Origin of the sequence: Helicobacter pylori, from assembly GCF_017594925.1 — a bacterium.
Taxonomy (GTDB): domain Bacteria; phylum Campylobacterota; class Campylobacteria; order Campylobacterales; family Helicobacteraceae; genus Helicobacter; species Helicobacter pylori_DP.
Genome location: NZ_JAALNT010000004.1, coordinates 1 through 57,671, shown reverse-complemented (window position 1 = coordinate 57,671; position 57,671 = coordinate 1). Strand labels below are relative to the sequence as shown.

Here is a 57,671-nt window from a genome sequence, read left to right as displayed (position 1 = left end):
TGGCAATGGCACAGGGAGTGGGCCTGGCGAGGTTGTTTTCAATAACCAACCAGGGTCGAATTCAACGAGCATCACTTGCAACCGGTATGAAGCGACTGGTCCTGGTAAATCCATGTCTATCCAAGAATTTAAAAAACTCAATAAAGCCTATCAGGCTATCCAACAGGCTTTAAAGAATGGGAATGGGTTTCCTGTCTTGGACAACGAAGGCACAGAAGTGACCGTAACCTACACCTACGAATGCAAACAAACTGCTGGTATTAATGGTGGTGTGAATCAATTCTGTAAAAAAAATGGTAGCAGTAATGGTGCAACTAGCAGTGATAGCGTCAACGAAGAAACGCAAAGTTTTACCTTCATCAATACCGCTCAAAACCTTTTAGAACAAGCCAGCACGATCATGAATGTCCTTAACACTCAATGCCCTTTGGTGCGATCTACGCATGATGAAAGCGCTCCGGGTAATGGCAGCCCATGGGGAATCAATACAGGCGGGGATGCGTGCCAAATCTTTAGCGCTGAATTTAGCGCCGTTACTAACATGATCAAAAACGCGCAAGCAATCGTCGCGCAAGCTCAAAGCCTTAACGCTAAAGAACAAAGCAATCAAAACGCGCCGCAAGATTTCAACCCTTACACCGCTTCGGATAGGGCTTTCGCTCAAAACATGCTCAACCATGCCCAAGCGCAAGCCAAGATGCTTGAACTAGCCGATCAAATCAAAACCAATCTCAACACTATCCCAAGCCAATTTACCACAAACTACTTGGCATCATGCAAAACAGATGGCACAACGCCTAATCAAGGGGTTACTTCTAACACTTGGGGGGCAGGTTGCGCCTATGTAGAAGAGACGATAACGGCTTTAAATAACAGCCTTGCACATTTTGGCACTCAAGCCGAGCAAATCAAGCAATCTGAGTTGTTGGCGCGCACCATACTTGATTTTAGAGGCAGTCTTAACACTTTAAACAGCACTTATAACAGCATCACCACGACCGCTTCAAACACGCCTAATTCCCCATTCCTTAAAAATTTGATAAGCCAATCCACTAACCCTAATAACCCTGGGGGCTTAAAGACCGTTTATCAAGTCAATCAGAGCGCTTATTCGCAATTATTAAGCGCCACGCAAGAATTAGGGCATAACCCTTTCAGACGCGTTGGATTAATCAGCTCTCAAACCAACAACGGCGCCATGAATGGGATCGGCGTGCAAGTGGGCTATAAGCAATTCTTTGGTGAAAAAAGAAGGTGGGGATTAAGGTATTACGGCTTTTTTGATTACAACCATGCCTATATCAAATCCAGCTTTTTCAATTCGGCTTCTGATGTGTTCACTTATGGGGTAGGGACAGATGCCCTTTATAACTTTATCAATGATAAAGCCACTAAAAACAGCAAGATTTCTTTTGGGGTGTTTGGGGGTATCGCATTAGCCGGCACTTCATGGCTGAATTCCCAGTACGTGAATTTAGCGACCTTCAATAATTTCTATAACGCTAAAATGAATGTGGCGAATTTCCAATTCTTATTCAATTTGGGCTTGAGAATGAATCTCGCTAAAAACAAAAAGAAAGCGAGCGATCATGCGGCGCAGCATGGCATGGAATTAGGCGTGAAGATCCCCACGATCAACACGAATTACTATTCTTTGCTGGGCACTCAACTCCAATACCGCAGGCTTTATAGCGTGTATTTGAATTATGTGTTTGCTTACTAAAGCGTTAAAACCCTTTGTGAAACTCCCTTTTTAAGGGATTTCTTTTGAAGCCTTTCTTTTTTTGAAGCCTTTCTTTTTGGGGTCAAGCGTAAAATTCACCCCTATCCCTTTAAGAAAATAAAATAAAACTTTAAGAAAATAAAACTTAAGAAAATGCGTTTTTACGATAAAATGGGAGCCAAAACGATAAAAAATTTAAAAACCCATTTTTTGAAAATAAAATTTTTTAAACAAAAAAAGCATTAAATCCTAATAAGATTTGTTAGATCTTGATAAAGCTTTTTTAAAACCCCAAAAATAATACTAACCAACATTAAAACGCATGGAATCTGTTGTGATCCTTGTAGCATTAAACGCAACCAAGTTTTAAGCGTAATAGTTGTTACCCATGCCGTTTTGAAAGCGTGTCGTTTCTATGAAAACCGCAATATTTTTCAATTATTCTTGACAAGCGTTAAAAAAAATTGTATCATTATCTTTTTGTGAGACCCGTTAGCTCAGCTGGTAGAGCAATTCCCTTTTAAGGAATGGGCCGTTGGTTCAAATCCAACACGGGTCACCATGAGCATCGTGGCTCCTTCATCTAGTGGTTAGGATACCACCCTTTCACGGTGGTTACAGGGGTTCAAATCCCCTAGGAGTCACCACTCTTTTATACGGGTTTAGTTGGATTTTATCTCAATATTGTGGTCGCTTAGCTCAGTTGGTAGAGCGCTACCCTTACAAGGTAGATGTCATAAGTTCGAGTCTTATAGCGACCACCATTTTTGACTTAGCTTCAAGCATGCGTTTTTAGGCTATGGGGTTTGGATAGGGAGCGGTAGTTCAGCTGGTTAGAATATCTGCCTGTCACGCAGGGGGTCGCGGGTTCGAGTCCCGTCCGCTCCGCCACCAAGAACTTTTTAAATCATTTTCTACGCTTTATTTCCAATATAATAGTCAATCGTTAAAAATGACCCTTTCATCTAGTGGCCAAGGATACCACCCTTTCACGGTGGAAACGGAAGTTCAAATCTTTCAAGGGTCGCCACAAAAATTCCAAACTACACCCACAAATTATCTAAAAGCCTGGTTTTACCCACACGAGCCGCCACTAAAATGAGCGTGTTAGTTGGCTCTATGGTTTTTAAAGGCTCTAGCTTGTGGTTGCAAAACTCCAAATAATCCACTTCTAAATTTTTTAAAATTTCAAGCCCTAGTTTTTTAAGCTTTTCGCACGCTTTTTCGCCCTTATCTATGGCCTGCTTGATGTTTTCTAAAGCTTTTGGAATGGCTAGGGCTTGTTTTCTTTCTGTGGCATTTAAATACACATTCCTAGAGCTTAAAGCCAAATGATCGCTATCGCGCGCAATCTCGCATGGTGCTATTTCAATGTCTAAAAGCAAATCTTTAACTAAATGCTGGATGATTAAAAGCTGTTGGGCGTCCTTTTTACCAAAATACGCTCTGGTAGGATTAACAAGATGGAACAATCTTAACACGACCTGAACCACCCCATCAAAATGCCCCTTACGCACCGCTCCCTCTAAAGAGTGGGATAAAAATTTAGGGGCGTAGAGTTTTAGGCGTTGCTCTATTTCATAGGGATACATTTCGCTCACTTTAGGCACAAACACCGCATTAACGCCTAATTTTTCACACAAAGCCAAATCCTTTTCTAAAGGGCGCGGGTAAGCGCTAAAATCCTCATTAGCCCCAAATTGCGTAGGATTGACAAAAACGCTTACAATCGTGTGGGAATTTTCTTTCAAACTCCTTTCTATCAAGCTTTGATGCCCTTTGTGTAAAGCCCCCATAGTCGGCACAAACCCCACGCTTTCTTTCAAATTTTTACGATACTCTCTTAAAGTAGCAATCGTTTCTAACACATGCATTCAACAATCCTTTAAAAGCTCTAAAACCACTTCTCTAGGCTCTTTAGCTTGATAAATGGGGCGGCCCACCACGATAAAATCGCTTAAATTTTGTTTAGCTTCTTTAGCGTTCGCCACCCTTTCTTGATCTTCTTTATCGTTTTGATCCAGCCTTATGCCAGGGGTTAAAGTCAAAAAGCCTTGACCCAAAGCCTCTTTAATCGCTAAACTTTCAAACACCGAACACACCACCCCATCAATCCCGCTCTCTTTACCCATAGTGCTCAATTTTATCGCTTGAGTTTTTAAAGGGGCGTTATACACGCTCAAAAATTCCTCTTCGCTAAAGCTGGTTAAAGCACTCACGCCCATGATCAAGGGGCGTTTTTTAAGAGCGTTTAAGCGTTGCATTAAAATGGTTAGCGCGCTTTTAGCGCTGCTTAAATGCACGGTGAGCATATCAATGTCTAATTTCGCGCATTCTAGCGCGGCATTTGCCATAGTATAAGGGATATCATAGAGCTTCAAATCCAAAAAGATCTTAAAATTCCCATCAATCTTTCTGATTTCATCTAAAAAACTAGCCCCGTCTCTTATAAACGATCTAAGCCCCACCTTAGCCCATAAATCTAAGCCCTTCAATTCTTGCAATAAAGAAAGGTTGTCCTCTTTTTTTTCTAAATCCAATGCGACACATAATTGCATGAAAGCCCTTTAAAGTGTAAAATAACGCCATTATAACAAAAAGAAATGCAAGATTTTTAGCTATGATAAGCGTTTTAAAATGAAAACCAAGTTTAAAAAAATGAGATTTAAGGGTTAAAGAGTGAAAGCGTTTTTAGGAGCGTTAGAGTTTCAAGAGAATGAATACGAAGAGCTTAAAGAGCTTTATGAGAGCTTAAAAACCAAGCAAAAGCCCCACACTTTGTTCATTTCTTGCGTGGATTCACGAGTCGTGCCTAATCTAATCACTGGCACCAAGCCGGGCGAATTGTATGTGATCCGCAACATGGGCAATGTGATCCCCCCTAAAACAAGCTATAAAGAATCCCTTTCTACCATTGCGAGCATTGAATACGCTATTGTGCATGTGGGTATTCAAAACATTATTATTTGCGGGCATAGTAATTGCGGGGCTTGCGGGAGCATTCATTTAATCCATGATGAAACCACCAAAGCTAAAACCCCTTACATTTCAGACTGGATACAATTTTTAGAGCCTATTAAAGAAGAATTAAAAGATCACCCGCAATTCAGCAACCACTTCGCCAAGCGTTCATGGCTTACAGAGCGTTTGAACGTGCGCTTGCAACTCAACAACCTCTTAAGCTATGATTTCATTCAAGAAAGAGTGATAAATAACGAATTAAAAATTTTTGGTTGGCACTATATCATAGAAACAGGCAGGATTTATAATTATAATTTTGAAAGCCATTTTTTTGAGCCGATTGAAGAAACCATTAAGCAAAGGATAAGTCATGAAAACTTCTAACACAAAAACCCCTAAACCCGTTTTAATCGCCGGGCCATGCGTCATTGAGAGCTTAGAAAATCTAAGAAGCATCGCTACTAAATTACAACCCCTAGCCAGCAACGAGCGGTTGGATTTTTATTTTAAAGCGAGTTTTGATAAGGCTAACCGCACGAGTTTAGAGAATTACAGAGGGCCTGGTTTAGAAAAAGGCTTAGAAATGTTACAAATTATCAAAGAGGAATTTGGTTATAAAATTTTAACCGATGTGCATGAGAGCTATCAAGCAAGCGTGGCAGCCAAAGTGGCGGATATTTTACAAATCCCGGCGTTTTTGTGCCGCCAAACGGATCTGATTGTAGCAGTGAGCCAAACTAACGCCATTGTCAATATCAAAAAAGGGCAATTCATGAACCCAAAAGACATGCAATATTCTGTCTTAAAAGCCCTTAAAACAAGAGATAAGAATATTCAAAACCCCACTTATGAAAACGCTTTAGCTAATGGCGTGTGGCTGTGTGAAAGAGGGAGTAGCTTTGGGTATGGGAATTTAGTGGTGGATATGCGCTCTTTAAAAATCATGCGAGAGTTTGCCCCTGTGATTTTTGACGCTACCCATAGCGTGCAAATGCCAGGGGGAGCGAACGGGAAAAGTTCAGGGGACAGCTCTTTTGCCCCTATTTTAGCCAGAGCTGCGGCTGCGGTGGGGATTGATGGGTTGTTCGCTGAAACGCATACTGATCCTAAAAACGCCCTAAGCGATGGAGCAAACATGCTCAAACCTGACGAGCTAGAACATTTAGTAGCCGACATGTTAAAAATCCAAAATTTATTTTAAAGGAATTTCATGCAAATCATAGAAGGGAAATTGCACTTACAAGGGAATGAAAAAGTCGCTATCTTAACATCGCGCTTCAATCATATCATCACAGACAGATTGCAAGAAGGAGCGATTGACTGCTTTAAAAGGCATGGGGGCGATGAGAATCTTTTAGACATCGTGCTGGTGCCTGGGGCTTATGAATTGCCTTTCATTTTAGAGAGGTTGTTAGGGAGCGAAAAATACGATGGCGTGTGCGTTTTAGGAGCAATCATTAGAGGGGGGACTCCGCATTTTGACTATGTGAGTGCGGAAGCGACTAAGGGCATTGCTAACGCGATGCTAAAATACAGCATGCCTGTAAGCTTTGGCGTGCTGACCACGGACAATGTTGAGCAAGCGATTGAAAGAGCGGGCAGTAAAGCCGGCAATAAGGGCTTTGAAGCGATGAGCACCCTCATTGAATTATTGAGCTTGTGCCAAACTCTCAAGGGTTAAAATGGCGACACGAACTCAAGCCAGGGGGGCTGTGGTTGAATTGTTGTATGCGTTTGAGAGTGGTAATGAAGGAATTAAAAAAATCGCTTCTAGCATGTTAGAAGAAAAAAAGATTAAAAACAACCAGCTTGCTTTCGCTTTAAGCCTTTTTAATGGCGTGTTGGAAAAAATCAATGAAATTGACGCTCTCATTGAACCGCATTTAAAAGACTGGGATTTCAAACGATTAGGGAGCATGGAAAAGGCGATTTTACGCTTAGGAGCGTATGAAATTGGCTTCACGCCCACACAAAACCCCATCATCATCAATGAATGCATAGAGCTTGGCAAACTCTACGCTGAGCCTAACACCCCTAAATTTTTAAACGCTATCTTGGATTCTTTGAGCAAAAAACTCACTCAAAAACCCTTGAATTGAGGGTGTTTTATATTTAATGGTTTTAAAAATGATGCTATAACCGCTTCATTTTCTTTTTAGCCATTATTTTATTAGTTGTTTTTTATAAAAAGAGGACATTATTCAAGCAATAACCAAAGAATTGATGCTTTAAAGCAATCTTAAGAGCGTTGGGCTTTTGAGTTTAAGCCTTTTTAGAATATTAAGTATAGTTTTAGACAAATGATATTAAAATCAGTAACCACTTTAGAAAAACAGCGATGGGGTGCGAAAAGTCGTTTGTTTTTAATAAGTGATAAAACAATATAAAGGAATAATATGGCATACAAATATGATAGGGACTTGGAATTTTTAAAGCAATTGGAATCTAGTGATTTGTTAGATTTGTTTGAGGTGCTTGTTTTTGGTAAAGACGGCGAAAAAAGACACAATGAAAAACTGACAAGCTCCATAGAATACAAAAGGCATGGCGATGATTACGCTAAATACGCAGAAAGAATCGCTGAAGAGTTGCAATACTATGGGAGCAATAGTTTTGCGAGTTTCATTAAAGGTGAAGGAGTCTTATACAAAGAGATTTTATGCGATGTGTGCGATAAATTAAAGGTCAATTACAACAAGAAAACCGAAACGACTTTAATTGAACAAAACATGCTTTCTAAAATCTTAGAAAGAAGTTTGGAAGAAATGGATGATGAAGAAGTGAAAGAAATGTGCGATGAATTGTCCATAAAAAACACCGACAATTTGAACAGACAAGCTTTAAGCGCGGCGACTTTAACGCTGTTTAAAATGGGAGGTTTTAAATCTTATCAATTAGCTGTCATTGTTGCGAATGCGGTCGCAAAAACCATTCTAGGGCGTGGTTTATCGCTTGCGGGCAATCAAGTGCTTACAAGAACTCTGAGCTTTTTAACAGGCCCTGTTGGCTGGATCATTACAGGCGTATGGACAGCGATTGATATTGCAGGGCCGGCTTATAGGGTAACCATACCGGCATGCATTGTGGTTGCCACTTTACGCCTAAAAACACAGCAAGCTAGTGAAGATAAGAAGTCGTTGCAAATAGAATCCATTTAAGCTTTTTTTTAGGGAAAAGGGTATAGAATGGAGACCTAGATGCGAAAATGCATCTGGTTTTTATTTTAATTTAAAAGGGAGACACAATGAGTAACAGTTGCAGTAATCAAAACCACAATCAAAAAGGTGATGCTAAAAATCAAAACAACGAAAGTTGTCAAAAAAATAGCCAAAACCAAGCCAATCAACGCAACGCTAACCACGAACATAAAAACGATAAAAAGTAAGGGTTAGAGGGTTAAAGGAGGGGGTTTCTTGTGCCAAAAATCAAAGTAGCGTTTCATTAAATTATACCTAAAGAAAAATCAATAGTTTCCTACTTTCTTTCAAATCGGATCTATCTTATCCAAAATGATAAGCGTATCAAAATATTTTAATTATTATCGTTCTTTGGTTGTAAAATCAATAAAGCCCATTAGCATTTGTAACGCAATATTCATGTGCAGTTAGCGGGCGTGTTTAGCCTTTTAGGGCGTTAAACATGATTTTAAAAAATGATAACTACAATCACTAATCACTAAAAAAGGGGTTTGGTGGGATTTGAGTGAGTGGTAGAAATAAATTAAAGGGATTGCATGGCATACAAATAGCGACTTGGCATTTTTAAAGCGATTAAGCTCTAATGATTTGAAAGATTTGTTTGATGCGCTTGTTTATGATGAAGATGGCACACTAAGAATGAATGAAGAATTGACAGATTCAATAGGACATAAAAGGTGTGGTAGCGATTACGCCAAATACCCCAGAAGAATCGCTGAAGAATTACAGCGTTACGGGGGCAATACTTTTATTAATTTTTTTAGAGATGAAGGGGTTTTATACAAAGAGATTTTGTGCGATGTGTGCGATCATTTAAAGGTTAATTACCATGAAGAATCTCCAACCTCTTTGATTGAGAAAAACATACTTTCTAAACTTTTGAAAGATAGTTTAGAAAAAATGAGTGGGAGAGAGATTAAAGAACTTTGCGATGAATTGGGCATGGCAAATATTGATAAAGTGATTGGTGAGAACAAACAAATCCTAATCGCATCTACTTTAACGCTGTTTAAAGCGGGCGGCTCTCATTCTTATGCGTTGGCTATAGCTGTTGCAGATGCAATGGTGAAAAAAACTCTAGGGCATGGTTTATCGTCTGTGGTGGGTAAAGTAGCGCTTAAAAAACTTTGGGTATTTTAGCTGGCCCTATTGGTTGGGTCATTACAGGCGCGTTAGTGAGCATCAATCTTGCTGGGCCGGCTTATAGGGTAACCGTGCCTGCATGCGTTTTGGTTGCCACCTTACGCAAAAAATTAAAAGCAGAACAAGAAAGATTAGAACAAGCAAAACGATTAGCAAAACAGAAAGCAGAACGAGAAGCAAATAAAACTAAGAAAATGTGGTATCTAGCTATCACCTTTCTCATTGGTCTAGCTATTTTAGCTGTTCTCTTCATCAAAAGAGAACACCAACCAAGCAATAGCCAAAAAAGCGGTGTGAAAAAACTCAAAAAACCCCAGCCACAAGAACCATAAAAAGAACAATAACAACCGCTCCAAAACACAAAACCACCCCAAGCACAAAAACAACAAGAGAGCAGAGGTTAAAGAGCGTTAAGGAGAGTAAAATCCCCTTTTAGCGTTTGAGGGAATTGACCGTCTGGAGCATGGCATCAGCGGTTTGAATGCTTTTAGAATTGGCTTCATAAGCCCTTTGAGCAGTGATTAGATCCGTCATTTCTTCTACCAATCTCACATTGCTCAATTCCAAAAAGCCTTGCCTTAACTTGCCCAATCCTTGAGAATCCGGGTTGCCCACAATCGCCTCGCCGCTAGCGTTGGTGATTGAAAACAAATTATCCCCCATAGAGTGAAGCCCCGCCGGATTGACAAAATTAGCCAAAGTGATTTGCCCAATCACATTAGAAGTCGTTTGCAAGCCTTGAGTCACGCTCACCGTGCCATCCACACCGATATTCACTTGCGTGGTGTCTTCAGGTAAAGTGATTTGAGGGATCAAAAGATAGCCCTCGCTCGTTACAAGATTGCCCTGTTCGTCTAGCTTAAAATTCCCACTTCTTGTATAAGCGGTGGTGCCATCAGGCAATTGGACCTGAAAAAAGCCTTTGCCCGTAATGGCGACATCTAAATTGTTTTCCGTTTCTTTAGGGCTGCCTTGCGAAAACATTTTAGTGATCGCGCTAGGGCGCACGCCCAAGCCCACTTCCATGCCATCTGGCGATAAAGTCGTGTTGCTTGTGTTAGTGCCAGCGTATTGCATCGCTTGGTAAAACAAGTCGTTAAAATCCGCGCGAGATTTTTTAAACCCGGTGGTATTGACATTGGCGATGTTGTTTGAAGTGGTGTCAATGTGCGTTTGTTGGGCGAGCATCCCTGAAGTGGCGCTATAGAGAGAGCGGAGCATTTTTTCCCTTTAAACTAAAACTTAACAACTTGGAATTATAACAAAAATAAGATTAAATTTGACTAAAACGCGCTTTTTTAACACCCTCTTTTTTAAGCTCTTGCCTCAAAATAACCGATACTTGACGCTATTGATGAATTTTAGGCGTTTTATCATGCGTTTTCTTTTTGTATCTATTCACTCAAAAGCCTTTTTTAACAGCGTTCTTGGCGAAATATCGGCTTTTTCTAAAGGGACAAAGCGCTTTTTTTGATAAGCCTCTAGGCTTGATCGCCCTATCATGGCGGCATTGTCGCTGCAAAATTCTAAAGGGGCTAAAACAAGCTTGCAATCAAACTCAACGCACAAATTTTCAAACGCCTTTCTTAAAGCCAAATTTTGGCTCGCTCCCCCCACAATGCCAAAAATTTTAGGGCGTTTGGTTTTAAAATAGCGTTTAGTCTGCTGGATTAAATGCTCAATAGCCGCGCTTTGAAAATGATAGCTAATCTTTTGTTTTACCTCATCGTTCAAATTATGGGCGTTTTTTTCAACCTCCAAACGCACCGCATTTTTTAAACCTGAAAAACTAAAAGCCAGATTCGGGCTGTTTTTTAAAGGGACAGGGAACATTAAAGGCTCGTTTGGGTGCGCGTAATCAAGGGATAATTTTTCCACTATGGGACCTCCTGGATAGCCTAAATCAAGCATTTTAGAAACCTTATCAAAACTCTCTCCAAAGCTATCGTCCAAACTCGTGGCAACGATTTTAATGTCTTCATAATCTCTAGCCTCTAAAATCAAAGAATGCCCCCCAGAGACTAAGAGCACGCTTAAAGGCATGTAGGTTTGTTTTTCATTGATAAAGAGCGAATACACATGCCCTCTCAAATGATCTTCCAAAATCAAGGGCAAATTCAAAGACAAGCTCAAGGCTTTCGCCATCATCAAACCTTCTATTAAAGTAACGCTCAAACCTGGCTGATTAGTAATAGCGATGGCTTTAATTTTGGAAAAATCCTTATTCAAGCTTATTTTAATGCGTTCTAATAAAAGCGGCAAATTCTCAGCATGCAAGCGCGATGCAAGCTCAGGCACAACGCCCCCATAAGAGCTGTGGTGCTTTTCTTGAGAGATTTTAAAATGAGCGATAAGTTTGGCGTCCCTTATTCTTGTAAGGGCTAAAGAGCTGTCATCGCAAGAACTTTCAATGCTTAAAATCATGTCTTTATCTTTGGGTGGTGTTTTTGCTTGAATTATACTTTGTTGGCTTGTATTTTAAAATCTTTAAGCCAAATATTTGATCGCGTTCAAATAGCTTTTGTTGTTCGCTTTATTTTGATAAGCAATGTCAAACGCTGTGCCGTGGTCAGTGGAGGTGCGCAAAATGGGGGCGTTCAAACTCACATTAATGCTTTCATCAAAATAGAGCGCTTTTAAAGGGGCTAGCCCCACATCATGGCTCATGCTCACATAAAAAGGGGTTATTTTGCGTTTATTGGGGGCAAAAGCGCTATCAGCGGGCAGTGGCCCCAAAAAGCATTCAAAGCCCAGCGTTTGGTTGCCCTCTTGAATGGCCTTTAAAATCCTTTCATCTTCTTCCCCAAACAAGCCCTCTTCGCCCGCATGGGGGTTAAAACCACACACTTGAACGATTTTGGCTTGAGTGCTTTTTTGAAACGCTAACAAAAACCGGACTAACGCTCCCACTTGAATGAGTTGAGAAACCGCCCCTAAAGGCACATGGTCGCTAAATAGCCCCACAAAGAGTTTAGAACACCCAAGCATCATGATGATTTGATGATCTTTATAGCGTTGCTTTAAAAAATCGGTATGCCCCACAAAAGGGATTTGAGCTTGTTGCCATGCGAGTTTGTTGATAGGCAAAGTGCAAATGCCATCCACTTCTTTACTATCCGCTAACTCGCAAGCCTTTTTAAAACTCTCAAAACTATACGCCCCGCTTTGAGCGCTGACTTTGCCTATCGTGCTAGAGTTCAATAAGGGTAAGGGGGAATCAATAGCGAGTGTGTTAAGCGTTTTAGTTTCATAAGCGTTATGAAGCAATTGATTGGCCCGCTCTAAAAGTTCGCTATGAACGAGATACAACGGCTCACAAATCGCGTTCACTTCCTTATGGCTTTTTAAGATCAATTCTAAGCCTACGCCTTGAACATCCCCGCAACTGATCGCAATTTTCTTTTTAGCCATTTTATCGCTTAATAAGTTGCGCCATTTCTAAAATCGCTTTTTCTAAGCCCACTAAAACCGCTTTTGAAACCACGCTATGCCCGATATTAAGCTCTCTTAAAGAGGGGATTTTTAGCAATTCTTTCACGTTAGAATAATTCAACCCATGCCCAGCACATGCCACAATACCCATAAAAAACGCTTCTTTGCTCATTCTCCTTAATTGCAAAAAGGCGTTGTGCAATTCTTCTTTCAGTTCTTTAGGGCTTTTGTCTTTGAGCGCGCTAATGGCATGGATTTGATTGTTAGCGTTAGAATACAAAGCGTTGTGCAAATTCGCATACACCCCAGTGTGGAACTCCACTTGCTTGACTTGATGCTCCCTTGCAAAATGCAAAGCGTCTTTTAAAGGATCAACAAACAAAGACACTTCAATGCCCTTATTGTGATACGCTCTAATAACCTCTTCTAAACCCTTTAATGAACAATCCAACCCCCCCTCTGTCGTAACCTCATTTCTATTTTCAGGAACGATTGTAACCTTACTCGGCTTATTTTTTAAAGAGCATAAAAAATCAGTGATTGCTGCATTGATAGAGCATTCAATGTTGATAGGCAAGGGGCTTATTTCAAGCAGCCTCAAAACATCTTCATTTTGAATGTGTCGTCTGTCTTCTCGCAAATGAATGGTGATTAAATCCACTTTATGGGTGTTTTTAGCGATGAATAGGGCTTCTAAAATCTCAGGCTCATAAGTCTTTCTTATCTCTCTTAAAGTAACAATGTGATCAATATTCAATCCAAAACGCATGGCTATCCTTTATTTTATAATAATGATTTTTGGAATTGTAACATAAAACCCACCTCTTACACCTATAAGATTTTATCATCAAGCTATCTTTTGCTATAATACCCAAAACAAAATGCCAATTAAATCCAATAAAAAGTGTTGTGGGTGCTATATTTTTTAACCAGTTTATTTATTTGCTCTTTGATTATTTTGTGGTCTAAAAAATCCATGCTCTTTGTGGATAACGCTAATAAAATCCAAGGCTTTCATCATGCAAGAACCCCACGAGCCGGGGGGCTTGGGATCTTTCTTTCTTTTGTGTTAGCTTATCTTTTTGAGCCTTTTGAAGCGCCTTTTAAGGGGTTCTTTGTTTTTTTGGGTTTGTTATTGGTGTTTTTAAGCGGTTTTTTAGAAGACATTAACCTTTCATTAAGCCCCAAAATACGCCTTATTTTACAAGCCGTAGGGGTCGTTTGCATCATCTCATCAACGCCTTTAGTGGTGAGCGATTTTTCGCCCCTTTTTAGCTTGCCTTATTTTATCGCTTTTTTATTCGCTATCTTTATGCTAGTGGGTATCAGTAACGCTATTAATATCATTGATGGGTTTAACGGGCTTGCATCAGGGATTTGCGCAATTACGCTTTTAGTCATTCATTATATAGACCCTAGCAGTTTGTCTTGTTTGCTGGCTTACATGGTGCTTGGGTTTATGGTGTTAAATTTCCTTTTAGGAAAGATTTTTTTAGGCGATGGGGGGCGTATTTTTTGGGTTTGGTGTGCGGGATTTCCCTTTTACATTTGAGTTTAGAGCAAAAAATCAGCGTGTTTTTTGGATTAAATTTAATGCTTTATCCGGTCATAGAAGTGCTTTTTAGTATCCTTAGGCGCAAAATAAAACGCCAAAAAGCCACCATGCCAGATAACTTGCATTTGCACACCCTTTTATTTAAATTCTTGCAACAACGCTCTTTAAATTACCCCAACCCTTTATGCGCGCTTATTCTTATTCTGTGCAACCTGCCTTTTATTTTAATAAGCGTCTTTTTCCGCTCAAACGCTCACGCGCTCATTGTCATTAGCCTGGTCTTTATCGCATGCTATTTAATAGGCTATGCTTATTTGAACAGGCAAGTTTATGCTTTAGAAAAGCGAGCGTTTCAATGAAAAAACTCAAAAGTCTTTTTTTGATCCTGCTCTTATGGGTCTATCCTTTAAGGAGTGAGCCAATCAATGAGGGGGCATACATTTTAGAAGAAATTGGCGATGTGCTTAGGTTTTTGCCTATTTTTGTAGGCACGGTCAGTTTGGCGATGCGCGATTATAGAGGGTTAGGGGAATTAGCGGTCGGCACATTGGTTACTCAAGGAGTGATTTATGGCCTTAAAGGAGCTTTTAGCAACGCCCATAAAGATGGGGCTAAAGTGGGATTTGCTAAACGCCCGTGCTGTAATTCTTGGAGAGGCATGCCAAGCGGGCATGCTGGGGGGGTGTTTAGCGCGGCTGGGTTTGTGTATTACCGCTACGGGTGGAAGCCGGCTCTTCCTGTGATCGCTCTTGCAATACTCACTGATGCCAGCAGAGTGGTGGCAGGACAACACACGATCTTGCAAGTTACGATCGGCAGCCTTATCGCATGGGGGTTTGCTTACTTATTCACTTCACGCTACAAACCCAAGCAATGGATGCTCTATCCTGAAATTTCTAGCGATTTTAAGGGCAGTAGCCGCTATGGGGTGAGCTTTTCTTATCAATGGTAAAGGGATAAAGTGCTAAAAAAGTTATTGCTCATTTCGCTTTTTTTAGGGTTTTTAAGAGCAGAAGGCGAACATTATGAAATCATCGTTGAGCTTTCAAAGGCTTTTGTGAAAGCCAAAGACGCTTTTATTGCGATCGATAAAACCTATAAAACCTGTGTTAAAACCGGGCATGATCGCACCCAAATACGCCTTCAAAGCGCTTTTTTAGAGGACTTGTCTCAAACAGAACAGCAATTTGATGGTTATTTTGAGAAGGATTTTAAAAGCGTAGAAGTTTTAAAAACCTTGCTTAAAGGCATCCAATCGTTAGAAAAAACTTCCAACAAGCTTGCATGCATTACCCCAAAAAACGCTCAAAATTTTGAAATTTTAGAGGGAGCGATAACCCAAATCATAGACTTAGAAAAACAGATGGATAAATTTATCAATAAAAACTAACATAAGCTATGATATAGTTTATTTTCACAGAATCTCCAAGGAAAATTGATGCAACATGAAATCCCTATTGCCTTTGCCTTTGATAAAAACTACCTAAAAACAGGGGCTGTGGCTCTCTACTCTTTATTGCATGCCCATCGTGCAGTTGAAGGGGTATTTTTCAGTATCTATGTATTCTATAGCGGTTTGAATGAAGATGATTTAAACAGGCTCCAAGAAACTATCAAGCCTTTCAAACATTTTGCCGCTTTAAAATGCCAAGATATTAGCGCCACTCTTGATTCTTTGCCCACTATCACGGATAGCGCATGGGTTAATCGCTATTCTAGAATGATTTTGGTCAAATACCTTCTCCCTAGTCTATTCCCCCAATACAGCAAAATGATTTGGTCTGATGTGGATGTGGTGTTTTGCAGAACTTTCGCTGATGATTTTATCGCTTTAGACACAAGCGAATCTTTTCATTTGAGTGGTGTGATAAGTTTAGTATCACAATCAGTTACAGAGGGATTTTGGTTTTGCAATTTGGATTACATGCGAGAGCACTCTTTCACCCAACAAGTCTTAGAAAAATTTAAAATTCAAGCAATGCGTCCATGTTTTAAAGAACCTACATTAATACACCATTTGCATGCTTATATTAAAGAACTTCCCTTACACTATTGCGTTCTGCCTTATTATTATCAAGAAGAACTTGATGATTTGAGACATAAAGCTTCCTTACCCATTCGGTTTGAAATCATCCACCAAGACAAACCCAATGAGTTTATCTATCGCCAGCGAATCCCCTATGAGATCTCTCAAATTCAAGACATTCTTTCAAACCCTATTATCATGCACTATGAATCTGATAAAGATGCTCTTGGAATCTACAATGGCAAACCTTGGGAGTTCCCTTTGGGGAATCAATACCACCTGTGGTTAGAGATGCTTGCACACACTCCATTTTGGAAAGACTTCACTCTGGAAATGCAAAAAAAACGCATAGAATACCGAGATATTGCTCAAAAAATCCATTATTTTTCTCAAGACAAGCATCTCTATGAAGTGAGCATACGCTCCATTAAAGTTTTTGCATCTCATTACTATAATTTAGTGGTTAAAGAACGATGGTCTAAACCAATAAAAACTTTCTTTCAAAAAAATTTTTTTCAAAAAAAGTTCTAATTTGTTGGAATCACAGGGCGAAACCAAATCCCTAATACTTATGCTTTCTCAGGCGTTTCACCACATAATCCCCTACGCTTTGAATGATTTGCACCAAAACAATAATCACGACCACCGCATAAAAAAGCACATCACCCCTATAACTTTGATAGCCAATCCTAATAGCTAAATCCCCCAAGCCCCCAGCCCCTAACGCTCCTGCCATAGCCGAATAGCCTATTAAAGAAATTAAGGTGATGGTGATGTTATTCGCTAAAGAGGGCAGGCTCTCTAAAAGCATCATTTTAACGACTTCCAAATGAGACGCTCCCAAACTTAAAGTGGTTTCAATCTTGCCATGCTCTACTTCCATTAAAGAATTTTCAAAAAGCTTTGCGACAAAAGGAATGGCTGAAATGGCTAGCGGGATAATGCTCGCGCTAGAGCCAATGCTTGTGCCAATCAAAAAGCGCGATAAAGGCAAGAGCAAAATAATGAGAATGATAAAAGGGAAAGAGCGAGTCATGTTGATAGAAGTGTCTAAAATCTTATGCAAAAGGGGTTTGTTTAACAAATGCCCTTTTTTACTCACTAACAATAAAACCCCCAAAGGCAAGCCAAAAACAACCGCCAAAAAGCTCGCTACAAACACCATATAAAGCGTTTCTAGCGTAGCTTGAATGAGCATTTGAGAAATCATTTTAATCCTTTAATTTTTCCACTTGTAAGCCTAAAGCGTTTAGATACTCTAAAGCCCTTTGAGTCTCTGCAACACTGCCTAAAAACCGCACTACTAAATACCCTATATCTTTAGTCGTAAGCTCTTCAATATTTCCTGAAATGATACTCACGTCTATTTTAAAACGCCTAATCAAATTAGAAATGATCGGCTCGTCTAAATGCTCCCCTAAAAACACGATGCGATAAACATCTTGCGATTTTTGATCCCCATGCTCGTTTTTGATGCCAAGCAATTCCTTAGTAACGGCATGTTTAGGGTTAGCAAAAATTTCTTCCACTGAGCCTCTTTCCACGATTTCGCCGCTGCTGATCACACACATTTGATTGCACAATTCTTTAACCACTTCAATTTCATGCGTGATGAAAACGACACTCAAATCAAGCTTTTTTTGAATGCCGCTTAAAAGCGTTAAAATAGAATGCGTGGTTTTAGAATCCAGCGCGGATGTGGCTTCATCGCAAAGCAACAAATCAGGGCAATTCGCTAAACTCCTAGCGATTGCCACTCGTTGTTTTTGCCCACCGCTGAGCTGTTTAGGATAAAAATGCATTTTATCTTCTAACCCCACTAATTCCAACAATTCATGCACCCTGGATTTGATCTTAGTTTTTTTCCATCGGGCGATTTCTAAAGCGAAAGCGACGTTTTCAAACACGTTTTTAGCGCTCAATAAATTGAAATGTTGGAAAATCATGCCTATTTTTTGGCGCGCTTTTTGCAATTCTTTAGGCTTTAATTTTAACAGATTGACCCCATTGACTAAAACTTCGCCAGAACTAGGACGCTCTAAACAATTAATCAAGCGAATGAGCGTGGATTTCCCCGCCCCTGAATAGCCTATCACACCCAAAATATCGCCTTTTTTCAATTCCAAATTCACGCCTTTTAGAGCATGGAATCCGTTTTCATAAATCTTTTCAATGTTTTTTAATTCTACTACCATCGTTTTAACTTTACATCCCGATCACTTGGACATTTGCGCGTTATTTTCCACGCTATTGAGCCATAAAAACACTTGCACCACGCTCTCATACAATTCTTCAGGTATCGCGCAATCTAATTCCACTTTCAAAAGCAAATCCACCAGCATGGGGTTAGAAAAGAGCGCTATATCGTATTCCTTAGCTTTTTGAATGATCCTTTTAGCCACTTCGCCCACCCCGCTTGCGATCACTTTTGGGGCATGATCTTGCCCCATGTTATAGGCTAGAGCGGCGGCTTTTATGGTTTTATTCATCTAATACCCTAAAGTCAAAGAATCCGCGTCATTCCAAGAGAAATTTTTTTCAAACCCTTTTGTTTTTTTCAAAATAGACGCAACGCTGCGAACCAACATGTCCGTTTCAATATTCACGCGCCGTTTGAGTTTATAAGTCTTAAAAAGGGTGTTTTCTAAAGTGTAAGGGATAATCGTTAGCCAAAACCCCTTTTCTTCTACCTTGCTTAAAGTCAAACTCACCCCATCAATGGCGATAGAACCTTGCTCAACGCACAACAAAAGCGTTTCTTCAGAAGTGCTGATGAAAAAATCCACTTGATTAGCGTTGTGAATGATTTTTTCAATGACCCCGATAGCGTCAATATGCCCTTGCACAAAATGCCCATCCAAACTCGCATCGGCTTTTAAGGCTGGCTCAATATGGACTAAATCCTTGTAATTTTCTAACGCTACGCTGTTTTGGGTTTTTTGGCTCAATTCCACACTAAAATGCGTTTTTGAACTTTCTATGGCGGTCAAACACGCCCCATTAATCGCAATGCTGTCGCCAAGCTTGGGATTGAGATCGCTCTCTATGCTTAAAATATTGTTGTGGAAACTTTTCACTTTAGCTATTTGATTGATTAGACCGCTGAACATCGTTAATGATTATTTTCCTTATGTTAAAATGCTTAAATATTGTAACATATTAAATAAAACCATAGGATAAAAGCATGTTTATTGATACGCATTGCCATTTGGATCACAGGGATTATGAAAACGATTTAGAAGAAGTGTTAAAAGAAAGCCTGGAAAAAGGCGTTACTCAATGCGTGATTCCGGGTGCGGACATGAAGGATTTGAATAGAGCAATAGAGATTAGTGAAAAATTTGAAGGCGTGTTTTTTGCCATAGGCGCTCACCCTTATGATGTGGAGAGTTTTGATGAAAGCCTGTTTGAAAAGTTTGTTGGGCATCAAAAATGCGTGGCGATAGGCGAATGCGGGCTGGATTACTACCGCTTGCCTGAATTGAATGAAAGAGAGGATTATAAAAGCAAGCAAAAAGAAGTTTTCACCAAACAGATTGAATTTTCTATCCAACACAACAAGCCCTTGATCATCCACATCAGAGAGGCGAGTTTTGATAGTTTGAATCTTTTAAAAAGCTATCCTAAGGCTTTTGGGGTGTTGCATTGCTTTAACGCTGATGGCATGCTTTTGGAATTAAGCGATCGTTTTTATTACGGGATAGGAGGGGTTAGCACTTTTAAAAACGCTAAAAGATTGGTAGAGATCCTCCCTAAAATCCCTAAAAACAGGCTTCTTTTAGAAACGGATTCGCCTTATTTGACCCCACACCCTTTTAGAGGCACCAGAAATAGCCCTACCTATATCCCTTTAATCGCTCAAAAAATTGCCGAAATCATCAACATAGAGACTGAAGAGCTCGCTTCTTTAAGCACGCATAACGCTCAAACGCTCTTTAGTTTCCCCTGAAAATAAGGCTGTGTTAGAAAGCGTTATTCAAGTTTAGTTATAATCAAGGCTATTTTAAAAGCTGAATAGCTATAGTTATCAGGATACGATGTCAAAAAGAATGAAGTGTTTTAGTCAAAAATGGTTGGTTTTTTTTGTTACCCTTTTATTGGCTTCTTTAGGCCATGCGAAAATGGCTTTTGAATCTAATATTGACACCAAAGCGCTAGAGGCTTTTGGGGTTAATGCGAGCTTTTTATCCCAAATGCCAAACGCTTTAAAAAAAATGAATGAAGAAGAGGAATGGAAAAGACTTGTCAAAAGATTTGATGTGAATTACCAGTTCATCCCTATCATCAAAAACATGCTCATAGAAGCGAGCGTGCCGCAAGAATTTTTGTTTTTAGCCATGGCAGAGTCTAAATTTTCATCAAGGGCTTATAGCAGGAAAAAAGCGGTAGGGATTTGGCAATTCATGCCAAGCACGGCTAAAGAATTAGGGCTTAAGGTCAATCATTACATTGACGAAAGAAGAGACCCCATTAAAAGCACTCAAGCAGCAATCACTTACTTGAAACGGCTCTACAAACAAACCGGGGAATGGTATTTGGTCGCTATGGCGTATAATTACGGCTTACGCAAGGTTCAAAACGCTATTAAAGCCGCCGGCACTTCGGATATTAAGATTTTGCTGGATGAAGATAAAAAATACCTCCCTAAAGAGACACGAGAGTATATCCGCTCCATTCTAAGCCTGGCGTTGAAATTCAACAGCCTAGACAACCTCAAAGATAAAGAATATCTGCTCAATCGTGGGGCGAGGGTGAGTTTAGTGGGCGTCCCGTTTAAAAGGCACACTTCTTTAATCCAAGTGGCCAAAAATTTGAATTTGAGTTTAGAAACCTTAAAATCCTACAACCACCAATTCCGCTATAACATTCTGCCTTCTAAAGACCCCACTTATACCATTTATATCCCTTATGAAAAACTCGCCCTTTTCAAACAACGCCAGCTCAAACAAAATAAAAGCATTCAAGCCAGTTCAAAAAGCCCTTTTATCACCCATGTGGTCTTGCCTAAAGAAACCTTATCTTCTATCGCTAAACGCTATCAAGTCAGTATTTCCAGTATCCAATTAGCCAATAATCTCAAAGATTCTAATATTTTTATCCACCAGCGCTTAATCATACCCACTAACAAAAAATTACTCGCTACAAGGGAATTTTAATGGGTTTGGCGTTAAAAAAAGTTTGTTTTTTAGGCGTCATTTTTTTGATTAGCGCTTGTGCGGTTAAAAAAGAGGGAATAAAGAATTTGTCTTACAAGCATGAAAGCTTGCGTGCTTATGAAAACGCTAAAGACTATGACCCGACAACCAAAAAAGCCACCTATAAGCGCAATTTTTTTGAACGCCATTTCAAACACCACTCCGATTCGCAAGATAGCAATACAAAACAACCCCTAGATAACGGCATGCGCGATTCTAGTGCGATCCAAAGAGCCACCATGCGCCCTTATCAAGTGGGGGGCAAGTGGTATTACCCCACTAAAGTGGATTTAGGCGAAAAATTTGATGGCGTTGCGAGCTGGTATGGCCCCAACTTCCATGCCAAAAAAACCAGTAATGGGGAAATTTATAACATGTATGCCCATACCGCCGCGCACAAGACTTTACCCATGAACACCGTGGTGAAAGTCATCAATGTTGATAATAACTTAAGCACCATTGTGCGCATTAATGATAGAGGGCCTTTTGTGAGCGATCGCATCATTGATCTGTCTAATGCGGCCGCTAGGGATATTGACATGGTTAAAAAAGGCACAGCCAGCGTGCGTCTTATTATTTTGGGCTTTGGTGGGGTTATCTCCACGCAATACGAACAATCCTTTAACGCCAGCTCTTCAAAGATCTTACACAAGGAATTTAAAGTCGGCGAGAGCGAAAAAAGCGTGAGCGGAGGGAAATTTTCTTTACAAATGGGGGCTTTTAGAAACCAAATAGGTGCTCAAACTTTAGCGGATAAATTGCAAGCAGAGAATAAAAATTACAGCGTCAAGGTTGCCTTTAAAGACGATTTGTATAAAGTTTTAGTTCAAGGGTTTCAAAGCGAAGAAGAGGCTAGGGATTTTATGAAAAAATATAACCAGAATGCGGTTTTAACGAGAGAATGATTAAGTTATTGCTTTTAGATGTGGATGGCACGCTCACAGACGGGTCGTTGTATTTTGATGAAAATTTTCACGAGTTCAAGGCTTTCAATGTCAAAGACGGGCTTGGCATGGTGCTATGGCAAAAATTAGGCAAAAAAATCGCTATCATTACAGGAAGAACTTCAATCATGGTGAAAAAACGCATGGAGAGTTTGGGCGTTCAGTTTGTTTTTATGGGCGTTGAAAATAAAAGCGTGGTTGTGGAGCGGCTCAAAAAAGACTTGCAATTGAGTGCGCAAGAAATCGCATGCGTAGGCGATGATTATAACGATTTAGGCATGTTTAAGGCATGCGCTTTGAGTTTCGCTCCTTTTGATGCGCACCCCTTGCTTAAAAGCAAAGCTTATAAAGTGTTGCAAAATTCAGGGGGCAAGGGGGCCGTTAGGGAAGCGATTGATTATCTTTTAACATTAGAAGGCTTGCAAGATGAAGCGCTCAAGCTTTACCTCTAATAGCGTTTTAAACTTTTTTGTGGTTTTGTCTTTCATCACGATAGGGCTAGTTTTTTTCTTTTTGCGTTCCCAACCCACTAGCGTGGTCTCTAAAGAAAATATCCCTAAAATTGAATTAGAAAATTTTAAAGCGTTTCAAATCAACGATAAAATCCTTGATCTGTCCATAGAAGGCAAAAAAGCTCTACAATACGATGATTACGAGATCTTTTTTGATTCCAAAATCAAGCGCTATGATGAAGACATGATAGAAAGCGTTGAATCCCCCAAAGCCAAACGGCAGCAGGATTTGTATTTCTTCCCTAATGGGGTTACTTACAAAAGAAGCGATGATTCTAGTTTTTGGAGTGAAACAGGGATTTACAACCATAAAGAGCAAAACTTTAAAGGCAAGGGCCGTTTCATTCTCACTTCAAAGGATAGTAAGATTGAAGGGCTTGACATTTCCTATTCACATGCATTAGCTATTATTGAAGCTCAAAGCATTCAAGCCAATTTGTTTTTAGATGAAATCAAACAAAGCCAGAAAGAAAAGAAAAAACTTCCCACTTTCAAAGGAGGGTTTTAATGCGTTGGTGGTGTTTTTTGGTGTGTTGTTTGAGCGTTTTAAGCGTGATGGACGCTCAAAAATTAGAGAATAAAGGCTTGAAAAAAGAAAAAGAGCTTTTAGAAATTACCGGCAACCAATTTGTAGCGAACGACAAAACCAAAACCGCCGTTATTCAAGGCAATGTGCAGATCAAAAAAGGTAAAGACCGGTTGTTTGCGGATAAGGTGAGCGTGTTTTTAAACGATAAACGAAAGCCAGAACGCTATGAAGCCACAGGGAACACGCATTTTAACATCTTTACAGAGGATAATCGTGAAATCAGCGGGAGTGCTGACAAGCTCATTTATAACGCGCTGAATGGGGAATACAAATTATTGCAAAATGCGGTGGTTAGAGAAGTGGGGAAATCCAATGTCATCACCGGTGATGAAATCATTTTAAACAAAACTAAGGGTTATGCTGATGTGTTGGGGAGCGCGAAACGGCCCGCTAAATTCGTATTTGATATGGAAGATATTAATGAAGAAAATCGTAAGGCTAAATTGAAGAAGAAAGGCGAAAAACCATGATCGCCATTAAAGACGCTCATTTTCTCACTTCTTCAAGCCAACTTTTTCAATGCCCTGCGAGCTTGACTTCTGAGATGGTGATTTTAGGGCGCAGCAATGTAGGCAAAAGCTCGTTTATTAATACCTTGTTGGGGAAAAATCTCGCCAAAAGTTCAGCAACGCCTGGAAAAACCCGTTTAGCGAATTTTTTTTCCACCACTTGGGAAGATAAAGAAAACGCCTTAACGACCACTTTTAATGTGATTGATTTGCCCGGGTTTGGCTACGCTAAAGTTTCTAAAAGCCTGAAAAAAGAATGGGAGGGGTTTTTATGGGAATTGTTGAGCGTTAGGGTTTCTATCAAACTTTTTATCCATTTAGTGGATGCGCGCCATTTGGATTTAGAAATTGACAAAAACGCTAAAGAAAACATTCAAGCCCTTTTAAGGCCCGATCAAGCCTACCTTTCTCTTTTTACGAAATTTGACAAGTTGAATAAAAACGAGCAACACCGCCTTTTTTTAAACGCTCCTAAACCTTTTTTAATCAATACCACCCATTTTAACGCTCTTTCTTCAAAATACCCAACCCTTGAAATAGTGCGCCAAACCCTTTTAAAATACTTGCTCACTAACCCCTTATAAGCCACAAAACCATGCTCTCTTTAAAACAAGATTCCTTTTTTTTCTTATGCTTAGGAATCTTTGGTTTTTATTTTTATAGCCTTTTGAGAGACTTAATGCCTTTTTTACCCCCAATGATTGGGTTTTTATTCTTGTTTTATGCGAAAAAATACGATCGTTTTTTACCCAATTTGAGCGTGTTTGGTTGTTTGTTTTGGTTTGAAAGCATGCATTTAAAGACTTTAGGCGTTTTGGCTTTATTGTTTTTAATCTACCATCAAATCATCTATAAAAACTCTTTAAAGCTTTTTAATGACGGCTTTTTATTCAAAACTTTGCATGTCTTTTTGGTTTATTACCTCTATTTATCGCGCTTTTTTTCGGTGTCTTTGGATTTGAAGATACTCGGTTTTCTCGCTCTTTTTGCGTTCATAGAGAGCGCTTTGTGGGGTTTGTATGAAAAATCTTCGCTATAAGCTTTTACTCTTTGTTTTTATAGGGTTTTGGGGGTTATTGGTTTTAAATTTATTTATTCTAAGCGTTAAAAATCAAGAATACTATGAAAAACTGGCTGAACGAAACATGACCAAAAAGGAATTTTTAGTCCCTACAAGGGGCAATATTACAGACAGAAATGATGAGTTTTTAGCCCTTAATGAATTGGTGTTTGGCGTGTTTTTGCCTAGCGGATTGAAACAAAAAGAGCTTTTAGAAAAAATTGAAATCATCCAAAAGTTTTTTCCTAACTTTTCCAAAGAAACGCTTTTAAACGATTACCAAAAAGAAAATTCGCTTTATAACCACAACCTCATTAAAGTGGTGGGTCTCATTCCTTATGCCACCATGCAACCTCTTTATACCAAACTCATCCAAACTCAAGGCATTTTTGTGCTGCCTTTAGACAAGCGCTACTACCCTAATAACGCTTTAGCTTCGCATGTTTTAGGCTATGTGGGGGTGGCAAGCTTGCAAGATTTAAAAGACGATGAAGAGAATCAATACAGCCAGATTGTGGGCAAAACCGGCATTGAAAAAGAATACAACAAACTTTTACAAGGCAGGGTGGGCTATAAAATCATGCGTGTCAATGCGCTCAATCAGGAATTAGCCACTTTAGAAGTAGTGCCGCCAAGCACCAATAACCACTTGCAATTGAGTTTAGACAAACGCTTGCAAAAAGAAGCGGACAAACTCTTTGAAAATAAAAGGGGGGCGATTTTAGTGATGAACGCAGAAAATGGGGAATTGCTCGTTGCAGGAAGTTACCCTGAATACAATTTGAACGATTTTGTAGGCGGGATCAGTCAAGACAAATGGCAAAAACTTCAAGATGATATTTATAACCCCCTACTAAACCGCTTCGCTAACGCTTTGTATCCGCCGGGATCTGTGGTTAAAATGGGTGTGGGGTTAAGCTTTTTGGAAAACCTTCATATCACAGAAAACACCACCATACCCACCCCCCCTTTTATTGAAGTGGGTAAGCGCAAATTCAGAGATTGGAAAAAAACAGGGCATGGCAATTCCAATTTGTATAAAGCCATTAGGGAGTCTGTGGATGTGTATTTTTATAAATTTGGGCTTGAAATCTCTATAGAAAAACTCTCTAAAACCTTAAGGGAAGTGGGCTTTGGGGAAAAAACGGGCGTTGATTTGCCGAATGAATTTGTGGGGATTGTGCCGGATAATTTGTGGAAACTCAAACGCTTCAATCAAGACTGGCGCGTTGGGGACACGCTCATTACCGCTATTGGGCAAGGCTCTTTCTTAGCCACGCCCTTACAAGTGCTAGCCTACACGGGACTCATTGCGACAGGCAAACTGGCGACGCCTCATTTTGCTATCAACAACAAACAACCGCTCAAAGATCCCCTAAATAGTTTTCAAAAAAAGAAGCTCCAAGCCTTGCGCATGGGCATGTATGAAGTGTGTAACCATAAAGACGGCACGGCTTATCATTCCACAAGGGGTTCTAAGGTTACTTTAGCGTGTAAAACCGGCACCGCGCAAGTCGTAGAAATCGCTCAAAACATCGTCAATCGCATGAAAGAAAAGGATATGGAATATTTCCATCGATCCCATGCGTGGATTACGGCATTTTTGCCCTATGAAAAACCCAAATACGCTATCACTATTTTAGTAGAACATGGGGAGGGAGGGTCAAAACTGGGGGGGTTGTTAGTGAAAATGAGCAATAAACTCTATGAGCTTGGCTATCTTTAATAAAATTTTAAACCTTTTCAAAAACACAACCTTCTAAACGCTAAAAACCATTAGCCAACTTGTTTCCAAACTTGTTTCAGCGCTCTATAACTCAGTCTAACGGGTGGTTTAAAACTGGTCTTTATTAAAAACATTCTAAAAGCGTAACTCTAATTGGATTCAGGCTTGCTGTATTTTTGGCTTTATTCTAATCGCATACTGTGACAGCTAAAGCCTTGTTTAATCTTTTAAAGGGATAAGGGGGGGTTATTTTGTGCTATTCCCCCCCCCTTAAGAAATAACGCTTTTAAGAAATTGCCACTTGATTAGTGCAAGCTCTTTTCGTTTTATTTTAAAAATACTCTTAGCGTTTTTAATACTCAATAAGAAAAGAACTTTTGATTAGCACCTATAAAGCACCCCATTCATCTTAAAGATGAATTTTATCCAAATGGCTTAAAAAGCCGGGATAATCGCCCCTTTATAGGTATCCAAAATAAATTTCCTGGTCTTTTCACTTTGTAAGGCTTCAATCAGCGCTTTTATGGCTTCATCTTGCGCGTTATCCTCACGAGCGGCTATTAGATTGGCATAAGGCGAGTCCTTGTCTTCTGAAAATAAGGCTCCGGTGAGTTTTGCTTGCAAGGCATAATTCCCTGTTACAATAGCCCCATCCACATCCCCTAAAACTTTAGGCAATAATGCGGCTTCTAAAGGCTTGATTTTGATGTTGTAAGGATTTTTGACAATATCAAACTCCGTAGCGTATAGATTGCTTGGGTCTTTGAGAGCGATAAGGCCTTGTTTATGGAGTAAAATCAACGCCCTGCCTTGATTGGCCGGATCATTTGGCACGGCAATCACTGAGCCTTTTTTAAGGTTTTTAATGTCTGTGATTTTTTGAGAATAAAATCTTAAAGGCTCCACATGGATATTGGCCAAACCAACAAGGTGCATTTTTCTGTCCAAATTAAACCGATCCAAATAAGGGCGGTGCTGGAAGTAATTCGCGTCTAAAGAGCCGTCATTGAGCGCTAAATTAGGCAACACATAATCGGTAAAAGACACGATCACTAATTTGATCCCTTTCTTTCTCAAATCGTCCACGACTGATTGCAAGATTTGCGCATGCGGCACAGGGTTAGCGCCCACTTTAAGCTCACGAGTGATTTTGTGGTCTTCTTTTTTTTCTTTGTGGTGTTTGGCGTCCAAAAGGTTAAAAAAACCTAAAACAATAGCGGTTACGCAAATAATACGCTTGAATATGTTCATAAAAAACCCTTTATTAAAAAAAATAATTCAAAAATGATAAAAAGATAAAACGATACGAAAATTTTAGAAACTGGCAAAGAATAAAAAGAAAAGGATTCAACCAAGAAAAACGAAGTTTCTCTTGATCAAACAGCGAATTGAACCATTAAAGGTTAATGGAATTTTCTTTAAGATATTCTGCAACGCCTTCATGGGTAGCTTTCATACCTTTATCGCCTTTTCTCCAGCCTGCTGGGCATACTTCACCATGTTCTTCAAAGTGCAAGAGAGCGTCTACCATGCGAAGCATTTCATCTGCATTCCTACCCAATGGCAAGTCATTGATCACTGCGTGTCTTACTTTCATGTTTTTGTCAATCAAAAAAGCTCCTCTCAAAGCGATCGCTTCTTCAAACAACACATCATAGTCTCTAGAAATGCTTTTGGTAATATCAGCTACCATAGGGAAAGTTACTTGACCGATACCGCCTTTTTCTACAGGGGTGTTTTTCCATGCAAAATGCACTTGTTCGCTGTCAATAGACACGCCAATCACATTAAAGCCTTTTTCGTGGAAGTCTTTCACTCTTTTGTCAAACGCAATGATTTCTGTAGGGCATACAAAAGTAAAATCTTTTGGCCAAAAGAAAAGAATCGCACCGTTCTTACCCAAATTTTTAGAAAGCTCAAAGTGTTCATCAACCTCATTGTTTCCCAAAACGGCAGGTGCTTTAAAATCCGGGGCAAGTTTTGTAACTAACATATCGTAACTCCTTAAGTGTTTTAAAATTTTGTTGGATCAAAATTAAACCTAAAACAGATTTAATTTTATTATGCTTTCCACTCAATCAGCGGAAACATGGTGGAGTATATTCTTAAAAAGTTAATGAAAAGATATTTCCTTTTAAATTTTAAGATTTTGTGAAAAAAAGTTTCATTTTTACTGCTTATATTTCCTTGAATAGTGTTATAATCGCTTCATAAATCATACGAAAGGAATTGTTATGCTAATCGCTCGCTTTAAAAAAGCTTTAATCTCTTATTCTTTAGGTGCACTCATTGTTTCATCGTTGTTAGGCGTGGCTAGTGCTTCAGTGCAAGAAGTCAAAGTCAAGGATTATTTTGGGGATCAAGCCATCAAGCTTCCTGTTTCTAAAATAATCTACTTGGGTAGCTTTGCAGAAGTGCCTGCCATGTTCCATACTTGGGATAGGGTCGTGGGCATTTCGGATTACGCTTTTAAATCTGATATTGTTAAAGCCACTCTCAAAGATCCTAAACGCATTAAATCCATGAGTAGTGATCATGTGGCGGCGTTGAATGTGGAGCTTTTAAAAAAGCTTGGTCCCGATCTTGTGGTAACCTTTGTGGGCAACCCTAAAGCCGTAGAGCATGCGAAAAAATTTGGTATATTATTTCTTTCTTTCCAAGAAAAAACCATTGCAGAAGTCATGGAAGATATTGACGCTCAAGCTAAAGCCTTAGAAGTTGATGCTTCTAAAAAACTGGCCAAAATGCAAGAAACTTTGGATTTTATTGCTGAGCGTTTGAAAGGCGTTAAAAAGAAAAAGGGCGTGGAGCTTTTCCATAAAGCCAATAAGATCAGTGGTCATCAAGCCCTTGATTCAGACATTTTAGAAAAAGGGGGCATAGACAATTTTGGCTTGAAATACGTCAAATTCGGGCGCGCTGACATTAGCGTGGAAAAAATCGTTAAAGAAAACCCTGAAATCATTTTCATTTGGTGGGTAAGCCCACTCACGCCTGAAGACGTGTTAAACAACCCCAAATTTTCCACTATTAAGGCCATTAAAAACAAGCAAGTTTATAAACTCCCCACAATGGATATTGGCGGTCCTAGAGCCCCACTCATTAGCTTGTATATCGCTTTAAAAGCCCACCCTGAAGCGTTTAAGGGCGTGGATATTAATGCGATGGTGAAAGATTATTATAAGGTGGTTTTTGATTTGAATGACGCAGAAGTTGAACCTTTCTTGTGGCATTGATTTTAAAAAAAGGGCGATATTTTTTAGCCTTTGGTGTATCGTGCTAGGCTTAGAACAAGCCCTATAGCGATACAATTCGCTAGAAGCGAACTCCCTCCATAGCTCAAAAACGGCACCGCTAGACCTTTAACCGGAAGAATCCCGCCCACCCCAAAGGCGTTGATCACCAAAGAAAAACTAATAAGCAGCACCACGCCCACGCAAAATAGCGAATATTTTGGCTCTTTCAAGCGGTTAGCGATCCTAAAAATCAAAACAATCAAAACAGAAAACAAAATAAAACAAACGCATAACCCCAAAAAACCCCATTCTTCGGCGATCCCAGCTAAGACCATGTCCGTATGCACTTCGCTCAAAAACCCAAGCTTGATTTGCCCTAGCCCAAGCCCTTGCCCAAACAACCCCCCATTATGCATGGCATTGCCTGCATGAAAGACCTGATAGGATTCGGGCAAGTCGCTTATTCTAAGAGCGTTCGCTAATCTATCCGGCAAAAGCGTGAAAAGCGAATTTTGCAAATTAGACCACCACAATTTTAGGCGCAAAATCCTATGAGCGCTTGTAACAATCGCTAAAACGCTGATCGCAAACGCCCCTGAAATAATCAAGCCAAACAAATGCGCGCTCCCCCCAGAAAAAACCAACAACACCGCTAAAACCGCCCCCAAAAGAACGATCTGCCCCAAATCATTTTGCAAAACCCCTACCCCAATCGCTAAGGCTACAAACACCACCGAATAAGGCACAAAAGTGATCAGTTCTTCTTTGACATTAGCCTTTTCTTTTGCCACAAAGGTGCGGGACAAACTCCACGCAAGAAAAAAGGTGAAACCAATCTTTAAAAACTCCAAAGGCGCTAGAGAGAAAAACCCCAAACGAATCCATCGCTTCGCCCCCCCTGCACTACTGGAAAGGCTTTCTGGCAAAAAAAACATGCCAATAATGAGTAATGGTGGGACAAAAAGAAGAAAAAACCCCAAACGGCTAAACCACTTGCTAGGATCAACCCTAGACAACCCCCACATGATGACAATCCCTATGATCGCGCTTAAAAGCTGGCGTATGAAAAAATGGAATTCCCCATAATGATACAGCACCACTGTGGTGTAAGTTGAGAGCGAATAGCTCATCAATACCCCCAAAAAAATCAATAGCGAAGCGCAAAAAAACAGGTTTCTGTCTGTAGTCATTAGGATTTCCTTATTTTGGTTTTTAAATAGGCGTTCTCTTAAGGTATTTTAGGGGTATTTTACACTATAATGGCTCTGAATTGGCTTATCGCTCAAGCTTAAGCATGCTTTGAAATTGATCGCATTCTTTAATGAAAAAGCGAGAAAAAAGCGAGCCAATTTTGGAATGCTTTTTGCATGCTACAAATTTGCAAGGGTTTAAAAAAAGGGTTTTGTATGGATTTTTCTAAAGCGTTTGGGTTGGTTTATAAAGCGTTGGATTATAGGGCTTTAAGGCAGGATATGATCGCTTCTAACATCGCTAATGTGGATACCCCTTTTTATAGGCCAAAGGATTTGGATTTTGAAAGCGTTTTAGCGGAGAAAAAAGCAGAAATTTTTGAAAACCAATCCAGTAAAGTTTTGCCATTAGCCCACACTAACCCTAGGCATTTAGACTTTGAAAATAGCGCTAAAGATGGGGCGAGCCTTTTTTTTAGAGACGGGCATTTGGCTAAAAATGATGGCAACAGCGTGGATTTAGACATAGAAACGAGTGAAATGGGCAAGAACTCCACCATGTATTTAGCCTTGAGTTCGGCCTTAAAAAAGTATCGAGGCGTGATCAATTACGCCATTGACTCTAGTAAGAATTTATAATTAGGAGAAAAGCATGTTTTTATCTTCTTTTGATATTAGCGGTTATGGCTTGTCCGCCCAACGCTTAAGGGCTAATTTGATTTCTTCTAATATCGCTAACGCTAACACCACGCGCACGAGTGAAGGAGGCCCTTATAGGAGGCAAGAAGCGGTGTTTAAGGCTTTTGATTTCAATGAGATTTTAAACCAAAAAATCGCCCAAAACAATCAAATTACCCCCTATGAAGACCCCTTAGATGAAGGCGATGACAACCCCTTAATCCCTATCACAAGCGTGGTGGTGGATAAGATTGTGCGCGATGATAGCGAGCCGTTAATGAAATACGATCCCAGCCACCCTGACGCTAACGCTCAAGGCTATGTGGCTTACCCCAATGTGAATGCGGTGGTTGAAATGGCGGATTTAGTGGAAGCGACTAGAGCTTATCAAGCCAATGTTGCAGCCTTTCAAAGCGCTAAAAACATGGCACAAAACGCGATAGGTATGTTACAAACATGAATGATTTGTAACAATTTATGGTAGTATAAGAAAATTTAGGTAGTATTAGCCAAAGATCAGTAGAATACAGAAATGAATAAGATATTTAATAGAGTTAAATTTTTAAAAAAGAGCTTAAGGAGGTTCTATGCAAGCCATACACAATGATAAAAGCTTATTGAGTCCTTTCTCTGAGCTTAACACGGACAACAGGACTAAAAGAGAAGAATCAGGTAGCACCTTTAAAGAACAAAAAGGTGGGGAGTTTTCCAAACTCTTAAAGCAATCCATCAATGAGCTTAACAACACTCAAGAGCGGTCTGATAAAGCCTTAGCGGATATGGCGACAGGGCAAATCAAAGACTTGCACCAAGCGGCTATCGCCATAGGGAAGGCTGAAACGAGCATGAAACTCATGCTTGAGGTGCGCAACAAAGCGATTAGCGCTTATAAAGAGCTTTTAAGAACGCAGATCTAGCCTCTTAAGTGGCTTCTCTTTAAATGATCGCTTGGTCCTTTTTAAAGAGAGGGTTCATTGTTGCTACACCCCCTTTTAACGGATTTTACCATCAAAAATTCATGCTCTCATGCGTTGTGAAAATCCAACGCTACGCCATTTTCAAGTAAGCGTTCATGGATAATAAAAACATTGATCCCAATTTCAACCCAGAGCAATTTTTAGAAACCCAAAAATACAAGGGTTCTGTTACGGCTTTAATCTTTTTATTGCTTTTTATCATTTTTTTAATGGTGGCTTTTAAAAAAGCTTTTTTTGCCCAAGCCAACATGCCTAATCTGGTGATGAGCAAACAAGATGTTGCCACTAGAGGGACTATCTATAGTCAAGACAACTACAGCCTGGCCGCTTCGCAAACCCTTTTCAAACTGGGCTTTGATACAAGGTTTTTAAACCCGGATAAAGAAGATTTTTTCATTGATTTCCTTTCTATTTATAGCAATATCCCTAAAAACTCCCTAAAAGATGCGATCAACACGAAAGGCTACACGATTTTAGCCTATGATCTCACGCCCAATATGGCCGCTAATATTAGGGACTTGAATAAGAAATTTTTAGCCTTTGGGGTTTTCCAAAATTTCAAAGACGCGCACGATAAGGTGTGGCAAAAGCAAGGGCTAAACATTGAAGTGAGCGGCGTTTCTAGGCATTACCCTTATCAAAATAGCCTAGAGCCAATCATTGGCTATGTGCAAAAACAAGAAGAAGACAAGCTCACTTTAACTACCGGTAAAAAAGGCGTTGAAAAATCTCAAAATCATTTGCTTAAAGCCCAACAAAATGGCATAAGAACAGGCAAAAGGGATGTGAGTTTTAACTTTATCCAAAACCACTCTTACACAGAAGTTGAGCGCCTTGATGGCTATGAGGTGTATTTGAGCGTTCCTTTAAAACTCCAAAGAGAAATTGAAACCCTATTGGATAAAACCAAAGACAAACTCAAGGCTAAAGAAATCCTAGTGGGCATCATTAACCCTAAAAGCGGGGAAATTTTATCGCTAGCTTCAAGCAAGCGCTTCAATCCTAACGCCATTAAAACCAGCGATTATGAAAGCTTGAATTTGAGCGTTGCCGAAAAGGTTTTTGAGCCAGGCAGCACGATCAAACCCATTGTTTATTCCTTGCTGTTAGACAAGAATTTGATCAACCCTAAAGAACGCATTGATTTAAACCATGGCTATTACCAATTAGGAAAATACACCATTAAAGACGACTTTATCCCTAGTAAAAAAGCCGTTGTGGAAGACATTTTGATCCAATCTAGCAATGTGGGCATGATAAAAATCAGCAAAAATCTCAACCCGGAGGATTTCTATAACGGGCTTTTAGGCTATGGATTTTCTCAAAAAACCGGCATTGATTTATCCTTAGAAGCCACAGGAAAGATCCCTCCTTTGTCCGCTTTCAAGCGTGAAGTGTTAAAGGGGAGCGTCTCTTATGGCTATGGGCTGAACGCGACTTTTTTGCAGCTTTTAAGGGCTTATGCGGTGTTTTCTAATGAAGGCAAATTGACTACCCCCTATTTAGTGCAACGAGAAACCGCCCCTAATGGCGATATTTACATCCCTAGCCCCAAACCCACCTTTCAAGTCATCAACCCAAAAAGCGCTAGGAAAATGAAAGAAACCTTAATCAAAGTGGTGCGTTATGGCACAGGCAAAAACGCTCAATTTGAAGGGCTATACATAGGGGGAAAAACCGGAACGGCTAGGGTTGCTAAAAACGGGAGTTATAGCGCGCAGTCCTACAACAGCTCTTTTTTTGGGTTCGCTGAAGATGAAAGGCAGGTTTTTACTATCGGCGTGGTTATCTTAGGCTCGCACGGCAAGGAAGAATATTACGCCAGCAAGATTGCAGCCCCTATTTTTAAAGAAATCACCGAAATTTTAGTGCGTTACAATTATCTATCGCCCTCTATTGCGATTCAAAATGCGTTGGAGAAAAACCGCTTTAAAATAAAATAAAAGGCTCTTTTTAACTCAAACTCCAAAAGTGGTATTAACGCCAAATTTAGAGGACAGATTAGAAAAAATCTGTTTAAGTTAGATTGAACCCAATTAAATAAAATGAGACTTGCATGATCCCTAGAAAGACAATCAAAACTAACCCTTAAACCAAAAAAGAATGCGGATTAACTTGCTATTATAATTTAAACGCAAGGTTTACAATAGGCGAGTGTTCAAAATTTAATCAAATAATGTAAAATTAGAGCGACTATAAACTTGGCAGTATCAACTAGGCTCATTAAAAGGCGAAATTCAAATAATTAGAAGCATAGAGATTGAAAATTACAAAAATTTCAAGCACTTTAAAATGGAAAATTTTAAATAAAGAAAGTTGAAAGGTTAGAAGAAACAACCTTTAAAGGTTGTTTGCTAAAATCTCACTTCATTTGCAAAGCCACTTCTTCAGCGAAATTCTCTGCCTTTTTCTCAATGCCTTCGCCCAATTCAAAACGCACATACTCAGTGATTTTTAAATCATCATTCCATTCTTTGGAACAATCAGCAACCACTTGAGCGATAGTTTTTTTATCGTCCATGACATAGAACTGCCCTAAAAGAGTCAGGCGTTGATCAATAAGGGTGTTATCAGCGATAAACCTTTCCATTTTTCCAGGAACGATTTTATCCCAGATTTTTTCAGGCTTGCCCTGCTCTTTTAGTTCGTTTTCAAAAGCCTTTTTTTGATGGGCTAAAACTTCATCGCTCAATTCAATGCGGCTCCCAAAAGCGGGGATGTTTTTTAAAGGTTTGCCCAAGCGTTTAGCCTCTTCATTGTCTTTTTCAATTTCAGCGATCAAGGCTAAAGTTTCTTTTTTGACAAAATCAAGGCTAAAGTCTTTGCAATCTAGCACTTGAGGTTTCATCGCTGCGGCATGCATAGCGATGTTTCGGGCTAGTTCCACCACTTTTGGAGCGTTTTTCTCATTATCGTATTTTATACCGATTAACACGCCCACTCTGGCGTTAGAATGCGCATAACCATTGATGATATGAGAGCTAGGGGCTTTTAAATGAGCGATTTTTCTCACTAAAATGTTTTCACCAATCACAGCGATTTGAGAGTGCAAATATTCTTCAAAAGGTTTGTTGTCTAACGGGCTTTTAAGCAGTTCTTCTGTGGTATGGATATTGTGGGCTTTGATCGTTTCTAAAGTTTTTTTCACCAATTCCTTAAAGCCCTCATTTTTAGCTACAAAATCCGTTTCGCTATTGATTTCTACCATCATCGCGCTTTTAAAATCAGGCGCTACTTCTAAAGCGACCACGCCCTCAGCAGCGATCCTATCGGCTTTTTTAGCGGCTTTGCTCAAGCCTTTTTCGCGCAAGAAATCAATGGCCTTTTGCAAATCCCCAGCCACTTCCACAAGGGCTTTTTTGCAATCCATCATGCCCGCATCGGTTAAATCCCTTAATTTTTTGACTAATTGAGCGCTAATTCCTGACATTATTCGGCTCCTTGAGTGATTTCTTTTTGGATTTCAGCGAGCATTTCTTCTTTTTCTTCATTGCTCACAAACTCTATCTCTTCGCTATTTTCATCCGCATGGACGATTTCTTCTTGCATGAGTTCTCGCCCCTCTAAAATCGCTTCGCTCATTTCTTTACAAAATAGCCTAATAGAGCGGATCGCATCGTCATTTCCAGGAATGGGGTAATCCACTAAATCAGGATCGCAGTTGGTGTCTAAGGGAGCCACGATAGGGATATGGAGTTTTCTTGCTTCAGCGACAGCGATTTTTTCTTTAGCCACATCAATCACAAAAATCATATCAGGGATTTTTTTCATGTGGCGCACCCCACCAAGATACTTGTCTAGCTTTTCTTTTTTCCTTAAAATCATGAGTTTTTCTTTTTTAGTCAACAAATCAATTTGACCGCTATTTTCCATTTCTTCAATGATTTCTAATTTTCTCACCGATTTTCTAATGGTGCTAAAATTAGTCAGCATGCCACCAAGCCAGCGGTAATTGACATAAGGGACTTGAATGCTTTCAGCAAATTCTTTCAAAGTCTCATTGGCTTGTTTTTTAGTGCCTACAAACATGATGCTCTTGCCTTGAGCGCTCGCATCGCGCACGATATTATAAGTGTATCTAAAGTAGCGCAAAGTTTTTTGCAGATCAATAATATGGATATTTTTCCTAACGCCAAAAATGAATTTTTTGGTTTTAGGATTCCAACGCCTTGTTTGGTGTCCAAAATGCACACCACATTCTAATAAATCTTTCATGGTTACCATGAGAATTCTCCTTAAAGTTATTTTGGTTCTCTTCCTCCATGCTCATTTGATTCTTAAATTTCTTAAGAACACCTAAATACAAGGATTAGCATGTGTGAATTTGACGCTGTCTTTGCCTTTGATTCCTATAAAATGATAGAAAAAACGACAAAACCCTATGATTATAGCAAAAGATTAGGGTTTTTTAGCTTAAGTAAAAAAGGCTTTTAGGTTATAATAAAGACAAAACAGAATTTTAGGATAGAACTCAATGGATACAAAAAGACAATGCATGGCTTTAAAGGCTTCAGCAGGGAGCGGGAAGACTTTCGCTTTGAGCGTGCGGTTTTTGGCCCTGTTGTTTAAGGGGGCTAATCCTAGCGAGATTTTGACGCTCACTTTCACTAAAAAAGCCACCGCCGAAATGAAAGAGCGCATTTTAGACTATTTAAAAATTTTGCAAAAAGAAGACCTTGAAAATGAAAAAGAAAAATCCCAAAATATCCTGAAAGAATTAGAAGAAAAATACCATTTAAACCCTGATTTGGTGCGAAATAGCGCTCCAAAAATCTACCAACGCTTTTTAAACGCTGAAATCAGAATCAGCACTATTGATGCGTTTTTTCAAAGCATTTTAAGGAAATTTTGCTGGTTTGTGGGGTTGAGCGCGAATTTTGAAGTCAATGAAGACACCAAAGCGCACCAACAACAGCTTAATGAGGGTTTCTTGAGCGCTTTAAATGGCGAACAGCTTGAGGAATTGAGCGTTTTTATCGCTCAATGCTTAAGCTATGATAATTACACAAGCGATTCTATTTTAGAGCGGTTGCGTTTTTTAAAAAACAAGCTCTATTTATTTGATCCTAATAAGAAAGAGCCTGCATTTGATGAAGAGGGTTTTTTAGAAAAACTAAGAAGCTTAAACGAACAAATTCAAAGCATAGAAACGGCGTCAGATAGGGCTAAAACAGCCATTAAATGCGATGATTTTAGGGGATTTTTAAACAGCTCTTTAACCTGGCTTGAAAAAAAGAGCGAATACATCTATTTCAAAAAATTAAAAGATGAAATCCCCACTTTAGAGAGCGAATGCGAAGAGATTGAAAACGATTTAAAACGCTATTATGAAGCCAAAGAAACCGCAATATTTAAAAAATTCCCTAAATTCATCCAGCTTTATGATAACGCTACTTCTAAAATCCAAGCCCTAGATTTTGATGCGATTAAAGATAAGGTTCATGTCTTATTGAATGGTTATGAAGAAATGCCGGCGGAGTTTTTTTATTTCAGATTGGACAGCAAGATCGTGCACATTTTGATTGATGAATTTCAAGACACGAGCTTGAACGATTATAAGATTTTAGCCCCTTTTATTGATGAGATTAAAGCCGGGATAGGGCAAGCAAAATGGCACAGGAGCGTGTTTTTTGTGGGCGATGTCAAGCAGAGCATTTATGCCTTTAGGGGGAGTTTTAGCTCCTTATTTGAAAGCGTTTCTAAGGATTTTTACCACGATAATTTGGAATTCAACCACCGCAGTGTGCCTTTAATCATTAATTATGTGAACACCATTTTTAAAAAGGCTTATCAAAATTCCCCCACCGCTTATTTGGAGCAAAAATACCCTAAAACTTCCAACAATAAACATGCTACAGACGGCTATGTTAAAGTCTCTTTAGTGGCTGATGAAAGAGAATTGTTGTTAGAACAAATCTTACAAGAAGCTCAAAACCTTTTAGAGCATCATATTGATCCTAAAGACATTACCATTTTATGCGCCACCAATAAGGACGCTTTAAAAATCAAAAATTATTTGCAAGAGCGTTTGAGTGCGATTCGCCCAAGCACGGAATCTAGCGCAAAATTGTCTCAATTTGTAGAATCCAAAATCATTAAGAACGCTTTAAAATACGCTCTAGCGGAAGAACCTTACAAGCCCTTTTATAAGCACAGCGTTTTAAAACTCGCTGGATACTTGCATGATGATGCGATCGTTCTACCCAGTTTTAACCCTAAAAAAGAGAGCGTGGCAGGCTTTGTGTGGAAGGTGATGGAGCAATTTGAGCTTTATGGAGAGCCTGCACAAAGCTGTTTGGAATTAGCGGTTGGGTGCGAAGACGCCGATGGATTTTTAGAAAAATTAGAGGCTAAATCGATCGCTTCTTCCCATTCAAAAGGCGCGCAGATCATGACCATTCATAAATCTAAAGGCATGCAATTCCCTTATGTGATCGTGTGCGAACGCTTGGGCAAGCCTAATTCAAGCCATTCCAATCAACTCCTTGAAGAATATGACGGCGCAGAGCTTGCACGCCTTTATTACAGAATGAAAAATCGTGAGATCATGGATAAAGATTACGCTAGGGCTTTAGACAAAGAAGAAGCGGCTAAAAATCATGAAGAAATTAATGTGTATTATGTCGCATTCACTAGGGCTGAGTTAGGGCTGATTGTCGTGGCCAAAGACAAAAAAGAAAGCAAAAAAGAAAGCAAAAACAAAACAATGCGCGAACAATTGGATCTTGCGCCTTTAGAAGAGGGAGAAATTATGCCGGTTATTTCTCCACAAAAAGAGCCTTTAATTACAAGCACTCTCATCAAGCCCCATGCCTATGGCGAGCAAGTCCAAGAGATAGAAGAAGAGCCAGATAGCGATTATGAAAAGAATGACGACCAGGAAGCGATCAATTTTGGTATCGCCTTGCACAAGGGATTAGAATACCAATACGCTTACAACATTCCTAAAAAAAGCGTTTTAGAATATTTAAACTACCACCATGGTTTTTATGGTTTGGATCACCAAGCGTTAGAAGAAAGTTTAGAGCTTTTTGAAAATGATATGGAAATACAAACTCTTTTTAAGAACTATTTCTTAAAGGGCGAAGCGGCTTTTTTATTTGAAGGGGTTGTGTCTAGGATTGATGTTTTATTGTGGGATAAGGGGCAAAATTTGTGTGTTTTAGATTATAAAAGCTCTCAAAATTACCAACAAAGCCATAAGGCTCAAGTGTCTCATTACGCTGAGTTTTTAAAAACTCAAGCCCCCCATTTTAAGATACAAGCGGGCATCATTTACGCTCATAAAAGACTGCTTGAAAAATTATGGGTTTGAAATTAAAAATTTTAGGGTTGTCTATGAATCTCAAAAAAACAGAAAACACGCTCAGTTTGACGCTTAAGAACTTCATTAAAAGCGAGTCTTTTGGAGGGATTTTCCTCTTTTTGAACGCCGTTTTAGCGATGGTGGTGGCTAATTCGTTTTTAAAAGAAAGTTATTTTGCGCTATGGCACACCCCTTTTGGGTTTCAAGTAGGGGATTTTTTCATCGGCTTTAGTTTGCATAATTGGATTGATGATGTCTTAATGGCGTTATTCTTTTTAATGATAGGCTTAGAGATCAAGCGAGAATTGTTGTTTGGGGAATTATCTAGTTTCAAAAAAGCTTCTTTTCCTGTGATTGCGGCTCTTGGGGGCATGATAGCTCCAGGATTGATTTATTTTTTCCTTAACGCTGATACGCCCTCTCAGCATGGTTTTGGGATCCCTATGGCGACGGATATTGCGTTCGCTTTAGGCGTGATCATGCTTTTAGGCAAGAGGGTGCCAACCGCCTTAAAGGTTTTTTTAATCACTCTAGCGGTGGCTGATGACTTGGGGGCTATTGTGGTGATCGCGCTCTTTTATACCACGAATTTAAAATTCGCATGGCTTTTAGGGGCTTTAGGGGTGGTTCTTATCTTAGCGGTATTGAACCGCTTAAATGTCCGCTCGCTTATCCCTTACTTGCTTTTAGGGGTGTTGCTTTGGTTTTGCGTGCATGAAAGCGGTATCCATGCGACAATCGCTGCGGTGGTTCTAGCTTTTATGATACCGGTGAAAATCCCTAAAGATTCTAAAAATGTAGAGCTTTTGGAATTAGGCAAACGATACGCAGAGACGAGTTCAGGAGCGCTTTTGACCAAAGAGCAGCAAGAAATCTTGCATTCCATTGAAGAAAAAGCGAGCGCTTTACAAAGCCCTTTAGAAAGATTGGAGCATTTTTTAGCCCCCATCAGCGGGTATTTCATCATGCCCTTATTCGCGTTTGCAAACGCTGGGGTGAGCGTTGATTCTAGCATCAATTTAGAAGTGGATAAGGTGCTTTTAGGGGTTATTTTAGGACTTTGTTTGGGTAAGCCTTTGGGGATTTTCTTAATCACTTTTATAAGCGAAAAGCTTAAAATCACCGCACGCCCTAAAGGCATCAGCTGGTGGCATATTTTAGGGGCTGGGCTTTTAGCAGGGATTGGCTTTACCATGTCTATGTTTATTTCTAATCTGGCTTTCACGAGCGAACATAAAGACGCTATGGAAGTGGCAAAGATTGCGATTTTGCTCGGATCTTTGATTTCTGGGATCATAGGGGCTTTGTATTTATTCGCGCTAGATAAAAGAGCGGCTTTAAAGAAATAGTGAAAAATGCTATAATTTGAGATTAAAACATCTTTTAAGGAAATTAAATGGGACAAATTAAAGACATTCTAACGACGCTTTTACCCCTTGTGGTGTTGTTTCTTATTTTTTATTTTTTGATCGTTCGCCCGCAACGCCAGCAACAAAAAAAGCACAAAGAAATGATAGAGGGCTTGACTAAGGGCGATAAAATTGTCACTCAAGGTGGGCTCATCGTTGAGGTGCTTAAAGCGGAAGCGAATTTTTTTAGCGTGAAACTCAATGATGACACCACCGCTAAACTTTCTAAAAACTATGTAGCGTTCAAATTAGACGAAGAAACAACACCAAATAACAACTGAATGAAACTTTTTAACGCTCGTTTAATCGTTTTTATTTGCGCGCTTCTTTTAGGGGTAGGGTTTTCTGTGCCTTCTTTGCTAGAAACTAAAGGCCCTAAAATCACTTTAGGGTTGGATTTAAGAGGGGGGTTAAACATGCTTTTAGGGGTACAAACCGATGAAGCTTTAAAAAACAAGTATTTAAGCTTGGCGTCTGCTTTAGAATATAACGCTAAAAAGCAAAATATCTTGCTTAAAGACATTAAATCTAATTTAGAAGGGATCAGTTTTGAGCTTTTAGACGAAGATGAGGCGAAAAAATTAGACGCGCTTTTATTGGAATTGCAAGGCCATAGCCAGTTTGAAATCAAAAAGGAAGCGGGGTTTTATAGCGTGAAGCTCACCCCTTTAGAGCAAGAAGAATTGCGTAAAAACACGATTTTGCAAGTGATAGGGATCATTCGTAACCGCTTGGATCAATTTGGTTTGGCAGAGCCTGTAGTCATTCAGCAAGGTAAAGAAGAAATTTCGGTGCAATTGCCCGGCATTAAGACTTTAGAAGAAGAACGGCGCGCTAAAGACTTGATTTCAAGATCCGCTCATTTGCAGATGATGGCAGTGGATGAAGAACACAATAAAGATGCGATGAAAATGACGGATTTAGAGGCTCAAAAATTAGGCAGTGTGTTGTTGTCTGATGTGGAAATGGGGGGTAAAATCTTGCTCAAAGCGATCCCCATTTTAGATGGCGAAATGCTTACGGACGCTAAAGTGGTGTATGATCAAAACAACCAGCCGGTGGTGAGCTTCACGCTGGATGCGCAAGGGGCTAAGATTTTTGGGGATTTCTCAGGCGCGAATGTGGGCAAACGCATGGCGATCGTTTTAGACAATAAGGTTTATTCAGCCCCAGTGATTAGGGAGCGTATTGGCGGAGGGAGCGGGCAAATTAGCGGGAATTTTAGCGTGGCTCAAGCGAGCGATTTAGCGATCGCTTTAAGGAGTGGGGCGATGAGTGCACCCATTCAGGTTTTAGAAAAAAGGATTATAGGCCCGAGCTTAGGGAAAGACAGCATTAAAACTTCCATTATCGCTCTAGTTGGGGGCTTTATTTTAGTGATGGGCTTTATGGTGCTTTATTACTCCATGGCGGGAGTGATCGCTTGTTTGGCGTTAGTGGTCAATCTTTTTTTGATTGTGGCGGTCATGGCGATTTTTGGAGCGACGCTGACTTTACCGGGAATGGCGGGGATTGTTTTAACCGTGGGGATTGCCGTGGATGCTAATATCATTATCAACGAGCGCATTAGAGAAGTCTTAAGAGAGAATGAGGGCATCGCTAAGGCGATCCATTTAGGCTATATCAATGCGAGTAGAGCGATTTTTGATTCCAATATCACTTCCTTGATCGCTTCGGTGTTATTATACGCTTATGGCACAGGAGCGATTAAAGGCTTTGCCCTAACCACAGGCATTGGGATTTTAGCCTCTATTATCACCGCTATTGTAGGCACGCAAGGGATTTATCAAGCCCTTTTGCCTAAACTCACTCAAACAAAAAGCCTTTACTTTTGGTTTGGCGTGAATAAAAGAGCTTAGGAGGTTTTATGGAATTATTCAAACAAACTAGAATCTTAAGCTTCATGCGTTATTCCAATTATGGGGTGATCGTTTCAGCGATCTTAGTGCTTCTAGCGTTGGGGCTTTTGTTTTTCAAAGGGTTTTCTTTAGGGATTGATTTTGCGGGGGGGAGTTTGGTGCAAGTGCGCTACACTCAAAACGCCCCCATTAAAGAAGTGCGCGATCTTTTTGAAAAAGAAGCTCGCTTCAAAGGCGTGCAAGTGAGCGAGTTTGGCTCTAAAGAAGAAATTTTAATCAAATTCCCTTTTGTAGAAACGGCTGAAAATGAAGATTTGAACGCTATCGTGGCTAACATTCTAAAACCCAGTGGCGATTTTGAAATCCGTAAATTTGACACCGTAGGCCCTAGAGTGGGGAGCGAATTGAAAGAAAAGGGCGTTTTGTCGCTGATTTTAGCCCTAATAGCGATCATGATTTATGTGAGTTTCCGCTATGAATGGCGTTTCGCTTTAGCGAGCGTCATTGCGCTTGTGCATGATGTGGTTTTAGTGGCAAGCTCAGTGATCGTTTTTAAGATTGATATGAATTTGGAAGTGGTTGCGGCCTTGCTCACCTTGATTGGGTATTCCATTAATGATACGATCATTATTTTTGATAGGATCAGAGAAGAGATGCTCTCTCAAAAAACCAAAAATGCCATTCAAGCCATTAATGAAGCCATTTCCAGCACGCTCACGCGCACGCTTCTAACTTCTTTAACCGTGTTTTTTGTGGTGTTGATTTTGTGCGTGTTTGGGAGTAAGATCATTATTGGCTTTTCATTGCCCATGCTAATAGGCACGATTGTAGGGACTTATAGCTCTATTTTCATCGCCCCTAAAGTAGCGTTATTGTTAGGCTTTGATATGGATAAATATTATGAGAATGAGGCTAGAAAAATCAAAAAAGCTCAAGAGAAAGAAAAAATGCGCCGTCTGTATGAGGGCGGTCAAGTTTAAGGAGTTTCTATGGATTGGGGTCGGGTCGTTCATGTGCTGTTCAGCCTTATTTCTTTAACCACCATTGCAGGGTTTTTGTATGAGCCTAACACGGTGGTGTTGTTTGTAGCGTTAGCTTTAAACCTTATTTCCGTTACGCTTAAAATTGGGGTGTGCAAGCGTTTCGCTTCAGAGCTGTTGGCCAGCTCTTTAGCTACCGTGTTGCATCTCATACCGGCGTTTGTGTTTTTACAGATTTTAAACAATTTGGTTACAGCTTACATGCTCATGATTGGGGCGTTGATTAGTAACGCTTTCAGCCTTATCTTTTTGTTGATTGAAAGCGTTGTAACGAGTGAAACAGACTAAGGGGTAACGATGGATTTTATCAATATAGAAAAAAAATGGCAAGAATTTTGGTGGAAAAATAAGAGTTTTGAGCCTAAAGACGATTTTAACCTCCCTAAAAAATACATTCTAAGCATGCTGCCTTATCCTAGTGGGGAAATCCACATGGGGCATGTGCGCAATTACACCATTGGCGATGCGTTGGCGCGTTATTATCGTTTGCACCATTACAATGTGTTACACCCTATGGGGTTTGATTCTTTTGGGATGCCTGCAGAAAATGCGGCCATTAAGCATGGTATCCACCCTAAAACCTGGACTTATGAAAACATTGAAGCCATGCAAAAAGAGTTTGAAGCTTTAGGGTTTTCTTTTTCTAAAAACAGGGAATTTGCCACTTCAGATCCGGATTACACGAAATTTGAACAGCAATTTTTCATTGACTTGTGGGAAAAGGGGCTGATTTATCGCAAGAAAGCCATGCTCAATTGGTGCCCTAACGACAAAACCGTTTTAGCTAATGAGCAAGTCATTGATGGGAGGTGTTGGCGTTGCGATACGGAAGTTGTTCAAAAAGAACTCTATCAATATTATTTGAAGATCACAAACTACGCTGAAGAATTGTTAAAAGACTTAGAAACTTTAGAAAATCATTGGCCTTCTCAAGTCCTAACCATGCAAAAAAACTGGATAGGGAAATCTAGTGGGTTGCAATTTGGCTTTAAAATCGCTGATGAGTGCTTGAAAGCTTGCAATAACATTCAAGAAATTGAAGTTTTTACCACAAGAGCGGATACCATTTATGGCGTAACTTACATCGCCATCGCCCCAGAACACCCTTTAGTAGAGCATGCCATTAAGCGAGTGAGCCAAGAAGATTCAAAGATTATTAAAGCGATTTTAAACACGACTCAAAGAGAAAGAGCCTTAGAGAAAAAAGGGGTGTTTTTAGGCGTTTATGCTATCCACCCTTTAACAAAGCAAAAAATCCCTGTTTGGGTGGCTAATTTCGCCCTAGCCAATTATGGCTCTGGAGCGTTAATGGGCGTGCCAGCTTGCGATGAAAGAGATTTTGAATTCGCTAATCTTTATCATATCCCTATTAAAGTGATCACTCAAAGTTCTCAAAATTTGCCCCACACCAAAGAAGAGGTTTTAAAAAATAGCGGGGAGTGGAGCGATCTTTCTAGCTCAGTGGCCAGAGAACAAATCATCGCTTATTTTGAAAAAGAAAACCTCGGTAAAAGGGTCATCAATTACCGCTTGCAAGATTGGGGAGTGAGCCGTCAAAGGTATTGGGGAGCGCCCATTCCTATGATTCATTGCAAACATTGCGGGATTGTGCCTGAAACCCAACTACCGGTAACTTTACCTGAAGACATTGTGATTGATGGGGAGGGCAATCCGTTAGAAAAGCATGTGAGTTGGAAATTCGCTCAATGCCCTAAATGCCACAAAGACGCTTTAAGAGAAACAGACACCATGGACACTTTCATCCAATCCAGTTGGTATTTCTTGCGCTACACCACGCCCAAAAATCAGCGTGAAAATCAAGCGTTTGATCAAAATTACTTGAAGTATTTCATGCCGGTGGACACTTATATTGGCGGCATTGAACATGCGATTTTGCACTTGTTATACGCACGCTTTTTCACTAAGGCTTTAAGGGATTTGGGCTATCTCAATTTAGATGAGCCTTTCAAACAGCTTATCACTCAAGGCATGGTTTTAAAAGATGGCGCTAAGATGAGCAAATCTAAAGGCAATGTCGTTAGCCCTAAAGAGATACTTAAAAAATACGGGGCTGATGCTGCAAGGCTTTTTATCCTTTTTGCTGCCCCACCGGCTAAAGAATTGGAATGGAATGACAGCGCTTTAGAAGGGGCGCACCGGTTTATCAAGCGCTTATACGACAAAGCGAACGCCATTAGCCCTACTACTTCTAAGCCTGAATTTAAAGGAGTGAGCCTGAATGAAGCGCAAAAACTAGCCCGCAAAAAAGTCTATGAGGCGTTGAAAAAATCGCATGAAATTTTCAATAAGGCTGAAAGCGCTTACGCGTTTAACACTTTGATCGCAAGCTGCATGGAGGCTTTAAACGCTTTGAGCGCGCAAACTAATGAGCAAATTTTATGCGAGGGTTATTTTGTGTTGTTGCAAATCTTAGAGCCTATTATCCCACACGCGGCATGGGAGTTGAGCGAGAGGTTTTTTAAAAGAGAGAATTTCAAGCCTATAGAAGTAGATGAAAGTGCTTTGATGGAAGACTTTATGACTTTAGGGCTTACCATTAATGGCAAAAGGCGCGCGGAACTGAAAGTCAATATTAACGCCAGCAAAGAAGAGATTATTGTTTTGGCTAAAAAAGAATTGGAGAAATATTTAGAAAACGCGAGCGTTAAAAAAGAAATTTATGTGCCTAATAAACTTGTTAATTTTGTCATCGCATGAGGGCTTTACTTTTTTTTATTTTATTGCTTTTGTTCAAGGGCTGTGGGTATAAACCCATCGCTACTTACGCTCAAAACGCGCTTGGCGATAGCGTGTATATAAAACTCATTGTGAATTTGCCTAACCCTGAAAACTCTGTGGAGTTTAAGGATTTGATGAATCGTTTAGTCGTGCAACGCTTCCAAAACCGCCTGGCGAGTGAAAAGGATGCGGATTCTATCATTATTATAGAAATCACGAATGTAACCGATACGAGCATCACGCAAAATAAAGAAGGTTTTACGACTTTTTATCGTGCGACCGTGTCTGTGAATTACACCTACGATAATAAAAGAGGCGTTAGAAAGACTTTTCAAAATAGCGGATACTACAATTACGCCGTGAATTTGCAAGACCCCCTTAACACTTTCCAGAACCGCTATTACGCTATCAATCAGGCTGTGGAACAAACTTTGACTAAATTTGTGGCTCAAATCGCTTATGAGGGGAAATTCAATAATGAAAAATAGTCATGGGTTAAAGGCGTTTTTAGAAACAAAGCCTAAGGAATACCATAAATTTGATCCTAGCCGTTTCATTCAAATTTATAAAGATTTTAAAAACGCTTTTTTTGAGATTCAAGCCAAAGTCATTCATGTGGTAGGGACTAATGGTAAGGGCAGCACAGGGCGGTTTTTAACCCTTTTATTAGCCGATCAAAATTTTAAGGTGTTGCATTTCACCTCCCCTCATGTTTTTGAATTTAGGGAGCGCTTTTATTTGAATGGTTCTGTTGTTGAAGAAAGCGTTTTAGAAAACGCCCACCAGCAATTGCAATCGCACGCTTTCATCAACGCTTGCTCGTATTTTGAATACGCTACCTTACTAGCTGTCATTCTCGCTAAAGATTGCGATTATTTGGTTTTAGAAGCGGGGCTTGGGGGGGAGTTTGACAGCACGAACGCTTTAGAAAAAACCCTAAGCGTTTTCACCCCCATTGATTACGATCATAAGGAATTTTTAGGGGATAGTTTAGAAAGCATTGCGACTACTAAATTAAAAGCGATGGGCCCTCTTAGCATCATCGCTCCCCAACAAGAACTGGTTTTAAATGCGGCTCAAAAAATCGCCAAAGACAAACACGCGCAATTGATTGTGGTTCAAAATGAAATTTCAAAAGGAGTCAAGGATTATATTGAACGCTACCATTTAGCCCATTTTTTAGCGATGAATTTAGAAGTGGCTCTAAAAGCGTTTGAAACGCTATTACCATGCAATAAACAAGAAGTTTTAAAAAACCTAAAACCCCTAAATTTAATCGGCCGTTGCGAGCTTTTAAGCCCTAATATTTTAATAGATGTGGGGCATAACCCCCATAGCGCCAAAGCCTTAAAAGAAGAAATCAAGCGCGTTTTTAACGCTAAAATCATTTTGATTTATAACTGCTATCAAGATAAAGACGCTTTTTTGGTGCTAGAAATTTTAAAGCCTGTGGTTAAAAAGGTTTTGATTTTAGAATTGCATAATGAAAGAATTATCCAATTAGAAAAGCTTAAAGGGATTTTAGAAACTTTAGGGTTAGAACACGCTTTGTTTGAAGATGTGGAAGAAAATGAAAATTATTTGGTGTATGGCTCATTTCTGGTAGCCAACGCTTTTTATAAACGCTATCAAAAGAAGAGGGATTAATGCCGCAAAACCAGCTTGTGATCACCATCATTGATGAATCAGGCTCTAAACAGCTCAAATTTTCTAAAAATTTAAAACGCAACCTCATCATTGCTGTTGTCATTCTTTTATTGATCGTGGGGCTTGGCGTGGGGTTTTTAAAATTTTTAATCGCTAAAATGGATACGATGACAAGCGAGAGGAATGCGGTTTTAAGGGATTTTAGGGATTTGTATCAAAAAAATTACACTTTGACAAAAGAGATTAAAAACAAGCGAGAAGAGCTTTTTATTGTGGGGCAAAAGATCCGTGGGTTGGAATCCTTGATTGAAGTCAAAAGAGGGGCTAATGGGGGCGTGCATCTTTATGATGAAGTGGATTTAGAAAATTTGAGCTTAAATCAAAAAAATTTAGCGCTCATGCTCATTCCTAATGGCATGCCCTTGAAAACTTATAGCGCTATCAAACCTACCAAAGAAAGGAACCACCCCATTAAAAAGATTAAGGGCGTTGAATCCGGGATTGATTTTATCGCGCCATTAAACACGCCTGTGTATGCGAGCGCTGATGGGATTGTGGATTTTGTGAAGACTCGTTCTAATGCGGGGTATGGGAACTTGGTGCGCATTGAGCATGCGTTTGGTTTTAGCTCCATTTACACGCATTTAGATCATGTCAATGTGCAACCTAAAAGCTTTATCCAAAAAGGGCAGTTGATTGGTTATAGCGGGAAGAGCGGTAATAGCGGCGGTGAAAAATTGCATTATGAAGTGCGCTTTTTGGGTAAAATTTTAGACGCAGAAAAATTCCTGGCATGGGATTTGGATCATTTCCAAAGCGCTTTAGAAGAAAATAAATTTATTGAATGGAAGAATCTGTTTTGGGTTTTAGAAGACATCGTCCAGCTCCAAGAGCATGTGGATAAAGACACCTTAAAAGGTCAGTAGGGGTTTTTGGTGTTTTTAGACAGGCGTTTGATTGTGATGGTTACGGACTCTAAAGGGAGCCGTTACATTAATGTGCATATCTTATTCCGCCAAATCAGTTTGTATGCGCTGTTGAGCGTTGTGGGATCTTTATTGTTTTTAGGCGTTTCGTTACTGGTTTTAAATAAAGAAATTAAAAATATTGAAAAACAGCATGCTTTAATCACTAAGGAATTTGAGAAAAAAAGAGAGACTAATGAAAATCTTTCTTTGCAAATGGATGAGTTTTTAGACGATTTGCAACTTTCAGGGGAGCGCATCAACGATTTAGAAGAAGTGGTGGGGGTGAATAGGCCTGAAGAAGAAAAAGAAGAGGGTAATTTTTCCAGCCGCTTGGATGTGGCTGGGATTACCGGGCTTCAAAAAAGCTTTATCATGCGCCTTATCCCTAATGACTACCCACTAGAATCCTATCGGCGCGTTTCAGCCGCTTTTAATAAAAGAATGCACCCTATTTTGCATGTGTTGCACAACCATACCGGGCTTGATTTAAGCACCGCCATTAACACGCCTGTGTATGCGAGCGCGAGCGGGGTAGTGGGGTTAGCGAGTAAGGGGTGGAATGGGGGGTATGGGAATTTAATTAAGGTTTTCCACCCTTTTGGTTTTAAAACCTACTACGCCCATTTGAATAAAATCGTCGCAAAAACGGGCGAATTTGTCAAAAAAGGGCAGTTGATTGGGTATAGTGGTAATACAGGAATGAGTACAGGACCGCATTTGCATTATGAAGTGCGCTTCTTAGATCAACCCATAAACCCCATGAGTTTCACCAAATGGAACATGAAAGATTTTGAAGAAGTTTTTAATAAAGAAAGGAGCATCAGATGGCAATCTTTGATAACAATAATAAATCGGCTAATGCAAAAACAGGACCAGCGACTATCATCGCTCAAGGCACAAAAATAAAGGGTGAGCTTCATCTGGATTACCATTTGCATGTGGATGGCGAATTAGAAGGAGTGGTGCATTCTAAAAGCACGGTGGTGATCGGGCAAACCGGCTCGGTAGTGGGTGAGATTTTTGCCAATAAATTAGTGGTCAATGGCAAGTTCACTGGCACGGTGGAGGCGGAAGTGGTAGAAATCATGCCTTTAGGACGCTTGGATGGTAAGATCTCTAGCCAAGAGCTTGTGGTGGAAAGAAAGGGGATTTTGATTGGGGAAACCCGCCCTAAGAATATTCAAGGGGGGGCGTTGTTAATCAATGAGCAAGAAAAGAAGATTGAAAATAAATAGGGAATGATCCAATCTAGCCTTTATAGAGCCTTAAACAAAGGCTTTGATTACCAAATACTCGCTTGTAAGGATTTTAAAGAATCCAAGCTCGCTAAAGAAGTCATAAGCTATTTTAAGCCAAATATTAAAGCCGTTCTTTTCCCGGAGTTTAGGGCTAAAAAAAACGACGATTTGCGTTCGTTTTTTGAAGAATTTTTACAGCTTTTAGGGGGTTTGAGGGAGTTTTATCAAGCCTTAGAAAACAAGCAAGAAGTTATCATCATTGCCCCTATTAGCGCGTTATTGCACCCTTTACCTAAAAAAGAACTTTTAGAGAGCTTTAAAATCACTCTTTTAGAAAAATATAACCTTAAGGATTTGAAAGACAAGCTCTTTTATTATGGCTATGAAATTTTAGACTTAGTGGAAGTGGAAGGCGAAGCGAGCTTTAGGGGGGATATTGTGGATATTTATATACCTAATTCTAAGGCGTATCGCTTGAGTTTTTTTGACACCGAGTGTGAGAGCATTAAGGAATTGGATCCCACCACTCAAATGAGCCTTAAAGAAGATTTGCTAGAAATTGAAATCCCCCCCACGCTTTTTAGCTTGGACGAACCATCTTATAAGGATCTGAAAACAAAAGTGGAACAAAGCCCCTTAAATAGCTTTTCTAAAGATTTAACCAGTTTTGGTTTGTGGTTTTTAGGAGAAAAAGCAAACGATTTGTTGCACACCTATAAAAGTATTATAAGCCCTAAGGCTTTAGAAGAAATTCAAGAATTAGCGAGCTTAAACGAATTGGATTGTGAGCGTTTCAAATTTTTAAAGGTTTTAGAAAACGCGCAAGGTTATGAAGATTTAGAAATCCATGCGCATGCCCTAGAAGGCTTTATCGCTTTGCATTCAAATCATAAAATCACGCTCCTAGCCCCCAATAAAACGATTTTAGACAATGTATTAGGCACGATTGAAAAAAGCAGCATTCAATGCGTCATCGCCCCCTTTGTGTTAAACTTTAAAACCCCTGATGGGATTTTTATTTCGCTCAATTCCTTTGAAAGGAAGAAAAAACGCCAAAAATCCAAGCTCGCTTTGAACGAATTGAATGCGGGCGAATGGGTGGTGCATGATGATTATGGGGTGGGCGTGTTTTCTCAATTAGTCCAGCACAGCGTTTTAGGGAGCAAGAGGGATTTTTTAGAAATCGCTTATTTGGGTGAAGACAAACTGCTGTTGCCGGTAGAAAACTTGCATCTCATCGCTCGCTATGTGGCGCAAAGCGATAGCGTGCCAGCTAAAGACCGGCTAGGGAAAGGGAGTTTTCTCAAATTAAAAGCTAAAGTCAGGACTAAGCTTTTAGAGATTGCAAGCAAGATCATTGAATTAGCGGCTGAACGCAATTTGATCTTGGGTAAAAAGATGGATGTGCATTTAGCGGAGTTGGAAGTCTTTAAATCGCATGCGGGGTTTGAATACACCAGCGATCAAGAAAAAGCCATCGCTGAAATTTCAAAGGATTTAAGCTCTAAGAGAGTGATGGACAGATTGTTGAGTGGGGATGTGGGTTTTGGGAAAACAGAAGTGGCGATGCATGCAATTTTTTGCGCGTTTTTGAACGGCTTTCAAAGCGTGCTAGTCGTGCCTACCACTTTATTAGCGCACCAGCATTTTGAGACTTTAAAGGCGCGTTTTGAAAATTTTGGCGTTAAAGTGGCTCGTTTGGACAGGTATATTAAAACCAGCGAAAAAAACAAGCTTTTAAAGGCGGTGGAATTAGGGCAAGTTGATGCGCTAATAGGCACGCATGCGATTTTAGGCGCGAAATTTAAAAACTTGGGCTTAGTGGTGGTGGATGAAGAGCATAAATTTGGCGTGAAACAAAAAGAAGCTTTAAAAGAATTGAGCAAAAGCGTGCATTTTTTAAGCATGTCCGCCACGCCTATCCCGCGCACTTTGAACATGGCGCTCTCTCAAATTAAAGGCATTAGTTCTTTAAAAACCCCACCCACAGACAGAAAGCCCAGCCGCACTTTTTTGAAAGAAAAGAATGACGAACTCTTAAAAGAGATTATTTACAGAGAATTACGCCGTAACGGGCAAATTTTTTACATCCATAACCACATCGCTAGCATTTCAAAAGTCAAAACCAAGCTAGAAGAGCTCATCCCTAAACTCAAAATCGCCATTTTGCATTCCCAAATTAACGCTAGTGAGAGCGAAGAAATCATGCTAGAGTTTGCTAAGGGAAATTATCAGGTTTTATTATGCACTTCTATTGTGGAATCAGGGATTCATTTGCCTAACGCTAACACGATTATTATAGATAACGCACAAAATTTCGGGCTGGCTGATTTGCACCAATTAAGAGGGCGTGTGGGGAGAGGCAAAAAAGAAGGCTTTTGTTATTTCCTTATAGAAGATCAAAAAAGTTTGAATGAACAGGCTTTAAAACGCTTGCTCGCTTTAGAAAAAAATTCGTATTTAGGCAGTGGGGAGAGTATCGCCTATCATGATTTAGAAATCAGGGGGGGCGGGAATTTGCTCGGGCAAGATCAGAGCGGGCATATTAAAAACATTGGTTATGCGCTCTATACGCGCATGCTTGAAGACGCGATTTACGAATTGAGTGGGGGGAAGAAAAGGCTTGAAAAAAGCGTAGAAATCCAACTTGGCGTGAGCGCTTTTTTAAACCCTGAACTCATTGCAAGCGATAGTTTGAGGCTGGATTTGTATCGCCGTTTGAGTTTGTGTGAAAATGTAGATGAGGTGGGGCAAATCCATGAAGAAATAGAAGATAGGTTTGGCAAAATAGACGATTTGAGCGCTCAATTTTTGCAAATCATTACGCTTAAAATTCTAGCCAACCAGCTTGGCATCCTTAAACTTTCTAATTTCAATCAAAACATCACCCTTACTTATAGCGATGAAAAGAAAGAAAGCTTGAAAGCCCCAAGCAAAGACGATAACGATATTTTAGAAACCCTTTTGAAACATTTGCGCGCTCAAATTTCTTTAAAGCGGCGTTAAAAGCGTTTGATTTTAGTCTCAATTTTGTTATTTTAAAAAAATTATTAAGAGAGTTTGTTGTAAAATAGGGATTTGCTAGGCCTTTAGTCGTTAAAAGGTAATTATCATTAAGGAGTTTTTAATCATGGCAGATATTCAAAGGCGTGATTTTTTAGGAATGAGCCTTGCTAGCGTTACAGCTATAGGGGCTATAGCCAGTCTAGTAGCGATGAAAAAGACTTGGGATCCGCTTCCAAGCGTTGTTTCAGCCGGTTTTACAACCATAGATGTAGCGAACATGCAAGAAGGGCAGTTTTCCACCGTGGAATGGCGTGGGAAACCGGTCTATATCCTCAAGCGTTCTAAAAAAGAGGGCTTTAATGAAAAGCGCGATTTTAAAATTGGCGAGAGCGTTTTTACAACAGCCATTCAAATTTGCACGCATTTAGGGTGTATCCCCACTTATCAAGATGAAGAAAAAGGCTTTTTATGCCCATGCCATGGGGGGCGTTTCACTGCTGATGGCGTGAATATTGCCGGCACCCCTCCTCCACGCCCTTTTGATATCCCGCCTTTTAAAATTGAAGGCACTAAAATCACTTTTGGTGAAGCCGGGGCTGAATACAAGAAAATGATGGCTAAAGCGTAAGGAGAGTTCCATGGCAGAGATAAAAAAAGCGAAGAATTTAGGCGAATGGTTAGACATGCGTCTTGGCACTAACAAGCTTGTTAAAGTGCTAATGACAGAATATTGGATCCCTAAAAACATCAATTTCTTATGGGCGATGGGGGTGATTTTATTGACCCTTTTTGGCGTGCTTGTAGTTTCAGGGATTTTCTTGCTCATGTATTACAAGCCTGATGCAAAAATGGCGTTTGATAGCGTGAATTTCACCATCATGCAAGAAGTGGCTTATGGTTGGCTTTGGCGCCACATGCATGCCACGGCAGCGAGCATGATTTTTGTTATCATTTATATCCACATGTTTGTCGGTATCTATTATGGCTCTTATAAGAGGGGTCGTGAGATGATTTGGATTAGCGGGATGATTTTGTTTGTGGTCTTTAGCGCGGAAGCCTTTAGCGGGTATATGTTGCCTTGGGGGCAGATGAGCTATTGGGCCGCAGCGGTTATCACTAATTTATTTGGAGGCATTCCTTTCATTGGGGCTGATGTGGTGGAGTGGATTAGGGGCAATTATGTCGTGGCGGATTCCACTTTAACGCGTTTTTTCATGCTCCATGTCTTTTTACTGCCCATTGCGATCATTCTACTTGTTGGGGTGCATTTTTATTCTTTACGCATCCCGCATGTCAATAACCAAGAAGGCGAAGAAATTGACTTTGAATTGGAAGAGAAAAAATTCATTGAAGGCAAGAAAAAAGAATCTAAAGTCATTCCTTTTTGGCCGGTATTCTTGTCTAAAGATATTTTTGTGGTTTGTGCGTTCATGGTCTTTTTCTTTTACTTGGTGTGTTACCACTATGATTTTGCGATGGATCCTATCAACTTTGAAAGGGCTAACAGCCTTAAAACGCCGCCTCACATTTATCCTGAATGGTATTTCTTATGGAGCTATGAAGTCTTAAGGGGCTTTTTCTTTAGCGCTGATTTAGGGCTAATGGCCTTTGGCGTGGCGCAAGTGATTTTCTTCTTACTGCCCTTTTTAGACAGAAGCCCGGTTGTCGCTCCTGCGTACAAACGGCCTGCGTTTGAGGCGTGGTTTTGGCTTTTAATCATTGATATGATTGTTTTAACAATCTATGGTAAATTGCCTCCGCTTGGGATTGGTAAATACATTGGCCTAGTGGGTTCAATCACTTTTTTGGCCCTTTTCTTTGTGGTGTTGCCCATTATCACTATCGCTGAAAGGAAGAAACAAGGGGGTGTTAGATGAAAGAATTTAAGATTCTAATCATCCTTATTGTGGTGGTAGGCGTGATTTATTATGGGGTTGAGCCTTATGCACATTCGGTGATGCACCCTAAAGTCGCTCCGGCGGATTTTGCTTTCAAGGATTTAGAGCCGATGGATTTAAAAAATGGCGACGCTAATAAAGGAAAAAAGCTTGTAGCCGAAAATTGCACCGCTTGCCATGGTATTAAATCCCAAAACATTCCAGCCCCTATGGACAGCCTTAGCGCGAGCAACTCTTTTGGAGTTGTGCCACCGGATTTAAGCCATGTAGCGGGGGTTTTAAATTTGAATTTCTTAGCCCACTTCATCAAAGACCCCGTGAAAACGGCGAAATTGAGCCATAAATTCAATGATGAAAGACCCTATCCTATGCCGGCATTTTCTCAATTTAGCGATCAAGATTTGAGCGATATTGTGGCGTATCTCACTTCTATTTTGCCTAAAAATTTGAGCGATAAGGAAGTGTTTGCCCAAAGCTGTCAAAGGTGTCATAGCCTGGATTATGCTAAAGATAAGGCCTTTAGCGATCCTAAAGATCTAGCCAATTATTTAGGCTCTCATGCACCTGATTTGTCCATGATGATTAGGGCTAAGGGCGAACATGGTTTGAATATTTTCATCAACGATCCGCAAAAGCTTTTGCCTGGCACGGCTATGCCTAGAGTGGGGTTGAGTGAAAAAGCTCAAAAACAAGTCATCTCTTATTTGGAAAAAGCGGGCGATAGGAAAAAACATGAAAGGAATACTTTAGGGATTAAGATCATGATTTTCTTTGCGGTGCTATCGTTCTTGGCTTACGCGTGGAAAAGAAAAGTTTGGAGCGAAGTGCATTGAATTGAAAAAGGGGGGGAGGGCATGTAAGGGGCTTTTTCTATGAGACTGATCATCAATTTCTTTACGCTAAAAATAAACTCGTATTCTACAAGAAATAGATAAATGGGCAATAAATACGCTAATGAGTGAGCGTTTTCAAAAATTCCAAGACATTCCGCTCTCTTAAAATGTGGTTGGGCGAAAAGAAGCTTTCAATCTGGTGGTGGTTAGAAAATTCCTTTTATGCTCATAAGCTTTTCTGATATAGGGGGCAAAGGGGTTTTCTAAATCCTTTAAGGCGTTTTTCAAACTTCCTTCATCTTTATCTAAAATATCAAAATACTTGAGTAAGACCTCTCTGGTTTCATAACTCAAAATATCTGAACCTTTAAAAAAAGTGATGTCTGCATTAGCGACTCCATACACATAAACCGCATTGGGTTTAGGTAGGTTTGAATTCCACATGGGGCGAGAAGTTTGAAGGTTTTTTCACCCTTATCGTTTTTAGAAAACTTGATTTCAATCCCCACCACATGATCAAAAATAAAAACCAAAAAATCAGGGTAATTTTGTGAGCCAAAAGGCTGGTATAAAAAATGGCTTGTAAGGTTTGAAAAAGGGTTTTTAAGGGTGTGTGGGTGGTTTTTTTCTAAAACTTGCTTTTTGAGTTGGTTAAAAGCGGTTTTGATTTCTTTATTAGGCTTTTCTTCAATATGGCTTAATCTTTCTGTTAAATCGCCGTTGATTTCGCTAAAGTGTTTTTTTAATTCATTCCTAAATTGGTTTTCAAACTGCTCCCCTGTGCTAGAACTTGCAAAAAACTTTCTTTTATTGGTAATTTCTTGGAACACTTTTTCAAGCATGCATTTCCTTTAATTTGCAATATTCTTCCACAAAATCATAAGTAGAAAACCCTAAAACTTGCGTGTTTTTATGAGCGAGTTTGTTAAAATCAATTTTATGGATAATCCTTAAAGCTTCTTTGGAGTGGGCTTTAATGAAAAAATATTGTCGGTTTCTAAACCACCCAAGCAGAAATCCCAAATATCTTTAGTGTTTGGGATGAATGCTTTAGTTCCGCTAGGAACTATAAAAA

The 57,671-nt window shown here is 39.8% G+C and carries 56 protein-coding genes, 5 tRNA genes and 4 pseudogenes (1 of these 65 running past the window's edge); 48 read left to right on the top strand and 17 right to left on the bottom strand.

Features of this window, described 5'->3' with window-relative positions:
* From sabA to G6069_RS02630, 6 genes and pseudogenes are all read left to right on the top strand, one after another.
* A pseudogene (gene sabA / locus G6069_RS02655) lies at positions 1-1,723 on the top strand (Hop family adhesin SabA/HopD); it begins 381 nt to the left of the window's first position.
* Between the two features lie 486 nt (positions 1,724-2,209).
* Positions 2,210-2,285 (top strand) — tRNA-Lys (locus tag G6069_RS02650).
* Positions 2,286-2,295: 10 nt separating this feature from the next.
* Positions 2,296-2,370: transfer RNA gene (locus G6069_RS02645), tRNA-Glu, on the top strand.
* A gap of 41 nt (positions 2,371-2,411) precedes the next feature.
* Positions 2,412-2,487, top strand: a tRNA-Val gene (locus tag G6069_RS02640).
* A 50-nt stretch (positions 2,488-2,537) separates the two neighbouring features.
* Positions 2,538-2,614 (top strand) — tRNA-Asp (locus G6069_RS02635).
* 63 nt (positions 2,615-2,677) lie between these two features.
* A tRNA-Glu gene (locus G6069_RS02630) sits at positions 2,678-2,753 on the top strand.
* A 13-nt stretch (positions 2,754-2,766) separates the two neighbouring features.
* Here the strand turns inward: G6069_RS02630 and panC are convergent.
* Positions 2,767-3,597, bottom strand: coding sequence for a pantoate--beta-alanine ligase (gene panC / locus G6069_RS02625; RefSeq protein WP_197293291.1), 831 nt, complete (start codon positions 3,595-3,597; stop codon positions 2,767-2,769).
* Positions 3,598-4,281, bottom strand: a complete 684-nt coding sequence (gene pyrF / locus G6069_RS02620; RefSeq protein WP_197293290.1) for an orotidine-5'-phosphate decarboxylase — start codon at positions 4,279-4,281, stop codon at positions 3,598-3,600.
* 121 nt (positions 4,282-4,402) lie between these two features.
* Between pyrF and G6069_RS02615 the strand changes: the two genes are divergently transcribed.
* The 7 genes and pseudogenes from G6069_RS02615 to G6069_RS02585 form a co-directional block, all read left to right on the top strand.
* Complete coding sequence (locus tag G6069_RS02615; protein WP_197293289.1) at positions 4,403-5,068, top strand: carbonic anhydrase; 666 nt, start codon at positions 4,403-4,405, stop codon at positions 5,066-5,068.
* Positions 5,055-5,885, top strand: coding sequence for a 3-deoxy-8-phosphooctulonate synthase (gene kdsA, locus G6069_RS02610; RefSeq protein ID WP_197293288.1), 831 nt, complete (start codon positions 5,055-5,057; stop codon positions 5,883-5,885). Before G6069_RS02615 ends, kdsA begins: the two co-directional genes overlap by 14 nt.
* Positions 5,886-5,894: 9 nt before the next feature.
* Complete coding sequence (gene ribH, locus G6069_RS02605; RefSeq protein ID WP_001165591.1) at positions 5,895-6,365, top strand: 6,7-dimethyl-8-ribityllumazine synthase; 471 nt, start codon at positions 5,895-5,897, stop codon at positions 6,363-6,365.
* A 1-nt stretch (position 6,366) separates the two neighbouring features.
* A complete protein-coding gene (gene nusB / locus G6069_RS02600; protein ID WP_187881104.1) occupies positions 6,367-6,783 on the top strand; it encodes a transcription antitermination factor NusB in 417 nt (138 codons plus the stop codon).
* Between the two features lie 297 nt (positions 6,784-7,080).
* A complete protein-coding gene (locus G6069_RS02595) occupies positions 7,081-7,842 on the top strand; it encodes a YaaW family protein (RefSeq protein ID WP_000323696.1) in 762 nt (253 codons plus the stop codon).
* A gap of 86 nt (positions 7,843-7,928) precedes the next feature.
* Positions 7,929-8,069 carry a hypothetical protein gene (locus G6069_RS02590; protein ID WP_197293287.1) on the top strand — a complete coding sequence of 47 codons (141 nt, stop codon included), beginning with the start codon at positions 7,929-7,931 and terminating at the stop codon, positions 8,067-8,069.
* Positions 8,070-8,436: 367 nt separating this feature from the next.
* Positions 8,437-9,351, top strand: a pseudogene (locus tag G6069_RS02585) (YaaW family protein); the annotation flags it as partial.
* 105 nt (positions 9,352-9,456) lie between these two features.
* Here G6069_RS02585 and flgG read toward each other — a convergent pair.
* The 4 genes from flgG to pdxJ form a co-directional block, all read right to left on the bottom strand.
* Complete coding sequence (gene flgG / locus G6069_RS02580; protein ID WP_000946438.1) at positions 9,457-10,245, bottom strand: flagellar basal-body rod protein FlgG; 789 nt, start codon at positions 10,243-10,245, stop codon at positions 9,457-9,459.
* Between the two features lie 177 nt (positions 10,246-10,422).
* A complete protein-coding gene (gene tsaD, locus G6069_RS02575) occupies positions 10,423-11,448 on the bottom strand; it encodes a tRNA (adenosine(37)-N6)-threonylcarbamoyltransferase complex transferase subunit TsaD (RefSeq protein WP_197293286.1) in 1,026 nt (341 codons plus the stop codon).
* A 63-nt stretch (positions 11,449-11,511) separates the two neighbouring features.
* Positions 11,512-12,435, bottom strand: a complete 924-nt coding sequence (pdxA, locus tag G6069_RS02570) for a 4-hydroxythreonine-4-phosphate dehydrogenase (RefSeq protein ID WP_197293285.1) — start codon at positions 12,433-12,435, stop codon at positions 11,512-11,514.
* 1 nt (position 12,436) lies between these two features.
* Complete coding sequence (pdxJ, locus tag G6069_RS02565) at positions 12,437-13,225, bottom strand: pyridoxine 5'-phosphate synthase (RefSeq protein WP_197293284.1); 789 nt, start codon at positions 13,223-13,225, stop codon at positions 12,437-12,439.
* A gap of 135 nt (positions 13,226-13,360) precedes the next feature.
* Here pdxJ and wecA point away from each other — a divergent pair.
* From wecA to G6069_RS02545, 4 genes and pseudogenes are all read left to right on the top strand, one after another.
* A pseudogene (gene wecA / locus G6069_RS02560) lies at positions 13,361-14,370 on the top strand (undecaprenylphosphate N-acetylglucosaminyl transferase WecA).
* Positions 14,367-14,963 carry a lipid A 4'-phosphatase gene (gene lpxF / locus G6069_RS02555; protein WP_197293283.1) on the top strand — a complete coding sequence of 199 codons (597 nt, stop codon included), beginning with the start codon at positions 14,367-14,369 and terminating at the stop codon, positions 14,961-14,963. The pseudogene wecA and the gene lpxF overlap by 4 nt, the downstream one beginning before the upstream one ends.
* Positions 14,964-14,972: 9 nt before the next feature.
* Positions 14,973-15,401, top strand: coding sequence for a hypothetical protein (locus G6069_RS02550; protein ID WP_197293282.1), 429 nt, complete (start codon positions 14,973-14,975; stop codon positions 15,399-15,401).
* A 48-nt stretch (positions 15,402-15,449) separates the two neighbouring features.
* Positions 15,450-16,568 carry a glycosyltransferase family 8 protein gene (locus G6069_RS02545; protein WP_197293281.1) on the top strand — a complete coding sequence of 373 codons (1,119 nt, stop codon included), beginning with the start codon at positions 15,450-15,452 and terminating at the stop codon, positions 16,566-16,568.
* 31 nt (positions 16,569-16,599) lie between these two features.
* On the opposite strand, the gene G6069_RS02540 is transcribed toward G6069_RS02545, so the two are convergent.
* From G6069_RS02540 to ribE, 4 genes are read right to left on the bottom strand one after another with little or no spacing between them, the layout of a single operon-like run.
* Positions 16,600-17,247, bottom strand: a complete 648-nt coding sequence (locus G6069_RS02540; protein WP_000625460.1) for an ABC transporter permease subunit — start codon at positions 17,245-17,247, stop codon at positions 16,600-16,602.
* 1 nt (position 17,248) lies between these two features.
* Complete coding sequence (locus G6069_RS02535; protein WP_197293280.1) at positions 17,249-18,232, bottom strand: methionine ABC transporter ATP-binding protein; 984 nt, start codon at positions 18,230-18,232, stop codon at positions 17,249-17,251.
* 21 nt (positions 18,233-18,253) lie between these two features.
* A complete protein-coding gene (locus G6069_RS02530; RefSeq protein ID WP_151236982.1) occupies positions 18,254-18,526 on the bottom strand; it encodes a FlhB-like flagellar biosynthesis protein in 273 nt (90 codons plus the stop codon).
* Entirely contained in the window at positions 18,527-19,147 is a 621-nt protein-coding gene (gene ribE / locus G6069_RS02525; protein WP_197293279.1) for a riboflavin synthase, read from the bottom strand.
* A 74-nt stretch (positions 19,148-19,221) separates the two neighbouring features.
* Here ribE and G6069_RS02520 point away from each other — a divergent pair, with 74 nt between their 5' ends.
* The 9 genes from G6069_RS02520 (at position 19,222) to mrdA (ending at position 26,572) form a co-directional block, all read left to right on the top strand.
* Positions 19,222-19,986, top strand: a complete 765-nt coding sequence (locus G6069_RS02520) for a TatD family hydrolase (protein ID WP_197293278.1) — start codon at positions 19,222-19,224, stop codon at positions 19,984-19,986.
* A gap of 88 nt (positions 19,987-20,074) precedes the next feature.
* The gene (locus G6069_RS02515; protein ID WP_000044471.1) at positions 20,075-21,193 is read left to right on the top strand and encodes a lytic transglycosylase domain-containing protein; all 1,119 of its coding nucleotides are present in this window, start codon (positions 20,075-20,077) and stop codon (positions 21,191-21,193) included.
* Complete coding sequence (locus G6069_RS02510; protein ID WP_197293277.1) at positions 21,193-22,137, top strand: septal ring lytic transglycosylase RlpA family protein; 945 nt, start codon at positions 21,193-21,195, stop codon at positions 22,135-22,137. The genes G6069_RS02515 and G6069_RS02510 overlap by 1 nt, the downstream gene beginning before the upstream one ends.
* Positions 22,134-22,628 (top strand): KdsC family phosphatase, encoded by a 495-nt coding sequence (locus G6069_RS02505; protein WP_197293276.1) that lies wholly within the window; start codon positions 22,134-22,136, stop codon positions 22,626-22,628. Before G6069_RS02510 ends, G6069_RS02505 begins: the two co-directional genes overlap by 4 nt.
* A complete protein-coding gene (locus G6069_RS02500) occupies positions 22,603-23,196 on the top strand; it encodes a hypothetical protein (protein WP_108297730.1) in 594 nt (197 codons plus the stop codon). The genes G6069_RS02505 and G6069_RS02500 overlap by 26 nt, the downstream gene beginning before the upstream one ends.
* Positions 23,196-23,747, top strand: coding sequence for a lipopolysaccharide transport periplasmic protein LptA (gene lptA, locus G6069_RS02495; RefSeq protein WP_197293275.1), 552 nt, complete (start codon positions 23,196-23,198; stop codon positions 23,745-23,747). Before G6069_RS02500 ends, lptA begins: the two co-directional genes overlap by 1 nt.
* Positions 23,744-24,370: a ribosome biogenesis GTP-binding protein YihA/YsxC gene (gene yihA / locus G6069_RS02490; protein WP_021173482.1), complete on the top strand. Its 627-nt coding sequence runs from the start codon at positions 23,744-23,746 to the stop codon at positions 24,368-24,370. The genes lptA and yihA overlap by 4 nt, the downstream gene beginning before the upstream one ends.
* Before the next feature lie 11 nt (positions 24,371-24,381).
* A complete protein-coding gene (locus G6069_RS02485) occupies positions 24,382-24,825 on the top strand; it encodes a hypothetical protein (protein ID WP_079353348.1) in 444 nt (147 codons plus the stop codon).
* A complete protein-coding gene (mrdA, locus tag G6069_RS02480; protein ID WP_197293274.1) occupies positions 24,806-26,572 on the top strand; it encodes a penicillin-binding protein 2 in 1,767 nt (588 codons plus the stop codon). The genes G6069_RS02485 and mrdA overlap by 20 nt, the downstream gene beginning before the upstream one ends.
* A 435-nt stretch (positions 26,573-27,007) precedes the next feature.
* Here mrdA and G6069_RS02475 read toward each other — a convergent pair whose 3' ends face one another.
* Entirely contained in the window at positions 27,008-27,823 is an 816-nt protein-coding gene (locus G6069_RS02475; protein ID WP_197293273.1) for a MetQ/NlpA family ABC transporter substrate-binding protein, read from the bottom strand.
* 145 nt (positions 27,824-27,968) lie between these two features.
* The gene (locus tag G6069_RS02470; RefSeq protein WP_197293272.1) at positions 27,969-28,565 is read right to left on the bottom strand and encodes a peroxiredoxin; all 597 of its coding nucleotides are present in this window, start codon (positions 28,563-28,565) and stop codon (positions 27,969-27,971) included.
* Between the two features lie 241 nt (positions 28,566-28,806).
* Here G6069_RS02470 and G6069_RS02465 point away from each other — a divergent pair, with 241 nt between their 5' ends.
* Positions 28,807-29,808 (top strand): ABC transporter substrate-binding protein, encoded by a 1,002-nt coding sequence (locus tag G6069_RS02465; RefSeq protein WP_197293271.1) that lies wholly within the window; start codon positions 28,807-28,809, stop codon positions 29,806-29,808.
* Positions 29,809-29,831: 23 nt separating this feature from the next.
* On the opposite strand, the gene G6069_RS02460 is transcribed toward G6069_RS02465, so the two are convergent.
* A complete protein-coding gene (locus G6069_RS02460) occupies positions 29,832-30,998 on the bottom strand; it encodes an FtsW/RodA/SpoVE family cell cycle protein (RefSeq protein WP_197293270.1) in 1,167 nt (388 codons plus the stop codon).
* A 216-nt stretch (positions 30,999-31,214) separates the two neighbouring features.
* On the opposite strand from G6069_RS02460, the gene flgB reads away from it, so the two are divergent.
* The 5 genes from flgB (at position 31,215) to G6069_RS02435 (ending at position 34,596) form a co-directional block, all read left to right on the top strand.
* A complete protein-coding gene (gene flgB / locus G6069_RS02455) occupies positions 31,215-31,637 on the top strand; it encodes a flagellar basal body rod protein FlgB (RefSeq protein ID WP_000347746.1) in 423 nt (140 codons plus the stop codon).
* Between the two features lie 13 nt (positions 31,638-31,650).
* Positions 31,651-32,136, top strand: coding sequence for a flagellar basal body rod protein FlgC (gene flgC / locus G6069_RS02450; protein WP_000480093.1), 486 nt, complete (start codon positions 31,651-31,653; stop codon positions 32,134-32,136).
* Between the two features lie 127 nt (positions 32,137-32,263).
* Positions 32,264-32,593 carry a flagellar hook-basal body complex protein FliE gene (gene fliE, locus G6069_RS02445; protein WP_197293269.1) on the top strand — a complete coding sequence of 110 codons (330 nt, stop codon included), beginning with the start codon at positions 32,264-32,266 and terminating at the stop codon, positions 32,591-32,593.
* Between the two features lie 23 nt (positions 32,594-32,616).
* Positions 32,617-32,742, top strand: coding sequence for a transcriptional regulator (locus tag G6069_RS02440; protein WP_197293268.1), 126 nt, complete (start codon positions 32,617-32,619; stop codon positions 32,740-32,742).
* Between the two features lie 6 nt (positions 32,743-32,748).
* On the top strand, positions 32,749-34,596 hold the full coding sequence (locus G6069_RS02435) for a peptidoglycan D,D-transpeptidase FtsI family protein (RefSeq protein WP_197293267.1): 1,848 nt from the start codon (positions 32,749-32,751) through the stop codon (positions 34,594-34,596).
* A gap of 419 nt (positions 34,597-35,015) precedes the next feature.
* Here the strand turns inward: G6069_RS02435 and tsf are convergent, their stop codons facing one another.
* Positions 35,016-36,083, bottom strand: a complete 1,068-nt coding sequence (tsf, locus tag G6069_RS02430) for a translation elongation factor Ts (RefSeq protein WP_197293266.1) — start codon at positions 36,081-36,083, stop codon at positions 35,016-35,018.
* Positions 36,083-36,877 carry a 30S ribosomal protein S2 gene (gene rpsB, locus G6069_RS02425; protein ID WP_000258276.1) on the bottom strand — a complete coding sequence of 265 codons (795 nt, stop codon included), beginning with the start codon at positions 36,875-36,877 and terminating at the stop codon, positions 36,083-36,085. The genes tsf and rpsB overlap by 1 nt, the downstream gene beginning before the upstream one ends.
* A 250-nt stretch (positions 36,878-37,127) precedes the next feature.
* On the opposite strand from rpsB, the gene G6069_RS02420 reads away from it, so the two are divergent.
* From G6069_RS02420 to G6069_RS02345, 16 genes are all read left to right on the top strand, one after another.
* Positions 37,128-39,968 (top strand): RecB-like helicase, encoded by a 2,841-nt coding sequence (locus G6069_RS02420; RefSeq protein WP_197293265.1) that lies wholly within the window; start codon positions 37,128-37,130, stop codon positions 39,966-39,968.
* Between the two features lie 23 nt (positions 39,969-39,991).
* Positions 39,992-41,308 (top strand): sodium/proton antiporter NhaA, encoded by a 1,317-nt coding sequence (gene nhaA, locus G6069_RS02415; RefSeq protein ID WP_197293264.1) that lies wholly within the window; start codon positions 39,992-39,994, stop codon positions 41,306-41,308.
* Between the two features lie 47 nt (positions 41,309-41,355).
* A complete protein-coding gene (gene yajC / locus G6069_RS02410; protein ID WP_000529770.1) occupies positions 41,356-41,649 on the top strand; it encodes a preprotein translocase subunit YajC in 294 nt (97 codons plus the stop codon).
* A complete protein-coding gene (gene secD, locus G6069_RS02405) occupies positions 41,650-43,227 on the top strand; it encodes a protein translocase subunit SecD (RefSeq protein WP_197293263.1) in 1,578 nt (525 codons plus the stop codon).
* 8 nt (positions 43,228-43,235) lie between these two features.
* Entirely contained in the window at positions 43,236-44,207 is a 972-nt protein-coding gene (gene secF / locus G6069_RS02400; protein WP_197293262.1) for a protein translocase subunit SecF, read from the top strand.
* A 9-nt stretch (positions 44,208-44,216) separates the two neighbouring features.
* Positions 44,217-44,555, top strand: coding sequence for a DUF6394 family protein (locus tag G6069_RS02395; RefSeq protein ID WP_000383774.1), 339 nt, complete (start codon positions 44,217-44,219; stop codon positions 44,553-44,555).
* Between the two features lie 9 nt (positions 44,556-44,564).
* Entirely contained in the window at positions 44,565-46,985 is a 2,421-nt protein-coding gene (gene leuS, locus G6069_RS02390) for a leucine--tRNA ligase (RefSeq protein WP_197293261.1), read from the top strand.
* Positions 46,982-47,494, top strand: a complete 513-nt coding sequence (gene lptE, locus G6069_RS02385; protein ID WP_197293260.1) for an LPS assembly lipoprotein LptE — start codon at positions 46,982-46,984, stop codon at positions 47,492-47,494. The genes leuS and lptE overlap by 4 nt, the downstream gene beginning before the upstream one ends.
* The gene (locus tag G6069_RS02380) at positions 47,484-48,653 is read left to right on the top strand and encodes a glutamate ligase domain-containing protein (protein WP_197293259.1); all 1,170 of its coding nucleotides are present in this window, start codon (positions 47,484-47,486) and stop codon (positions 48,651-48,653) included. The genes lptE and G6069_RS02380 overlap by 11 nt, the downstream gene beginning before the upstream one ends.
* Entirely contained in the window at positions 48,653-49,579 is a 927-nt protein-coding gene (gene csd2, locus G6069_RS02375; protein WP_197293258.1) for a M23B family cell shape-determining DD-metalloendopeptidase Csd2, read from the top strand. The genes G6069_RS02380 and csd2 overlap by 1 nt, the downstream gene beginning before the upstream one ends.
* Before the next feature lie 9 nt (positions 49,580-49,588).
* Positions 49,589-50,527 carry a peptidoglycan DD-metalloendopeptidase Csd1 gene (gene csd1 / locus G6069_RS02370; RefSeq protein ID WP_197293257.1) on the top strand — a complete coding sequence of 313 codons (939 nt, stop codon included), beginning with the start codon at positions 49,589-49,591 and terminating at the stop codon, positions 50,525-50,527.
* Positions 50,528-50,541: 14 nt separating this feature from the next.
* Positions 50,542-50,856 (top strand): bactofilin family protein, encoded by a 315-nt coding sequence (locus tag G6069_RS02365; protein WP_000384498.1) that lies wholly within the window; start codon positions 50,542-50,544, stop codon positions 50,854-50,856.
* Between the two features lie 3 nt (positions 50,857-50,859).
* A complete protein-coding gene (gene mfd / locus G6069_RS02360; protein ID WP_197293256.1) occupies positions 50,860-53,865 on the top strand; it encodes a transcription-repair coupling factor in 3,006 nt (1,001 codons plus the stop codon).
* 124 nt (positions 53,866-53,989) lie between these two features.
* Entirely contained in the window at positions 53,990-54,493 is a 504-nt protein-coding gene (petA, locus tag G6069_RS02355) for a ubiquinol-cytochrome c reductase iron-sulfur subunit (protein WP_000763638.1), read from the top strand.
* Between the two features lie 10 nt (positions 54,494-54,503).
* Positions 54,504-55,742, top strand: a complete 1,239-nt coding sequence (locus tag G6069_RS02350) for a cytochrome b (protein ID WP_197293255.1) — start codon at positions 54,504-54,506, stop codon at positions 55,740-55,742.
* Entirely contained in the window at positions 55,739-56,596 is an 858-nt protein-coding gene (locus tag G6069_RS02345; RefSeq protein WP_197293254.1) for a cytochrome c1, read from the top strand. The genes G6069_RS02350 and G6069_RS02345 overlap by 4 nt, the downstream gene beginning before the upstream one ends.
* Before the next feature lie 118 nt (positions 56,597-56,714).
* Here G6069_RS02345 and G6069_RS02335 read toward each other — a convergent pair.
* Positions 56,715-57,438: pseudogene (locus G6069_RS02335) on the bottom strand (type II restriction endonuclease).
* Entirely contained in the window at positions 57,431-57,619 is a 189-nt protein-coding gene (locus tag G6069_RS02330) for a hypothetical protein (RefSeq protein WP_197293252.1), read from the bottom strand. The pseudogene G6069_RS02335 and the gene G6069_RS02330 overlap by 8 nt, the downstream one beginning before the upstream one ends.
* Positions 57,620-57,671 lie beyond the last annotated feature (52 nt).

Bases quoted from the DNA above. Each gene is read 5' to 3' on its own strand.
- panC (WP_197293291.1), bottom strand. From the start codon at position 3,597: ATGCATGTGTTAGAAACGATTGCTACTTTAAGAGAGTATCGTAAAAAT.
- pyrF (WP_197293290.1), bottom strand. From the start codon at position 4,281: ATGCAATTATGTGTCGCATTGGATTTAGAAAAAAAAGAGGACAACCTT.
- kdsA (WP_197293288.1), top strand. From the start codon at position 5,055: ATGAAAACTTCTAACACAAAAACCCCTAAACCCGTTTTAATCGCCGGG.
- ribH (WP_001165591.1), top strand. From the start codon at position 5,895: ATGCAAATCATAGAAGGGAAATTGCACTTACAAGGGAATGAAAAAGTC.
- nusB (WP_187881104.1), top strand. From the start codon at position 6,367: ATGGCGACACGAACTCAAGCCAGGGGGGCTGTGGTTGAATTGTTGTAT.
- G6069_RS02595 (WP_000323696.1), top strand. From the start codon at position 7,081: ATGGCATACAAATATGATAGGGACTTGGAATTTTTAAAGCAATTGGAA.
- G6069_RS02590 (WP_197293287.1), top strand. From the start codon at position 7,929: ATGAGTAACAGTTGCAGTAATCAAAACCACAATCAAAAAGGTGATGCT.
- flgG (WP_000946438.1), bottom strand. From the start codon at position 10,245: ATGCTCCGCTCTCTCTATAGCGCCACTTCAGGGATGCTCGCCCAACAA.
- tsaD (WP_197293286.1), bottom strand. From the start codon at position 11,448: ATGATTTTAAGCATTGAAAGTTCTTGCGATGACAGCTCTTTAGCCCTT.
- pdxA (WP_197293285.1), bottom strand. From the start codon at position 12,435: ATGGCTAAAAAGAAAATTGCGATCAGTTGCGGGGATGTTCAAGGCGTA.
- pdxJ (WP_197293284.1), bottom strand. From the start codon at position 13,225: ATGCGTTTTGGATTGAATATTGATCACATTGTTACTTTAAGAGAGATA.
- lpxF (WP_197293283.1), top strand. From the start codon at position 14,367: ATGAAAAAACTCAAAAGTCTTTTTTTGATCCTGCTCTTATGGGTCTAT.
- G6069_RS02545 (WP_197293281.1), top strand. From the start codon at position 15,450: ATGCAACATGAAATCCCTATTGCCTTTGCCTTTGATAAAAACTACCTA.
- G6069_RS02540 (WP_000625460.1), bottom strand. From the start codon at position 17,247: ATGATTTCTCAAATGCTCATTCAAGCTACGCTAGAAACGCTTTATATG.
- G6069_RS02535 (WP_197293280.1), bottom strand. From the start codon at position 18,232: ATGGTAGTAGAATTAAAAAACATTGAAAAGATTTATGAAAACGGATTC.
- G6069_RS02530 (WP_151236982.1), bottom strand. From the start codon at position 18,526: ATGAATAAAACCATAAAAGCCGCCGCTCTAGCCTATAACATGGGGCAA.
- ribE (WP_197293279.1), bottom strand. From the start codon at position 19,147: ATGTTCAGCGGTCTAATCAATCAAATAGCTAAAGTGAAAAGTTTCCAC.
- G6069_RS02520 (WP_197293278.1), top strand. From the start codon at position 19,222: ATGTTTATTGATACGCATTGCCATTTGGATCACAGGGATTATGAAAAC.
- G6069_RS02515 (WP_000044471.1), top strand. From the start codon at position 20,075: ATGTCAAAAAGAATGAAGTGTTTTAGTCAAAAATGGTTGGTTTTTTTT.
- G6069_RS02510 (WP_197293277.1), top strand. From the start codon at position 21,193: ATGGGTTTGGCGTTAAAAAAAGTTTGTTTTTTAGGCGTCATTTTTTTG.
- G6069_RS02505 (WP_197293276.1), top strand. From the start codon at position 22,134: ATGATTAAGTTATTGCTTTTAGATGTGGATGGCACGCTCACAGACGGG.
- G6069_RS02500 (WP_108297730.1), top strand. From the start codon at position 22,603: ATGAAGCGCTCAAGCTTTACCTCTAATAGCGTTTTAAACTTTTTTGTG.
- lptA (WP_197293275.1), top strand. From the start codon at position 23,196: ATGCGTTGGTGGTGTTTTTTGGTGTGTTGTTTGAGCGTTTTAAGCGTG.
- yihA (WP_021173482.1), top strand. From the start codon at position 23,744: ATGATCGCCATTAAAGACGCTCATTTTCTCACTTCTTCAAGCCAACTT.
- G6069_RS02485 (WP_079353348.1), top strand. From the start codon at position 24,382: ATGCTCTCTTTAAAACAAGATTCCTTTTTTTTCTTATGCTTAGGAATC.
- mrdA (WP_197293274.1), top strand. From the start codon at position 24,806: ATGAAAAATCTTCGCTATAAGCTTTTACTCTTTGTTTTTATAGGGTTT.
- G6069_RS02475 (WP_197293273.1), bottom strand. From the start codon at position 27,823: ATGAACATATTCAAGCGTATTATTTGCGTAACCGCTATTGTTTTAGGT.
- G6069_RS02470 (WP_197293272.1), bottom strand. From the start codon at position 28,565: ATGTTAGTTACAAAACTTGCCCCGGATTTTAAAGCACCTGCCGTTTTG.
- G6069_RS02465 (WP_197293271.1), top strand. From the start codon at position 28,807: ATGCTAATCGCTCGCTTTAAAAAAGCTTTAATCTCTTATTCTTTAGGT.
- G6069_RS02460 (WP_197293270.1), bottom strand. From the start codon at position 30,998: ATGACTACAGACAGAAACCTGTTTTTTTGCGCTTCGCTATTGATTTTT.
- flgB (WP_000347746.1), top strand. From the start codon at position 31,215: ATGGATTTTTCTAAAGCGTTTGGGTTGGTTTATAAAGCGTTGGATTAT.
- flgC (WP_000480093.1), top strand. From the start codon at position 31,651: ATGTTTTTATCTTCTTTTGATATTAGCGGTTATGGCTTGTCCGCCCAA.
- fliE (WP_197293269.1), top strand. From the start codon at position 32,264: ATGCAAGCCATACACAATGATAAAAGCTTATTGAGTCCTTTCTCTGAG.
- G6069_RS02440 (WP_197293268.1), top strand. From the start codon at position 32,617: ATGATCGCTTGGTCCTTTTTAAAGAGAGGGTTCATTGTTGCTACACCC.
- G6069_RS02435 (WP_197293267.1), top strand. From the start codon at position 32,749: ATGGATAATAAAAACATTGATCCCAATTTCAACCCAGAGCAATTTTTA.
- tsf (WP_197293266.1), bottom strand. From the start codon at position 36,083: ATGTCAGGAATTAGCGCTCAATTAGTCAAAAAATTAAGGGATTTAACC.
- rpsB (WP_000258276.1), bottom strand. From the start codon at position 36,877: ATGGTAACCATGAAAGATTTATTAGAATGTGGTGTGCATTTTGGACAC.
- G6069_RS02420 (WP_197293265.1), top strand. From the start codon at position 37,128: ATGGATACAAAAAGACAATGCATGGCTTTAAAGGCTTCAGCAGGGAGC.
- nhaA (WP_197293264.1), top strand. From the start codon at position 39,992: ATGAATCTCAAAAAAACAGAAAACACGCTCAGTTTGACGCTTAAGAAC.
- yajC (WP_000529770.1), top strand. From the start codon at position 41,356: ATGGGACAAATTAAAGACATTCTAACGACGCTTTTACCCCTTGTGGTG.
- secD (WP_197293263.1), top strand. From the start codon at position 41,650: ATGAAACTTTTTAACGCTCGTTTAATCGTTTTTATTTGCGCGCTTCTT.
- secF (WP_197293262.1), top strand. From the start codon at position 43,236: ATGGAATTATTCAAACAAACTAGAATCTTAAGCTTCATGCGTTATTCC.
- G6069_RS02395 (WP_000383774.1), top strand. From the start codon at position 44,217: ATGGATTGGGGTCGGGTCGTTCATGTGCTGTTCAGCCTTATTTCTTTA.
- leuS (WP_197293261.1), top strand. From the start codon at position 44,565: ATGGATTTTATCAATATAGAAAAAAAATGGCAAGAATTTTGGTGGAAA.
- lptE (WP_197293260.1), top strand. From the start codon at position 46,982: ATGAGGGCTTTACTTTTTTTTATTTTATTGCTTTTGTTCAAGGGCTGT.
- G6069_RS02380 (WP_197293259.1), top strand. From the start codon at position 47,484: ATGAAAAATAGTCATGGGTTAAAGGCGTTTTTAGAAACAAAGCCTAAG.
- csd2 (WP_197293258.1), top strand. From the start codon at position 48,653: ATGCCGCAAAACCAGCTTGTGATCACCATCATTGATGAATCAGGCTCT.
- mfd (WP_197293256.1), top strand. From the start codon at position 50,860: ATGATCCAATCTAGCCTTTATAGAGCCTTAAACAAAGGCTTTGATTAC.
- petA (WP_000763638.1), top strand. From the start codon at position 53,990: ATGGCAGATATTCAAAGGCGTGATTTTTTAGGAATGAGCCTTGCTAGC.
- G6069_RS02350 (WP_197293255.1), top strand. From the start codon at position 54,504: ATGGCAGAGATAAAAAAAGCGAAGAATTTAGGCGAATGGTTAGACATG.
- G6069_RS02345 (WP_197293254.1), top strand. From the start codon at position 55,739: ATGAAAGAATTTAAGATTCTAATCATCCTTATTGTGGTGGTAGGCGTG.